At 61.7% G+C, this 41288-nt stretch carries 42 protein-coding genes and 1 tRNA gene; 20 read left to right on the top strand and 23 right to left on the bottom strand.

What is annotated here, in order from left to right; genetic code table 11:
- The 5 genes from OXG98_07370 to OXG98_07350 form a co-directional block, all read left to right on the top strand.
- A partial coding sequence (locus OXG98_07370) for a hypothetical protein (GenBank protein MCY3771822.1) occupies positions 1-317 on the top strand: 317 nt, incomplete at its 5' end.
- Positions 318-451: 134 nt separating this feature from the next.
- Complete coding sequence (locus OXG98_07365; GenBank protein ID MCY3771821.1) at positions 452-613, top strand: hypothetical protein; 162 nt, start codon at positions 452-454, stop codon at positions 611-613.
- A gap of 172 nt (positions 614-785) precedes the next feature.
- Positions 786-1226 carry an ATP-binding protein gene (locus tag OXG98_07360; protein MCY3771820.1) on the top strand — a complete coding sequence of 147 codons (441 nt, stop codon included), beginning with the start codon at positions 786-788 and terminating at the stop codon, positions 1224-1226.
- An 8-nt stretch (positions 1227-1234) separates the two neighbouring features.
- Positions 1235-2275, top strand: a complete 1041-nt coding sequence (locus tag OXG98_07355; protein ID MCY3771819.1) for a low specificity L-threonine aldolase — start codon at positions 1235-1237, stop codon at positions 2273-2275.
- Between the two features lie 6 nt (positions 2276-2281).
- Positions 2282-2899 carry an L-threonylcarbamoyladenylate synthase gene (locus OXG98_07350; GenBank protein MCY3771818.1) on the top strand — a complete coding sequence of 206 codons (618 nt, stop codon included), beginning with the start codon at positions 2282-2284 and terminating at the stop codon, positions 2897-2899.
- Between the two features lie 97 nt (positions 2900-2996).
- On the opposite strand, the gene OXG98_07345 is transcribed toward OXG98_07350, so the two are convergent.
- Together OXG98_07345 and OXG98_07340 are read right to left on the bottom strand one after the other, a co-directional pair.
- Positions 2997-4061, bottom strand: a complete 1065-nt coding sequence (locus OXG98_07345) for a porin (GenBank protein MCY3771817.1) — start codon at positions 4059-4061, stop codon at positions 2997-2999.
- 139 nt (positions 4062-4200) lie between these two features.
- Complete coding sequence (locus OXG98_07340) at positions 4201-6267, bottom strand: chloride channel protein (protein ID MCY3771816.1); 2067 nt, start codon at positions 6265-6267, stop codon at positions 4201-4203.
- Between the two features lie 133 nt (positions 6268-6400).
- On the opposite strand from OXG98_07340, the gene OXG98_07335 reads away from it, so the two are divergent.
- Positions 6401-7456, top strand: coding sequence for a ferritin-like domain-containing protein (locus OXG98_07335; GenBank protein ID MCY3771815.1), 1056 nt, complete (start codon positions 6401-6403; stop codon positions 7454-7456).
- A 46-nt stretch (positions 7457-7502) separates the two neighbouring features.
- Positions 7503-7892 carry a cupin domain-containing protein gene (locus OXG98_07330; GenBank protein ID MCY3771814.1) on the top strand — a complete coding sequence of 130 codons (390 nt, stop codon included), beginning with the start codon at positions 7503-7505 and terminating at the stop codon, positions 7890-7892.
- 14 nt (positions 7893-7906) lie between these two features.
- Here OXG98_07330 and OXG98_07325 read toward each other — a convergent pair whose 3' ends face one another.
- Both OXG98_07325 and OXG98_07320 read right to left on the bottom strand, forming a co-directional pair.
- Positions 7907-8860: a fatty acid desaturase gene (locus OXG98_07325; GenBank protein ID MCY3771813.1), complete on the bottom strand. Its 954-nt coding sequence runs from the start codon at positions 8858-8860 to the stop codon at positions 7907-7909.
- Between the two features lie 81 nt (positions 8861-8941).
- Positions 8942-9490 (bottom strand): hypothetical protein, encoded by a 549-nt coding sequence (locus tag OXG98_07320; protein MCY3771812.1) that lies wholly within the window; start codon positions 9488-9490, stop codon positions 8942-8944.
- A 182-nt stretch (positions 9491-9672) separates the two neighbouring features.
- On the opposite strand from OXG98_07320, the gene OXG98_07315 reads away from it, so the two are divergent.
- Positions 9673-10266 carry a tetratricopeptide repeat protein gene (locus tag OXG98_07315; protein ID MCY3771811.1) on the top strand — a complete coding sequence of 198 codons (594 nt, stop codon included), beginning with the start codon at positions 9673-9675 and terminating at the stop codon, positions 10264-10266.
- 173 nt (positions 10267-10439) lie between these two features.
- Here the strand turns inward: OXG98_07315 and OXG98_07310 are convergent, their stop codons facing one another.
- The 6 genes from OXG98_07310 to OXG98_07285 all read right to left on the bottom strand — a co-directional run bounded on the left by OXG98_07310 (position 10440) and on the right by OXG98_07285 (position 16766).
- Positions 10440-12098, bottom strand: a complete 1659-nt coding sequence (locus tag OXG98_07310) for a peptide ABC transporter substrate-binding protein (GenBank protein MCY3771810.1) — start codon at positions 12096-12098, stop codon at positions 10440-10442.
- Positions 12099-12160: 62 nt separating this feature from the next.
- Positions 12161-13486: an aspartate aminotransferase family protein gene (locus OXG98_07305; GenBank protein MCY3771809.1), complete on the bottom strand. Its 1326-nt coding sequence runs from the start codon at positions 13484-13486 to the stop codon at positions 12161-12163.
- Between the two features lie 102 nt (positions 13487-13588).
- Positions 13589-14353 (bottom strand): sugar phosphate isomerase/epimerase, encoded by a 765-nt coding sequence (locus OXG98_07300; protein ID MCY3771808.1) that lies wholly within the window; start codon positions 14351-14353, stop codon positions 13589-13591.
- Between the two features lie 64 nt (positions 14354-14417).
- Entirely contained in the window at positions 14418-15521 is a 1104-nt protein-coding gene (locus OXG98_07295; protein MCY3771807.1) for a Gfo/Idh/MocA family oxidoreductase, read from the bottom strand.
- 165 nt (positions 15522-15686) lie between these two features.
- Entirely contained in the window at positions 15687-16199 is a 513-nt protein-coding gene (locus OXG98_07290; protein ID MCY3771806.1) for an adenylyltransferase/cytidyltransferase family protein, read from the bottom strand.
- A gap of 42 nt (positions 16200-16241) precedes the next feature.
- Positions 16242-16766 (bottom strand): peptidase E, encoded by a 525-nt coding sequence (locus OXG98_07285; protein MCY3771805.1) that lies wholly within the window; start codon positions 16764-16766, stop codon positions 16242-16244.
- Between the two features lie 244 nt (positions 16767-17010).
- Between OXG98_07285 and OXG98_07280 the strand changes: the two genes are divergently transcribed.
- The gene (locus tag OXG98_07280; protein MCY3771804.1) at positions 17011-17544 is read left to right on the top strand and encodes a hypothetical protein; all 534 of its coding nucleotides are present in this window, start codon (positions 17011-17013) and stop codon (positions 17542-17544) included.
- A 281-nt stretch (positions 17545-17825) separates the two neighbouring features.
- A complete protein-coding gene (locus OXG98_07275; protein MCY3771803.1) occupies positions 17826-20126 on the top strand; it encodes a M1 family metallopeptidase in 2301 nt (766 codons plus the stop codon).
- Between the two features lie 73 nt (positions 20127-20199).
- Here OXG98_07275 and lepB read toward each other — a convergent pair whose 3' ends face one another.
- From lepB to OXG98_07235, 8 genes are all read right to left on the bottom strand, one after another.
- Positions 20200-20799 carry a signal peptidase I gene (gene lepB / locus OXG98_07270; protein MCY3771802.1) on the bottom strand — a complete coding sequence of 200 codons (600 nt, stop codon included), beginning with the start codon at positions 20797-20799 and terminating at the stop codon, positions 20200-20202.
- A gap of 117 nt (positions 20800-20916) precedes the next feature.
- Positions 20917-21624: a Bax inhibitor-1 family protein gene (locus OXG98_07265; protein MCY3771801.1), complete on the bottom strand. Its 708-nt coding sequence runs from the start codon at positions 21622-21624 to the stop codon at positions 20917-20919.
- 57 nt (positions 21625-21681) lie between these two features.
- On the bottom strand, positions 21682-22074 hold the full coding sequence (locus OXG98_07260; protein MCY3771800.1) for a co-chaperone GroES family protein: 393 nt from the start codon (positions 22072-22074) through the stop codon (positions 21682-21684).
- Positions 22075-22217: 143 nt separating this feature from the next.
- Positions 22218-23015 carry an arylamine N-acetyltransferase gene (locus OXG98_07255; GenBank protein MCY3771799.1) on the bottom strand — a complete coding sequence of 266 codons (798 nt, stop codon included), beginning with the start codon at positions 23013-23015 and terminating at the stop codon, positions 22218-22220.
- A 239-nt stretch (positions 23016-23254) separates the two neighbouring features.
- On the bottom strand, positions 23255-24466 hold the full coding sequence (locus tag OXG98_07250; GenBank protein MCY3771798.1) for a CaiB/BaiF CoA-transferase family protein: 1212 nt from the start codon (positions 24464-24466) through the stop codon (positions 23255-23257).
- A 15-nt stretch (positions 24467-24481) separates the two neighbouring features.
- The gene (locus tag OXG98_07245; GenBank protein ID MCY3771797.1) at positions 24482-25246 is read right to left on the bottom strand and encodes an arginase family protein; all 765 of its coding nucleotides are present in this window, start codon (positions 25244-25246) and stop codon (positions 24482-24484) included.
- Between the two features lie 45 nt (positions 25247-25291).
- Positions 25292-25657: a hypothetical protein gene (locus tag OXG98_07240; protein MCY3771796.1), complete on the bottom strand. Its 366-nt coding sequence runs from the start codon at positions 25655-25657 to the stop codon at positions 25292-25294.
- 53 nt (positions 25658-25710) lie between these two features.
- Positions 25711-25783: transfer RNA gene (locus OXG98_07235), tRNA-Trp, on the bottom strand.
- Between the two features lie 151 nt (positions 25784-25934).
- On the opposite strand from OXG98_07235, the gene OXG98_07230 reads away from it, so the two are divergent.
- The 5 genes from OXG98_07230 (at position 25935) to OXG98_07210 (ending at position 30332) form a co-directional block, all read left to right on the top strand.
- Positions 25935-26870, top strand: a complete 936-nt coding sequence (locus OXG98_07230) for a COX15/CtaA family protein (GenBank protein ID MCY3771795.1) — start codon at positions 25935-25937, stop codon at positions 26868-26870.
- Positions 26871-27089: 219 nt separating this feature from the next.
- Positions 27090-27455 (top strand): hypothetical protein, encoded by a 366-nt coding sequence (locus OXG98_07225; protein ID MCY3771794.1) that lies wholly within the window; start codon positions 27090-27092, stop codon positions 27453-27455.
- Positions 27456-27470: 15 nt separating this feature from the next.
- Complete coding sequence (locus OXG98_07220) at positions 27471-28343, top strand: phytanoyl-CoA dioxygenase family protein (GenBank protein MCY3771793.1); 873 nt, start codon at positions 27471-27473, stop codon at positions 28341-28343.
- A 61-nt stretch (positions 28344-28404) separates the two neighbouring features.
- On the top strand, positions 28405-29631 hold the full coding sequence (locus tag OXG98_07215; protein ID MCY3771792.1) for a hypothetical protein: 1227 nt from the start codon (positions 28405-28407) through the stop codon (positions 29629-29631).
- Positions 29628-30332: an NAD(P)-dependent oxidoreductase gene (locus tag OXG98_07210; GenBank protein ID MCY3771791.1), complete on the top strand. Its 705-nt coding sequence runs from the start codon at positions 29628-29630 to the stop codon at positions 30330-30332. Before OXG98_07215 ends, OXG98_07210 begins: the two co-directional genes overlap by 4 nt.
- A 141-nt stretch (positions 30333-30473) precedes the next feature.
- Here the strand turns inward: OXG98_07210 and OXG98_07205 are convergent, their stop codons facing one another.
- Positions 30474-31256: an SDR family oxidoreductase gene (locus OXG98_07205; GenBank protein MCY3771790.1), complete on the bottom strand. Its 783-nt coding sequence runs from the start codon at positions 31254-31256 to the stop codon at positions 30474-30476.
- 287 nt (positions 31257-31543) lie between these two features.
- On the opposite strand from OXG98_07205, the gene OXG98_07200 reads away from it, so the two are divergent.
- From OXG98_07200 to OXG98_07180, 5 genes are all read left to right on the top strand, one after another.
- Positions 31544-32386 carry a hypothetical protein gene (locus tag OXG98_07200; protein MCY3771789.1) on the top strand — a complete coding sequence of 281 codons (843 nt, stop codon included), beginning with the start codon at positions 31544-31546 and terminating at the stop codon, positions 32384-32386.
- Between the two features lie 27 nt (positions 32387-32413).
- A complete protein-coding gene (locus OXG98_07195; GenBank protein MCY3771788.1) occupies positions 32414-32629 on the top strand; it encodes a hypothetical protein in 216 nt (71 codons plus the stop codon).
- Between the two features lie 3 nt (positions 32630-32632).
- A complete protein-coding gene (locus tag OXG98_07190) occupies positions 32633-33823 on the top strand; it encodes a sodium:solute symporter family protein (protein MCY3771787.1) in 1191 nt (396 codons plus the stop codon).
- On the top strand, positions 33796-34092 hold the full coding sequence (locus tag OXG98_07185) for a hypothetical protein (protein ID MCY3771786.1): 297 nt from the start codon (positions 33796-33798) through the stop codon (positions 34090-34092). The genes OXG98_07190 and OXG98_07185 overlap by 28 nt, the downstream gene beginning before the upstream one ends.
- Before the next feature lie 196 nt (positions 34093-34288).
- A complete protein-coding gene (locus OXG98_07180; GenBank protein ID MCY3771785.1) occupies positions 34289-34540 on the top strand; it encodes an NHLP leader peptide family RiPP precursor in 252 nt (83 codons plus the stop codon).
- Positions 34541-34673: 133 nt separating this feature from the next.
- Here OXG98_07180 and OXG98_07175 read toward each other — a convergent pair whose 3' ends face one another.
- The 4 genes from OXG98_07175 to OXG98_07160 all read right to left on the bottom strand — a co-directional run.
- Positions 34674-35792 carry a hypothetical protein gene (locus tag OXG98_07175; GenBank protein MCY3771784.1) on the bottom strand — a complete coding sequence of 373 codons (1119 nt, stop codon included), beginning with the start codon at positions 35790-35792 and terminating at the stop codon, positions 34674-34676.
- Positions 35793-35801: 9 nt separating this feature from the next.
- A complete protein-coding gene (locus OXG98_07170) occupies positions 35802-38132 on the bottom strand; it encodes a TOMM precursor leader peptide-binding protein (GenBank protein ID MCY3771783.1) in 2331 nt (776 codons plus the stop codon).
- Positions 38133-38182: 50 nt separating this feature from the next.
- Entirely contained in the window at positions 38183-40576 is a 2394-nt protein-coding gene (locus OXG98_07165) for a fatty acid desaturase (protein MCY3771782.1), read from the bottom strand.
- A 77-nt stretch (positions 40577-40653) separates the two neighbouring features.
- On the bottom strand, positions 40654-41288 hold a 635-nt coding region (locus OXG98_07160), incomplete at its 5' end, for a hypothetical protein (GenBank protein MCY3771781.1).

Genomic DNA, 41288 nt, shown 5'->3' with positions numbered 1-41288 from the left:
CCGAGCTGGGGGGTCTCACCGAGCGCGGGCAACGCAGGAAGTTCGCCAGAAAGCTTTATCGACTTTCCCGGGCACTCATCGGCGACGAACTCGCGGACAAGTTACGGTTTCCGCGACAGAACACGAGAGCGCTGCTTCCGACGTTGAGGTGGAAACGTCGGCTGAACAGTGCAGTGGCGCCTTTGGCATCGGTGTATTCCAGGGACGCTAGTGATACCTACTTCATACGTATACTCGAATCGATTAAACCGGAGAATCTTGCACTCACGTACAAATTGCCCCCTCAACTCTATTCCGATGAGCGAATAGACTGGTGAATCGCGGCGGTATTCTCTCAGGGGCACGTCGCGAAGCGCTATCGAGCGGAGTGTAATTCAAACGGTATGGCGTCTACCACTGGCCGGTACCTGTGATCTCGGCCGCGTGGACCGGCAGGTTGGGATCGAAGACCGTGCGCCAGGAAGCCTTTCCCGTCCCCGCCGACCACCTCAACGAACTGGCATGGTGGGAGCCGTGCGAACTGCGCGCTCCCCGGCAGGCGAGAAAGCCCTTCAAGAACAAAGTTCGCGACGCCTACCTAAAAATGGTTCGCGACGCCGAGCGGGGCGGTTGACTTGTCCCCGAAGAGACCGTCGCACCCACGCCGCATCCCGTCCCGCACTTGACATAGTATTTCCCACACGATACTTTGATTGAAGGAAGGCGATGTACCGGGACGCGTCTCGTCCCGGGGGATACGGGCCGCGCGTCGGCTCTACACATTGCGGCCTCATGGAGCTTTCTACATGGTCGAGAGGCGGCAGGACCCAGCCGGGAACGGCGTGACGCTGGAACTCACGATTCCCAGCAAGCCCGAGTTGACTGCGGAGGTGGACCGCCGCATAGAGGACCTGACCGCGCGGGTCGGCTACGACCAGGGAACGCGCGGCGACATCATGATCGCCGTGAACGAAGCGGTAAAGAACGCGATACTCCACGGAAACGGTTGCGACGAGTCCAAGCAGGTCCTCATCACCTGCAGTTGCACTTCGGCCGTGTTCCGGATCCACATCTGCGACTGTGGCGGGGGATTCGATCCTGAATCCCTGCCGGACCCGCGCAACCCGGACAATCTGCTCAAGGAGAACGGCCGGGGGATCCTGATGATCAAGTCCCTCATGGACGAAGTGGAGTTCGACGTTTCGGAAAACGGTACAAGCGTGACACTGATCAAGTACGGGCAGTGAGGAACTCGATGAGTATCGTCGAACTTCGAAGCGATACCATGACCAGACCGACGCCTGCCATGCGCCGGGCCATGGCCAACGCCGAAGTCGGCGACGACTGTTTCGGAGAGGATCCGTCGGTAAACCGGCTGGAAGAAGCCATGGCCGCCGTGCTCGGCAAGGAGGCCGGCCTGCTCGTTACCAGCGGAACGCAGGGCAACCAGGTGGCGATCCGGTCGCAGACCCATCACGGCAACGACATCATCGCGGAAAAGTACAGCCACATCTTCAACGCGGAAGCCGGAGCCCTCGGCGCGCTTTCGGGGGTACAGGTCCGGTTGCTGACGGGTGAACGGGGCGTTTTCACCCCGGCGCAGATGGAAGAAGTGATCCAGCGGGGCGACAACGTGCATTACGGCAGAACGGCCCTGGTCGCCGTGGAGAACACCCACAACAAGTCTGCCGGATACCCGTGGCCCGTGGATGCGCTGTCCCGGGTCAGCGATTGCGCGCAGTCGAACAACCTGCGCGTCCACATGGATGGCGCCCGGTTGTTCAACGCCTGCGCGGCGACGGGCCTGACCGCACAGACCTATACCCGGCACGTCGATACGGTATCCGTGTGCCTGTCAAAGGGCCTGGGCGCGCCGGTCGGCAGCGTGCTCGCAGGCGACCAGGCCACGATTGACGCGGCCCGGTATTACCGCAAGATGCTGGGCGGCGGCATGCGGCAGGCGGGCGTCCTGGCGGCGGCGGGTCTCTATGCCATGGAGCACAACATCTCCCGTCTCGCGGAGGACCACGCCCACGCCTTCCGGCTGGCGGAAGCGCTCGCCGACCTCGACACCGTCGAGCTCGACCTGGACGAGATACACAGCAACATGATCTTCTTCCGCCTGCGGAACGGCCTCGATCCCTTCGAGGCCGTCGAGCGGCTGTCGGAGGAAGGGGTCAGGATGCTGGCCATGAAACCCGGTGTCATCCGCGCCGTTACCCACCTGGACGTGAGCGGCGAACAGATCGACCGGGCCATCGACGTCTGCAGGAAGGTGCTGACCCGCGTTTCCTGAGCAGTTATGGCCGCTATCCTTCAACTTCATCCCGAACATCCCCAGAAACGGCACGTGGACCGCGTCGTCGAAGCGCTGCACAGGGGCGGCGTGATCATCTATCCGACGGACACGGTCTACGGCCTGGGCTGCGACATATTCAATCGCAAGGCCATCAACCGGATCTACCAGATCAAGCAGGCGCCCGCCGGGAAACCCCTCAGTTTCGTCTGTTCCGACCTGAAAGACCTCGCCCGGTACGCGAAGAATATCTCCAACGCGTCTTACCGCATGATGAAGCGCCTGCTTCCCGGCCCCTATACCTTCATTCTCGAGGCTTCGCGGGACGTGCCGAAATTCATGATCGGCAAGCGGCGAACGGTCGGCATACGGGTGCCTGACAACCCCATCTGCCTGGAAATCGTACAGGCCCTCGGGCGCCCCGTGCTGAGTACCAGCATCGCGGCTTCGGACGACGGAAGCGATATGAACGACGCCGAGGCGATTCAGTCCCGGTACGGCAAGGTCGTCGACGTCATCGTGGACGGCGGCGTCATCGTTGCGGAGCCATCGACGGTAGTCGATCTGACCGGCGGCGAGCCCGAGATCCTGCGGGCCAGCGCCGGTGAAGCCGATCTGTACTGAACCGGTCACGGGGAGTCGTACCGTTCAGACCGTTCAAACCAGGCGGCAGACCAGGCGGACCAGGCGGCAGACCAGGCAGACCGAGGTATCGCGAAGGTCAGAACGAGTAGGTCATCTCGAAGGCGAAACTGACCTGCGAATCTTCCGATTTTTTCGTTTCCGGATTGTAGAAGATCGCGTCGTCCGAGAAATCCCGGCGGAGTTCCATGAGGAACCCGAGGCCGTCCGTCAGCGCGAACGTCGGGGCTATGGTGAGGGCCTGCTGGGTCACTTCCGCGCTACCCGGTGGATGATCCTGGGCACCGCTGCGACGTGCCGCGCTACGGGATGTTTCCCGGCTGAAGCGGTCATACCTGCCCGTCAAACCCATGACTTCGGTAAGACTGTAGTGCGCCATGACCATGTAGCCGTTCCAGCTGTTTTCTACGTTAGCCTCATCCAGTTCCGTTTTGCCGTTGTTGTATTCCCCGCCGATGATGAGTCCCGGTCCCGGCGTCAGGGTCAGGTCGATATCGTAGACGGTCAGATTCCCGACCAGTCCCTGTTCATCACCCCGCATGGCTGAGAACCCGATCCCGCCCAGTTCTTCATGACTGTAACCGAGTCTTCCGCCGATCATCTTGTCCGTATTCGCGTCGACGTTCTGGTCCCACCCGTTCGAAAGGTGAACCACCACGTCGATGCCGCCGCCCAGATCCATGGACAGCATGGCGCCGGTCAGGTTGGTGGGCAATCCGTTATCGAAGACCAGCGCGTGGGAAAACTGGTACATGTCCGGGGCGTCCAGCAGCTCGAAGCCGATGGGCGCGTTGAACTTCCCGAAGGTCAGGGTCGGGTAGTTCCCCTCTCCCCGGCCCATTCCGAGATCCAGGGTCACGTATCCCTGCTCAGCGTCGAGGGTAAAGCCGCCCTCGCCGTCGCTCACCCATTCCAGGTCGGCCCTCAGCGTGCCGATATTCCCCAGGTTTCTCGATAAATCGATCTCCACCTGGTCGAGGCCGAAGGTATTCGAATCATCCAGGTTGGTATATGTATAACTGGCGTCGACGAACCCCGAGATTTCGACCAGGCCGGAAATGGCCGTATCTCCATTCTCCTGCGCGACGGCCGGGAAGGCCGCCAGCATCAGGACCGTCAGCCAGGCGGGGAATCTGCGTAACACAAAGGTACTCATTTTCACGCTCCCATGATGTGATGTGGTAGAAAAGGAACCTCGTGATGTTAATGATTCATCGCGGTTACACGAATCCGTATAATAGGCCAAATAGTACAATGTCAACTAGACATTTGGCGACTAAACATTACAGGTTAACGATGCGATCTATGCGATCGCGCTCTCCGGCGACTAGCAGGACGTCATCTTCCCGGATCACATAGTCGGGAGTAGGAACGAAGTGCGCCTGGTCCGCCCGGTGCTCCCGTTTCCTGATGAGCAGGATCTGCACCCCGTGCCGGCTGCGAATCTGAAGGCGCCGGATACTGCTTCCCGTGAACCGCCGGGGCGCGTTGATTTCCACCATGGCGTACGCGCCTCCCAGTTGGACGACCTGTCCGCCGCTAAGCGTGTCGACCATGCTCCCGAATTCACCGGCCAGGTCCCTTCTGGCCGTCTCCCGGTTGTAGGCGTCCATGACATGTTCCCGGCTGATCACGCCGACGAGGCGGCCCGTGGCCGGCTCGACTACGGGAAAGGCGTTTACCTGGTGCCGGCCGAACAGCAGCATGACACGGTCCAGCGTGTTGCCGTCGGTGACCGTCGGCAGGTCGAACTGGGCGATGTCGTGAGCCACGATGACGCCTTCGAGATCCTCACCGTACGCGACGAGACTGCGGATGCGGTCGAAGGTGACCGTTCCCTGGTAACGATCCTCATCGTCCGTGATATAGAACTCCGTGTATGTACTCTCGGCCAGGCGTGACATCAGGTCGTCGAGCGGCGCCTCGGGCGGTATCGTCTCAAAAGAGGCCACCCGGGCCTGCCCGACGTTCAGCGACCTGAGAATGTTCGTTTCCTGGCCCTTTTCCAGGTCCACGTTTCTTCTCAGGAGGCGCAGCGTGTATACGGAAGGCTTGAGCAAGTAGGCGGACAGCGCCGTACTGACGATGACGGAAATCGCCAGCGGCAGGATCAACTCGTAGTTGCCCGTCATTTCGAAGATCATCAGAATCGACGTCATGGGGGTCCGGATGGTCGAAGACACCAGGGCGCCCATGGCCACCAGCGCGTAGGCGCCCCCGGTGGCGCTCGTTCCGGGTAGCAGGTGGTTGACCAGGGCGCCGAAAGCGCCGCCTAGCATGCAGCCGACGAACAGGGACGGCGCGATCACGCCTCCCGACGCGCCGGATCCCAGGGTGAAGGATGTAGCCGCGATTTTCATGAAGACCAGGATGAGCAGGAGCTTCCAGTCCAGTTCGGAGAACAGGGCCCGGTCCATGGTGTCGTATCCCACGCCGAGGATCTGGGGATAGAGCAGGCCCAGGGCGCCGACGAGCAGTCCTCCGGTCATCGGCTTCAGGTAATCCGGCAACGGGACCTTGCCGTAGAGGTCCTCCACGCCGTAAAGCGCCCGTACGAAGAGCGTGCCCACGATGGCGGCCAGGATGCCCAGCACGGCGTACAGGGCGAATTCGAGCGGATGATTCACGCCGTGCGGAGGCACGATGATCGTCGGCTGGTTGCCCAGAAAGTGACGGGAGATGGCGGTAGCCACCACCGAGGAGATCACGATGGGGCTGAACCGACTGAAGCTGAAATTGCCCAGGATGACTTCGAGGGAGAACAACGCACCGGCGATCGGCGTGTTGAAGGTAGCCGCTATGCCCGCGGCCGCGCCGCAGCCCACGAAGGTCCGCATGCGATGGACGTTGACGCGTGACAGCCGGCCAAAGGTGGAGCCGATGGCGGCGCCGATCTGGGCGATGGGTCCCTCACGGCCCACCGACAGCCCGGTGCCTATGCTGATGGCCGTGGCCAGCGAGGTCTCCACGGCAACCCGGGGCCTTATGCGTCCGCCGCGAAGGGCCACGGCTTCCATCACGTCGGGCAGGCCGCGGGCTTCCCGGGTGCTGAAATAGATCAAAATGCCGACGACCAGTCCGCCGGCGGTGGGTACCGAGAGTACCGTCAACGTAGTCAGCGAACCATTGCCGGACAATCCTCCGCCCCAGGCGACGGATTCGATGAATATGATCAGCTCGCGGAATGCAATGGCGCCTCCCGCGCCCAGCACGCCGATCAACACCGCGGCGCTGATCATGAAGACCTGGTCGGTTGTCCGCATGCGTTCGATATTGGCATGCAGGCGCTGCCTGAAGCGCCGCGCCATGACGCGCCAGAGACGAAACACCCTCAACCGCGACAGATTCATGAGACTCCCGATTCACCTTCGCCTTGTCATCAACCACGAAACGCAGTATCATACATACTACTTGGCGATGACGGGCAAGTCAATTTCTGCCAGGGAATGAACCGTACACGTTCTGCCGGGGAATGAGCCGTATATGACCGAAGATTTCAGTATTCCGCTGCCCGACACGTCCGACTGGGGCGAGCCAGACCGGGGGATCAGGGTGAAACCCGTCGACGGCCGCGGCATCCGCATGCGGGACTGCCAGGTCGGCAGGGCGGGCGAGGTGCCGGAGGTGGCGCCCGAAGGCCGCGGGCTGGCGCAGCGCGGATCGGTGGTCGATCCCGGGACGCCGGAGTTCGGATTTACCATCCGGGAGAAGAAGCTGGTATGGGCCGATAACATCGCGGAGCTGTACGAGCAGGGCAAGGCGGGGCAGTGGGACGCGACGACCGACATCCCCTGGCACGATTTGCCCGAGTTGCCGGACGACCTCGAGCAGGCCGTGTGCCAGGTCATGACCTTCCTGATCCAGAACGAATACCTGGCCATGTACCTGCCGGCCAAGTTCATGAACCGGATCGACCCCCAGTTTTCCGAGGTGGTCCTCTTCCTGGCCACGCAGGTCATGGACGAGGCCCGGCACGCGGAGGTCTTCACCAAGCGGGCCCTCGCCAACGGCGGCGGCCTGCAGTACGTCTCGGCCGCCACGGAATGGTCCCTGCGCAGCCTGCTGGCGCAGGACGACTACTCGAACGGCTCCTTCCTGATGCACGTGCTGGGCGAGGGGACCTTCATGGAGCTCCTCATGTTCCTGGAACAGGTGGCGCCCGATCCGGTGACCGCCAAGACCTTCAAGCTGGCGCGCCAGGACGAGGGCCGGCACGTGGGGTACGGCATATCCCATTTCGCCTACCACATCGAGCAGGATCCGTCGATAAAGGACGATCTGATGCGGGCGGCCGAGGAACGGACCCTGTTCCTGCAGCAGGCATCGGGTTCCAGTCCCTTTGTGCTGAAGGCCATGATGACGCTGGCCGGCGGCGGATCGCACCCGGAGCAACTGGCCCGGGGCCGGGACGCGGTGATGGGGCTCTATGAGGAAATGCACCGGAAGCGCGTGCGTGAACTCGTATCGATCGGATTCGACCGTCCGGACGCAGAACGGATATCGGAACTGCACGGCAGCGGCGTGCGCAACTTCATGTAGATCTTCACTTTACGCGTGAAATGAATGACGCCGCGAAAGGCATGACATGGGCGTAGTACACAAGCACCGCGGCCAGAACGGAGCAAACGACTGGTCGGGGGTGGAGATGGTTCCCTACAGCAAGGGCGGAGCGGTAGGCGGGTCGGTCCGGGTGGTGATCGGCCCCGACGACGGCGCGAACAATTTCTCCGTGCGCTACTTCGAAATCGAGCCCGGCGGCCAGTCCTCCTTCGACCGCCACGCCCATGACCACGGAATATACATCCTGCGGGGCCGGGCGAAGGTGCTCATCGGGTGGGACGTACATGACGTGGGGCCGGGCGACGTGGTATACATCGCCCCCAACGAACAACACCAGTTCGAAAGCACAGGCGAAGAACCGCTCGGATTCCTGTGCGTCGTTCCCCCCAAAGACGACGCCCCGGATACCGCCTGAGACCGGCCCGCCGGTCAGCCGCCCCGCGCCGCGCTGTTCTTCATTCCGTTCGCCACCAGGTGTATCTGCGTATTCACGTACCCCGGGCGCACTTCCTCGAAGTGGGGGCCCATGATCCGGTGCAGGTCGCCCAAGGCGTGAAAGGGTACGGTGGGAATGGCGTGGTGTTCGGCGTGGTACGCGTTGTTCCAGTTCAGCCACCGGACCAGCGGGATGGTCAGCACGGTCCGCGTGTTGAGCAGGATATGGCGCACGCGGGGGCAGCCCGTGTGTTCGGACATGCGTATGAGGCGCATGACGGGCTCGCCCAGGAAACGGGGCGCCAGCCAGTACAGGACCACGGCCATCGTGTCGAACCAGACCGATACGGTCGCCAGCGCGCCGTAGGCCAGGACCATGCTCCAGGCCTCCATCACCACGTTTCCGCGTGCTCTCCCGGGAAGGAACTTCCGTTCGACGGCGTTGAACCGCCCGAAGAGCATCCGCGCCAGGGCGGTCAGGTTACTGTAGAAATAGGGAATGCCCGTCGTATACCAGAGATAGCCGCCCAGGCGTTCCGCCATGGGGATCATCTCGGGATCGTCCCCGGTGATCTGCGTGTGGGAGTGATGGGCCAGGTGCTCGTAGCGAAAGTACGCGGGAATGAGAAACAGCCCCGTGCCGGTAATCCAGCCTACGATCCGGTTCATCGCCGCGCTTCTGAAGGCCGTTCCGTGGGAGCACTCGTGGAAGGGCGCGAACCAGTGCACCACGATGGCGCCATGTACCGCCAGGGCCGGCGCCAGCCACCACGAACCCGGGGCAAGCGACAGCAGGTATCCGGTGAACAGCGTGGTCGCCGCGTGCCCTGCGAGGAAGATAAAGCCCGGCAGGTTGCGCCGCCGGAGCAACGGACTCAGCCGGTCAGGCGGAACGATATCGGTGGGTTTTACCGGGGGCTGTTTCGCGCTGTTTTCAAGGACGGACATCGGTCGAGATAACCTGAAACAGGTGGTCGGTCCGGCTTTGATTTGATTGAGTACGGGCTGTGGGTCGGCGGATCGTGGCCGCTATCCCGCCCGAGCGGCCCGGTCATCGATCTCCACGATCCCCCGTTCGAGATCGAAACGGCGCGTTTTCTGCTTTTCCACGTCACCCACGGTCACGCGAACGAAGAAGGCGCCGTCGGGATAGTCGATGGAGTGGATATCCCCTTCCGCGAAAGCGGTCGCCTCGCCCGCGCCGACGGTGTATTCCCTGGCCACCTCGAGACGGGCCGGCCCCTCCGACCCCCCATCGTCCAGCCGGTTCCACCGCCGCATTACGGTGTGTCCCGTATAGTTGCCGTAAATAACGCTGCACGGACCGTGATCGTGGGGCGGGGACGTCGCGCCCTTGCGTCCGCCATGGACGATGACGTGAATGTCCGTCTCCGGATCGTGGCCGATCACCGTATGGCCCTGGTATTCGTCCATGTCTACGTAGGTTTCGAGCAGGTCGGTCCGGCCGAGCAACCGTTCGGTATTCTTCCTGATGGATTCCAGTCCGTCTCTGACGCCGTTTTCGTGTACGATTCGCCGTGCGTCGGCCAGAAATTCATCGACAGTGTAATGTGTCATCGATGGCCCCCTCGATCTTCTGTCTCCGTATCGCCGCCCACTGATTGTTGAGAATATAGCTTGCATTTCATAGCAAAATACCGTATTATATTCATCTTGGACTCAATATACGCTTAAGCATCCCAATTGTCCATTAATACTCAGTGCCCATTTGTTCCAAGTTATCCAACGGAGGAATCAGGATGACACGCATCAGGAAGTTGAACTGTCTTGCCGCTTTTACCGTTCTGGCCGCGCTGATCGCCGCCCCGGTGGTGCAGGCCCAGACGATCGCGGACGCGAAGACGAAAGTTGACGCCATGCCGGACGACCCCCCGCGTCACTACAATCTCGGCATCGCGTACTACAAGGCGGGACAGTACTCGGACGCCATCGGCGCCTTTCAGAAGGCCGTCGAGTTGAAGGAAGATTACAAGGAAGCCTACTACAACCTGGGTCTGTCCCAGGAAAAGGCACGCCAGACGTCCAACGCGATCAAGTCATACCAGAAGGCCACACAGCTCGACGCCAGGTACGCCGATGCCCACGCCGCACTGGGCGGCGCCTACCGGAAGATCAAGAGCACCAGAAACGCCATTCGCTCGTACCAGGCGGCTATCCGGATCAACGGCAGGAAGGCGAACTGGCACTATAACCTGGGTATCCTGTACCAGACCCGGGAGGACTATCCCAACGCGATCAAATCCTACGAGAAATACCTGAGCCTGGCGCCCAGGGCCCGAAACGCCAAGTCGATACGGGACATCGTCGCCCAGATGAAGGACGCGATCCGGTAAGCGGCGTCGGGAACTACGGATTACACGGAATTATACAGTAAAGCCTCCGCGTTTTGAATTCACGCGGAGGCTTTTTGCATTTCCCCTGCGGAGTAAGATCCTTACAGTACTAAACTTCCTGCGGCGCTACGGGCATTGCGGCGCTTCCCCGCGGAAGATCGTCAGCGGGCTCATCAGCGGGCGATGTAAACGCGCGTATAATCCATGGCCCCGACGGTGCCGTCCGGGTTTTCCGTCATCCCCTTCACCCAGGGCTTCCTGAGCTCCAGGTTAACCGGATGGAACAGGAAGGACCCGGCGTAGTCCGACACCATGATCTCCTCCGCCTCCGCGTAAAGCGCGCGGCGCTTTTGCCTGTCCAGCTCGGAGGCCGCCTGTTCCACCAGCCGGTCGAATTCCGCGTTCGTCCAGTCCGACCGGCCGTACCCCTGCGGTTGCGAGTGCCAGATCATGTCGAGCATGTTGCGCGGATCGAGATAGTCGGCGTAGAACACGATCAGCCCCAGGTTCATGCGCCAGTTGTACATGTTGTTCATATACATGGTACGGTCGGCGGCCCGGATGGTGACATCGACCCCGATGTTCTCCTTCAGCATGGCCATGATGGCTTCGCTGATCCGCTTGATCGTGGGGTTCGGCGCCCGCAGCCACATCTCCTGCCGCGGGAACCCCCTCCCACGGGGATAGCCGGCTTCCCGGATCAGTTCCCGGGCCTTTGCCGGATCGTAGGCCTGGTAGGGCTGCATGGCCGGTCCGTTGTACTCGGCGAATTCGGGCGGGATCATGGAGTAGGCGGGGACGGCCGTGCCGCCCAGGAGGAGGCGGGTGATAACCTCCCGGTCGATCGCCCGGGTAAAGGCTTCCCGGACCCGCACGTCGTCGAAGGGCGGCTGCCGGGTGCGGTAGAAGAGATACCAAGATGCCCGCGCGGCCACTTTGACCAGGTCCGGCGCGAGTTCGGGATCGGCCAGGATGCGGGGCATGTCGGTTACGTCGACGAGCTCGCGGTCCACCTCGTTGTTCTCGTAGGCGAGGACCGTGGCCACCGCCGCGTTGCGGAAGGGATGGATGACCTTCTCCAGGTAGGGCTTGTGGGGCCCGTTGTACATGGGGTCCGGGACCAGGGTCATATGACTGCCCGTGACCCACTCCGACAGTTTGAAGCCCGAATTCGAGACGATGTTTTCGAGACGGGTCCATTTCCTTTCGTACTTTTCAACCTGCCATGGCGGTACGGGCAGCGCGTTCCCGTAGGATACGATGTACGGCAGGTACGGGGCCGACTTCTCCGTCTCGATGACCAGAGTCAGATCGTCGACGGCGCGGACGCCCAGCTGGGTCAGGTCCTTGATCTCGCCGCGGTTTATGGGCCTTGCGTTCTTGAAATCGTGGTAGAAGAACCCGTATGGGTTGGCCTCCTGCGGATCCAGCATGCGCCGGAAGGAATACACGAAGTCATGGGCCGTGACGGGGCGGCCGTCGCTCCACCTGGCGCCCTGCCGCAGGTTGAAGGTCCACGTCTTGCCGTCCGGGGAAGACACGTAGCTGTCGGCGGCCGCGGGTTCCGGATTCCAGTTCGGATCGCGCCGGAGCAGGGGCTCGAAGGGGATGATGGTATCTTCGGTGTCATAGTCGTTGATGGCCGAGTCGAGCGTGCGGGGTTCCGGGCTCATGTAACGGAAGACCTGCTGATCCCGCGGGGATGCGTCCGGGGGCAGGGGACGGGCGGCCGATTCCCCGGAACCGCCCTGCGCCGCAATCAGCAGGGGAATCAGAAAGAAGACGGCGACCGCTCCGAGTATGGCCGTAGCGCACTTCAAAGCATGGGACATGGTTCTGTTCCTGTTTGATTGGTCTTTCGATGAAGACGGACCGGCGTGACCCGGCCAGGACGTCAGTTTTCTTCCAGCACCTCGGCCACGACCGCCACGAGGCCGTCGATATGCGATTCGTCCATGGCCGCGGAAAGGCAGTTCATGGCGAGGCCGTTCGACAGATAACAACCCCGGTTCAGCAGGGCCAGGTAAACATCGGATACGGGACGCTTGTCCGCCGCGGCCACGGCGCGGTAGGTCCGGATCGGCCCCCTCGTGAAGTAGATACTGAAAGTCGAGCCGGACGCGACCGCCGTCGCCCCGGTGCCGGTATGGGCGAATACATCCTCGAGGCCGTTCACCAGGCGGTCGGTGAGGCGGTCCAGCCGGGCGTACACATCGGGCGTCAGCACTTCCAGCATGGCGAGGCCCGCGGCCATGGAGACCGGGTGGGCGCTGAACGAACCGCTCTGGAACACCCGCGCCTTGCCCCGCGTGGGATCCATGAGGGACATCAGTTCCTTTCGGCCGCCGAAGGCCCCTACCGGAAACCCACCGCCCACGATCTTTCCGTAGGTGCTCAGGTCGGGCAAGATGCCGCACTGCGCTTGTACGCCGCCCGGCGACGCACGGAAACCGACTATTTCGTCAAGGATCAGGAGCACCTCGTATTTAGCGGTGATCTCGCGTACCGCCTTCACAAAATCCAATCGCTGGGGGATGACGCCCGTCTTGGGGTCGAGTATCACGGCCGCCAACTCATGGCGTCGTTCCGCGACAATCGCTTCGACGGCGGCCTCGTCGTCGAAGGGGAGAATGATTACGTTGTCGGTGGCGTTGGGGGGCATGCCCCCGGCGCCGGCTACGGGTATCGGACGGTCGGACGGCCCCGCCTTCGCCGGGTCGGGTGAAGTGCTGATTTCCACGGCGTCGTGGCTGCCGTGGTATCCCCCTTCGAACTTGGCGATGATGTGCCGGCCCGTGTACTCCCGGGCCAACCGGATCGCGTGCAGCGTAGCCTCCGTCCCGGAGTTGCAGAACCGGACCATGTCCAGGGACTTCACCCTTCGGCACAGCGCTTCGGCCAGCGCCGTTTCGACCCCCATGGGTGCGGCCACGGCGATGCCGTGCGCAAGCTGTCGCTCCACGGCCCGGACTATGGCAGGATGATTGTGCCCCAGGATCTGCGTCGTGTGGTGATTGGCGAAATCCACGTACTCGTTGCCGTCCACGTCATACAGATGACAGCCTTCGGCCCGTTCCACCGTGACCGGGTACGGCGCGTAGTAGTAGGCTCCTTTGGCCACGCCGGGCATGAATTCACCCGAGCGTATGAACGCCTCGTAGGATCCCGGCGTCCTTTCGCGGTAGATGGCCTCCTGCGTCGTTTTCTGTGCCGTTGTCATTTGTTGAAGATTCCTCTCAAATGGACCGGACCGCAGGTTCGAGCGGGCGATACCGGGAAGCGATACGGCCGCCGTCAATCCTGGTGCGCGTCGCGTAGACGCTTACGCCTGGTAAGCTTCCCAGAGCGCCCTGTAATAGCCCATCAGCCGTTCGGGTTCGGGGCTGTGGTCGATTTCCGCAAGCGTGTAGCCTTCGTAACCGTCCGCTTTGAGCAGCCGGAAGAGCTCCCGCCAGGGATATTCGGCGCGATAGATTTCGGTGATGTGCACCAGGCCGATCTTGTGGCTCAGCAGCCGGTAGTTGGCCTCGACGGACCCGTCCACAACCTCACCGAAATTGGAGTTCCAGCAAATGCGCGCGTTCGGATGGTCCGCGTGGTCCATGATGGCGCGCATGCGCCTCGGCTCCTGGGTGTCCCGGCCGTGCACTTCGACCCGGATCTGCACGCCGAGGCCGTCGGCCGCTTCCGCGCATTCTCCCACGGCCTTTCCGATCTGTTCGAGCGTCGCCTCTTCCGGGATGCCCACTTCCGTCTGAAGTCCGTTCGGACGCACCTTGACTCCCGGACAACCGAGATCGGCCGCCAACCTCGCGTACTCGATAGTGCCCGCCACGTTCGCGCGCACCTCGTCGGGATCGACCGAATGATACTCGAAAGCCGTGCCGAGACCCACCAGGTCCACGCCGCTGCCCTCGAACCTTCGGCGGACTTCCGACCGCGCGCCTGAACTCAGCGAGGCTTCCACGCCGTGGGCGTGGGTGGTTCGGAGTTCGACCCCCGTGAAACCCGTCCTGCCGCACATGTCGATGACGGTGGGCACGTCCCAGTCCCGGCCGATCTGGTAGGTCACGAATCCGAGCTTCATTCGGTCTCCCTGTTTAATCCTTACTTAACTCCTGCAACTTGCTCCCGGCGGATCCGGCAGCGCGTTAACCCTGCAGGCGCCGGACCCGCGCCGGTACATCGTCCTGGTGTATTTCGGCGGACAGGATGCCCAGATCCCGGTCAGGCACGGGTAGATGGACCTTCTGCCCTTCCCTTCGATGGGACTCCCGAAGGGCGATGGCTACTTCCAGCGCCTCGCGTCCGTCCATTCCCGAACATTTCGGCGGATGGCCGTTTTCTATGGCCGAAATCAGGTCCGCGACGATGGTCAGTCCCGTGGACGGGTACCGGGCGGGCCAGGGAAACGGCATGCGGCCCGGCACGCCTCTGCCACGGGGACCGCCGGGATGCAACTTTATCAACTCGGCGTCCTGGCCATTCGCGATCGAGCGGAAGCGGCCCTTCGTGCCCAGGACGTCGATTTCCCAGTTCGCGATCCCGCAGGGCATGCCCCGGACATAGGCCCTGACCCCGTTATCGAAGGCCAGGTATCCGTTGCCCATCAGATCCTTTTCGCCCGCCGCGGCCTCGTCGGATTCCATCTCGCCGTACACCCATTCAACTCTTCCGCCCGCCATGCACCGGATGATATCGATGAGGTGGCTGCCGTTGTGGGAAAGACCGCATTGGCCGTAGCCCGTCACCTGGACGATCTCGCCGAGTTCGTCTTCTTCGATCATGGTCTTCGCATGGGAGAAGAAAGGATGCCAGCGACGCGCGCAGTTGATGGCCAGGGCGACGCCGTGTTTCGCGCAGGTCTCCACCATGGCGTCCGCCTCGGCCAGGGTCAGGGCGATCGGCTTCTCGGCCCAAATGGCTTTCACGTCGGCCCGGGCGGCGTCCTGAACGATCTGTGAACGGATCCGGGCGGTGGTGCAGACGCTGAGCAGGTCGATGCGCTCCCGGCCAAGCATTTCCCGGTAGTCGGCGTACAGGTGATTGTCCTCGACGCCCCAGCGATCACCGAAAATGGAACGCTGCTCGTCGTGGGGATCCGCCCCGGCGACCAGGTCCACCTCGGGCGCCGCGTGATAGGAAGGCGCGTGGCAGTACGGCAGGAAAATGGATCCGCCCTGGTCGATTTCGTCGTCGAAGGTACTGCCCATACGCCCGAGACCGATCACGGCGGCGCGGTATGTTCCGGCCATTTCATCCTCCGTGCCATGCACGCGAAACTGGGTGATTTCCCCGGTACTGCGGTACATACGGCGTATATAGTGACTACGAGTTCACAAATGTATACGGCGGTTTTCGTTAACGGGATTATAAGACGGCGCCGGACGCGGGACAAGCAACAAATACAACATCCGGCCCTACCCCCGGTCGGCGCGAGCAGCCCAGAATCGTCCCCATGATTCCAGGTAGTCGGAACTGCTCCACGCCTTGTCCGTCCCCACACCCGATATCACTTCGATTCCGAGTTCCTTGCAGACGCTCCACTCGGGGATATTGGACATGTCGGTCCGGTCTCCGCCCTTGGTGAACACGTGGGGCCGGATCACCCGCAGGGCCTCGCGGACCGTATCATCGTCATCTATTTCAAAGGGAATGACGTAGTCCACGGCACGAATACAGGAGACGACCTGGCAACGAGCCTTGAGATCCATGAAGGGCTTGCCTTTTTTTCGGCGCAGAAAACCGTCGCCGTTGACGATAACTGCCAGGGTATCGCCATAGGCGGATGATTCCAGCAGGCAGGAGACATGGCCGGGGTGGAGCGGATCGTACCCGCCGGAGGTGGCGACGACGGTGCCCAGGCCGGATCTAATGCCGGAAAACTCATCCAACTCGACGATACGGGCTGCATTTCGTGGGTTCTGGGGCATGGTCCGGGAATGAAGGTGGTGACAGCGAATTCGAAGGACGGCTCAGAAGTCCAGCTTCTGTCTGATCTCCTGCCGGTTGAACACCAGGCTCTTCTTCTGGCCGGCGGCGTTGACGTGCACGAGATTGACCTGATCTTCAAAAGTCTCGAGGAGCAGCGTATTCGTTATGGTCATCGTTTCTATTACAGGGACGTTCTCGACCTCCACGTAACACCAGATTGCGTCCGAGTCCACTTCCTTTCCAAGAAAGCCGGCGCCGACGCGATGGCCGTTTATCTCGATTTCGACATGGCGCGCGAGATAACGACTTATGTAAAGATCCGCCTTTTCGGCTTCGCGCTCGGTACCCAGGCGCAGCCGGTCCGTCCCCATCGTTTCGAGGGCCAGTTCCAGGTCGTCCGCGAAGATGCGAAATGACATCTCCAGCGTGCCGGGATCCGGGTTATGATCGATCTGGCAGACGCTGATATAAAATGGGTGGGGCACTTTTCGCATAGCGCCCGCGTCCGGCGCTGCGCACATCAGCAGGACGCTCGCCAGAGTAAGCCAGAAGCCTTGCGATTTCATCGGTCTTCCGTGAACGGTTCCCGCGGTTCTTCCGTGAAGAGATCGGTCCGTAGCCGGACCGGCAGTCGTTTCAGGGTATATTCGTGAGCTACGACTGTCAAGCCTGCGCGAAAAACGCGTTGCGGTCGATTTACTCGTTGACAGGTACGGAGGACCTCGCTGTTCTTAGGTTAACAGGCCATCCACCCAGATATGGCCCAAACCGGTCAAGAGTATGGCGAGGCCTACTTGCGGGAGGTAAGATATGCGCATTTTACTCTTTCTAGCCGTCATGTTCGCGTTGGCCTGTGGCGATGACAACAAGCCAACGGCCCCTACGCCGACCCCGGAACCGGATCCTGCCGCCAAACTGATTGGCACATGGAAATACACGGGTAACGATTTCGATACCAAAGTGGCTGCCAACCTGCGGGAGTACCTCGTCGGAGAGGGGCTGACAGCGAGCCAGGCCGACATGGTGATAGCAGAAATGCTTGGTGATACCAACGAGGCGTTTGCCTTACCCTTAAACTTCAAGGCCGACGGAACGGTGATTCTCGATAACGAACAGCCTGATCGATTCCAGGTGTCCGGCAATCGAATCATCATCACGACATCAGATGATGAGACCTTTAGCGTGAATTACGCTGTTACAGACACCACGCTTACACTGCAGTTTCCAGTAGCCGCACTGCTGGCTACCGTGGGTCTTGAGGCGGAGGACGAGGAGGAAGCGGAACTGCTGAGGATCATGGTTCAGGGTATAGACGTCATGACCATGTATTTCTCTAAGGGGTAAGTAGCTTATCAGAGCAGATCACCGTAAACCAGACGCGGTCCGGGTTTTCCCCATGCGGACCGCGTCTCCCGGCCTTGTTGGCCTTGCGCCGTCCGGCACACGACATCCCTCTCCCGGATGATTCTTTACACGGGTCCGTCCGCGCCATATATTCTCATAATTCATAACGCTCTGCATTGACTGGGACGCAATACTCGAGGAAACCAGGAGGCCGATCCATGCCCAGGCGCCTATTGTATTTTCTATGCGCAGTGGCTGTCGCTTGCGCTACAACCACCGTAATGGCCCAGAAGGGCCCCGAAGCGATCAACCGGAGCAAGTTCCGCCAGATCAAGCAGGAAGCCCCGACGCCGAACGTATACCGTACGGCTTCCGGCGCGCCTGGCCACCAGTACTGGCAGAACGAGGCGGATTACGAGATGCGGATCGAGCTGGACGACGAGACGCAGCGGCTTCACGGCACCGAGGTCATCACCTACCACAACAATTCGCCCGATGAACTGGCCTACCTCTGGGTACAGCTCGACCAGAACGTGCGTGCCCGTGACTCGGATACGCGTAAGATCGCGGGCAGCCGGGTGTCGGGGCGGATGAGCTTCGCCCAGTTGCAGCGCCTGCTGAACGATTTCGACGGCGGGTTCAAGATCGAGTGGGTCCGTGACCGGCGCGACAATCCCCTGCCCCACGCCATCAACAAGACGATGCTGCGGGTGGATATGCCTGAGCCGCTTCGCTCCGGCAAGTCCTTTACCTTCAAGATCAAGTGGTGGTACAACATCAACGACCGGATGAAAATCGGCGGCCGTTCGGGATACGAGTACTTCGAGGAAGACGACAACTACCTGTACGCCATCGCCCAGTTCTTTCCCCGCATGGCCGTGTACAACGAGGTGGAGGGCTGGCAGCACAAGCAGTTCCTCGGCCGGGGCGAGTTTACCCTGCCCTTCGGAGACTACAAGGTCAGCATCACCGTGCCCGCCGACCATATCGTCGCGGCCACGGGTGTGCTCCAGAATCCCAAAGAGGTGCTGACCGCCGAGCAGCAGGCGCGGTTCGAGCGGTCCAGGACGGCGGACGAACCCGTCATGATCGTGACCGAAGCGGAAGCCATCGAAGCGGAAAAAGGCCGTGCGACGGAAAAGAAGACCTGGATTTTTCACGGGGAAAACGTACGTGACTTCGCCTTCGCCAGTTCCCGGAAATTCATATGGGATGCCGTGGGCGTCATGTCCGGACCCCAGCACGTCATGGCGATGTCCTTCTATCCCAAGGAAGGCAACCCCCTGTGGGAGCGGTATTCCACGAAGGTGGTCGCCCATACCATGGATGTCTATTCGAAGTACACCTTCCACTATCCCTATCCCACGTCCATATCCGTGCATACGAACCGCATCGGCATGGAATACCCGATGATCTGCTTCAACGGCGGCCGGCCGGAAAAGGACGGCACCTACAGCGAACGGACGAAGTACGGCATGATCAGCGTGATCATCCACGAGGTCGGCCACAACTACTTCCCCATGATCGTCAATTCGGACGAGCGGCAGTGGACGTGGATGGACGAGGGGCTGAACACCTTTCTCCAGTACCTGGCCGAACAGGAATGGGATACCGAGTATCCGTCCCGCCGCGGACCCGCCCACCGGATCGTGAATTACATGAAGGGCGACGTGGCGCGCATATCTCCCATCATGACCAATTCGGAGTCCGTCTTCCAGCTTGGCCCCAACGCCTACGGGAAACCCGCCACCGCGCTGAATATCCTCCGGGAAACGGTCATGGGGCGGGAATTGTTCGACCACGCCTTCCGCAGCTATTCCCAACGCTGGATGTTCAAGCATCCTTCCCCCGAGGATTTCTTCCGCAGCATGGAAGACGCGTCCGCGGTGGACCTGGACTGGTTCTGGCGGGGCTGGTTCTACAGCACGGACCACGTGGATCTCGGGTTGGGGGAGGTAAAGTGGTTCCAGATCAACACGCGGAATCCGGAAGTGGAAAAGGAGATCGCCCGGACGAACAGGGCGGAAGAAAACAGGGGGATCAGCTACGCGCGCAACCAGACCGACATTGCGGATCCCATGGTGCGGCAGGATTCGACGCTGGTCGATTTCTACAACAAGTATGATCCCTTCGAGGTGTCCATCCTCGACCGGGAGGAGTACGACAACTACGTAAAGAACCTGGATGCCGAAGACCTGGCCCTGCTGGAGAGCGGCAAGCACTTCTACGAGCTGACCTTCGAGAATGTAGGCGGCCTGGTCATGCCGGTGATCCTGGAGTTCGAATTCGAGGATGGCACCACGGAAGTGCAGCACATTCCCGCGGAAATCTGGCGGCTCCGGGACGACCGCGTGACCAAGGTGTTCGTCATGGATCAGCCGGTGGAACGGATCACCCTTGATCCCTTCCTGGAGACCGCGGACACGGACCTGAGCAACAACGTCTGGCCGCCGCAGTCGAAGCCCACGCGGTTCCAACTGTTCAAGCAGCGCCGGCAGGTGCCGGAGAACCCGATGCAGCGGCAGAACAGGGCTGAAGAGAAGGAGAAGGAAGCGCAGGATACGAAGACGGAGACGAGGTAGGAGTCAGCAGCCGAGGCAGCAGGCCCCTCGTCCCCTGGAGTTTTCGTTAGCGTTTCAGGTACCGTTTCAGCAGTTAGAGCTTCAGCCAGCAGAGCCCCTTGCCGCTGCGGTAGTACACGGCCACGGCCCTGCCGTAAACCGCATCCTCGGAAATGAACCCGAAGGTGCGTCCATCCTTGCTGTTCCCCCGGGCGTCTCCTATGGCCAGGAGATAACCCGGGGGAATGACCTCAGGGCCGAAGTCCTCGCCACCGCTGTAGGTCAGGTTCAATCGGACCCGGCGTTCGCCGTAGAACTCCTCCCGCATATCCGTGGTCGAACCCATGGGATGCCCGTTGATGGATACCTGTCCGCTGCGGATGGAAACGGTATCGCCTCCCACCGCCACGATCCGCTTCACCAGGCGGATGTCCTCCACGGGTGAATCGAACACGACCACTTCCCCACGCTCGACATCACCGCCCGAAGTGAGCTTCCAGTCCGTGAAAGGCACGCGGAAACCGTAGGTGTACTTGGCCACGAAGATCCGGTCGCCCGGCATGAGCGTGTACTCCATGGATCCGGACGGTACGGTGTAATGGTCGGCCAGCGTGGAGCGGGCGGCCAGCAGGACCAGCGCGATGAGTCCGAAGGAAAGGACTTCCCGGCCGATGGTTTTTATCCTGGGGTGCACAGATGCCTCTAATTCATGGGGTGATGATCGATCCTGTCGCCAAAGCGCGACGGGCGAACTCCGTTTCCGTCTGGGACGCGCTGGTATTCATCTGCTGCGTGACCAGTTTCAGGCGTTTCAGTCTCGCGAGGCCAGGAAGAACTGCAGGACGTACCAGAACAACAGCGCGACGGAGGCGAAGAGCTGAAGCGCCGCGCCCACGTGACGGTCCTGGGGATAGTGATGCAGTACGTTCGACGTGTCGTAGAGAATCGCGCCGCCCGCCAGGACGATCATGGCCACGGTGAAGATGGTTCCGAGCTGGAATCCGAAAAGCACGCTCGCCACGATCAGTACGATGGCGCAGATGAAACCCCAGCGCAGCAGGCCGCCGAGAAAGGAAAAGTCCTTGCGGGTGTGAAAGGCGATGACCGTCAACCCGAGAAATCCGAGAAGCGTTACCGTGGCCGCGCTTTCGATCACGCCCGGCGCCACGGCCTCGGCGAGGTAGAGCAGGGGCGTGAAGATGATGGCCTCGCCCACGACGAACAGGCCCAGCGCGCCGTACTGGGCGCCCATGGACGTCGAGCTGTGCGCGAAATGGGTCGCGATCCAGCTCAGGATCATGAAGCCGCCGAGCACGATGAGCCAGGACCCACTGAGCAGCACGCGGGCGATCGATTCGGCCATGCCGGTCTGAAACAGGTAGACTTCAATCAGGGCGAAAGCCAGAACCGCCCCGAGAAGATGGGTGTATGTCCGCGTTATGAACGCCCCCCGCACGTCGACACCCAGTTGCGCGACGGGGATCTCACGCTGGGCCGCGTAGGCCGCCGTTCTGTTCATGGCTCATGCTCCTTCTTTCCGGTTGGATGGTGAGGTGCTGATCGATAGAATGCAGGTCTATTCTTCGCCGAGCAGTTCCTCGAGGCCCTGCAGCAGGTTGTCTCCTTCAGATCTTACAAGCGCCAGAATGGCGTTGTGGGGTACGATAATGTAGGTTTTCTCCTGGTAATTGATCTCGATGGATTCCTTGCGCAGGTAGAAAGCGAAATCGCCGGGCTGGGCCTGCAGGGGCAGGTAGCGCACGGATTCCGCCGGTTGCGTAACCGGGTCTCCCTCGGTGTAATCGGGGTTGGGCATCAGGTGCCCCGGCCCCACCCGTACCACCCTTCCGGTCCCGACCTTTTCCTTCTCCGTTACCGTGGCGGGAAGGTACAGTCCGGAGTTCGTAAGTTGCTCACCGTCATGCTGCTCCACCAGTACCCGGTCGCCTACGATGATTAACTCGCTCATATTCCTTCGCATCTCGTTAGTTACGCGTGATTGTCAAACCCCGGCGCCCCGGCAAACGGCGCGATTGCCCCGGAAACGACCATGAAAACGGGAACACGGTCGCGCCTTGGCCATCCACAACTGGCGCCTCGCCCGATCCTGGTTCAGAGTTCGATTCCGAAGCGCTCCCGCAACAACTGCAGAAACTCCGCCTCGTCCTCCAGGTCCCGTTCCCGGCGCCGGGCGTTTCCCGTTATACCGCTGGCGGCGGGAGCCCTTGCCGGGAACCCTTCCGTCACGATCAGGCGCCGGTCGTTCAGCGTGATGCGCCCCGTCTCCGTGGCAAGCGAACACACGCGCTGCCGCGTAAAATGGGACTCCGGCGAGTGCTGGTGATGCTCGCAACCGGGCGTAAAGTCCGCCAGCTGACGTGGCCGCAAACGGAAGCGATACTCGATTTTCCAGTCACCGGCCGCCGTGCGGCTTGAATGCAGGCCCTCGCAGCCGTCGTGTTGCACACGCCAGGTGCCATCCGCGCGCGTCTGTGGCCCCGCCTCGTCCAGCAACAGCGGCTCGCGGAAGCCGTCGCCAAAGCCCACGTCCGCCAGCCAGCGTTCCTCCAGTGTGACCTGCAGCGTCAGGTGGTCCCAGGGAAGGCTGTCCTCCCAGGTTTTGGCGCCCACGCGCGCCTCCAGCAGGTCAACCGTGAAGCCAAGTTCGCGCAGCACCGCTGCAAACAGGCCGTTCTGCTCGTAACAGAATCCGCCGCGGCACCGCGTCACGAGCTTCTCGAAGAGCCGCGCTTCCTCCAGCACAATCGAGCGGCCCCAATGGATGTCAAGGTTCTCGAAGGGCACAGACAGCATATGCGCATGGTGCAGGCGGCGCAGTGTCTCCGCCGTCGGCGGCAGCGGTCCGCTGACTCCGATGCGCGCGCAGTAGGCTGCGATATCAATGTCCATCCAGCTTCCTTGTGTATTCCGAGGCGCAAAATGGATTATGACATAACCGTGCGCATTGTGCTTCGGGCCCTCGCTCCTTAAACACGTGATAATATACGACGATACGCCTTGTACTGGCAACCAAAATCCGGTCATTCAAACGGTGGTCGCTGCCGCCTGAAACACACAGACCGGGCGCGGGGCGAAGGGCGGGGCGGCGAGCCGGAATGGCTCCTTCATACGTCCGGGAAGCGATCGGGCTAAAGGACCGCGCCCGCTTTTTTCAACCCTTTGATTCGATCCTCGGTATAGCCCAGGACTTCCGAAAGCACAAACTGGCGGTCCTGGTTGAAACTCGGTGGAGCGCTCAGTCTCTCCGGGGGCGATACGGCGTCGCTGCCGAAGGCGACCGTGCGCAATCCCCTGATTAAAGTGCCGTCCGTCCGCTGTCCCTGGAGCAGTAATGGATTCGTGGATTCGTCGTTAAGCACTTCGTCCAGACGCCGGACCGCGCCGGCCGGCACTTTTCGTACCTGGAGTTCCTCGAGCAGAGATTCCCTCTCCCGCTGGCCTATTCGATCCTCCAGCAGAGCATTCAAGGCATCGCGGTGGATGACCCGTTGAGGATTTGTGCTGAACCGCGCGTCCCTCGCCGCCTCGGGCATGCCCAGCGCCTTGCAAAGCGCCTGGAACTGGCTGTCGGTGCCGACGGCCAGCACAACGGGTTCGCCGTTCAGCGTGTCGTACGTCGTTCCATAGGGTGCGATGTTCGGGTGGTCGGAACCCGCACGGACCGGAACGGAACCGGCGACCAGGTAGTTCGCCGCCTGATTGGCGAGCGACGCGACCCCGGCGTGGAACAACGACACCGTATTGTAAGACCCCCGGCCGGTTTGCATCCGTTCGATGAGGGCGATCAGCAGGGCTTGTTTCAACTGGTGGGCCAGGAGCAGGTCGATGAGGGCCACCGGCATTTTGACGGGGCCGCTGTCTTCGGTGCCGTTCATTCCCGTAAAACCCGTTTCCGCCTGCAACACGGCATCGAACCCCGGCCGCTCGTCCTCTTCTCCGAAGGCCGTGATATCGGCGTAGATGAGCCGGTCGTTGAGGCCGCGCAGGGCCGGGTAGTCGAGCCCGAACTTCTCCGCGTCGCCGGTTTTGAAACTCTGCAGGAATACGTCGGCACGCCGCACCAGGTCCCGCAGGACCGCGTATCCTTCGGGTATCGAAAAATCGACCCCGATAGACCGTTTACCCCAGTTCACCGAGGAAAAGTAGGCGGAGACGTCGCCGTCCCGGTCTTCCGAAGGCAACTTCCAGTGACGGGTCGTGTCGCCGCCGGTCTTTATGTTCTCCACCTTGATCACCGTGGCGCCCAACTCCGCGAAGAACATGCCCACGGCGGGACCGGCCAGCACGTTCGCGGCCTCAATGACGATCAGTTCTTTGAAGATGGAATCGGTGGAAGACACGGCAGGACTCGCCAGTCAGCCGGTAAGGATGTCGAAGAGGCCCATGCACACGGACTTGCTGCGGCCGTCTTCGTCCATGTTGGAACGCCACGTGGAAATGGACAGGGCGGCGATATCGCAATGGTCCACGAAGTGCCGGAAGACCTTCTCGAGGTCGCCCGCGGCAGGTCCGCCCGGGGCCGGGTAGCCCATGGCCGGGGCCTCGGAGGGATCAAGCAGGTCGGTGTCGAAATGGATGTAGACCGGCCGGTCAGCAAGGTCGCAGCCCACCAGGTCCATCGGGTCGGGCAGATGCCTCAACCGGGAGGCTTCGACCAGCTTTCGCTCACCGGGATCCAGGTCCCGCCCGTCCGACATGATGACGTCCGCGTCGGGAAACGTATCCATGCCCACGTTCTCGGTCATGGTCTGCTCGCCCAGGCCGACCATCATGGCCAGCGGCATGCCGCCCAGGAATCCGCTCGGTGTGGTCTCCCAAGTGTTGAAGTCGCCGTGGGCGTCGAGCCACAGGAAGACCGGGTGGATCCCGGCGCGCTGCAGCCCGGCCATGACCGGAATGGTCGCGCAGCAGTCTCCCGCGACGCTGACCGGCCGCCTTCCGGCCGCCGCGGCCTCGGCGACTCGGTCGGCGAGGGGACGATGCACGCACAGCGTCCGGGACATTTCGTCGGCACCGTGTAACGTGGGGCTGTTTACGATCCAGTCGTCCTGCGTGAGGTCGAGCAGGGCCGGATCATAGCGGTCCAGGAAGTAGGGGGTAAGGATGTACTGGTTACGCATGGTTACGCATGGTCACACCTGTTTGCTCATGGTCTCCTGTGGTCCTCAGGTGAAGTCGAGCCACCGGTCCTGCTCTTCGGGCATCCAGCAGGTCTCGGTGACGGTGTCCAGGTCGAAGAACTGGTAGGGGTCTACCTTCTTGTATTCCGCGTAGGGGCCGGACCAGTCCTTTCGCCGTTCCTTGTAGGCGAGGAATCCTTCGTGGGAAATGTACTCGAACACCATGACGTAGCGTCCTGTGGGCTGCCCGGAATTGCGCGCTACCTCGCGGTAATACCGGGCTGACCGCCACTCGGGGAAAAGTTCGTCTTTATGGCTTTCCACGAAGGCGAACCAGGTGCGGATCATTTCGTCATGATCGACCTTCCGGCCGGGCTTCGGTACCCAGGTTTCCACTTCAAAAAACGACATGGCCCATCCGTTCCGGCGAGACGCCGCACCAGCACGCGATCTGTAACAGGGAACAGGGGCAGCAGGATTCGAACCCGCGACCTACGGTTTTGGAGACCGCCGCTCTACCAGCTGAGCTATACCCCTAAGAAAGCTGCCTCGTACTGCTCCGCGCAAGATACATCGAAGCGGCTGAAATAGCAACTACAAAACCTCCTCCGGGGCGCCTGAACGAACCGCGCGGCGCCCACTCGATATCCCTTGCCGAAAAAAGCGTCAGGGTCTATGATGGCCTATCATGAACGCCTTCCAGAAAACAGCCGTGGCGACCCTCGCGGCCACGGTGCTGTTGATTTCCGTGGGCAGCCTGGTGCGGATCACCGGGGCCGGCCTGGGATGTCCCGACTGGCCCAGGTGCTGGGGTTCCTGGCTGCCGCCGTCGAGTGTTGAAGACCTCGACCTGGATTACCTCCGTGAAAGGGGTTACGACCCCGCTTCTTTCAACCCGGCGAAAATGTGGATCGAATACGCCAATCGTCTCGTGGGCGTCGCGATCGGGATCCTCGTGTTCGTCACCTTCCTGCGTTCGTTTCGATATCGAAGCACGCAACCGGTGGTCTTCTACTGCGCGGGCCTGTGTTTCGTGCTGGTCGGCTTCCAGGGCTGGCTGGGCGGACAGGTAGTCAGATCCGGCCTGCAGCCCGGGATCATCACCCTGCATATGTCTCTGGCCGTGATCCTGTTGTGCGCCCTGCTCTACGTGACCTTTCAATCCCTGGAACAGCGGATCCGGGTCGAGCTGACTCCTGAAGCACACGTTGTTTTGCGGCGGCTGGGATTCGCGCTCCTCGCGGTGACCATCCTGCAACTGCTCCTCGGCACCCAGGTCCGCGAGGGCATCGACCCCTTCATCAAGGACGCCGGCGGCCTGCCCCGCGAGGAATGGCTGGCCCAGGTGGGTCTGGTGGACCACGTGCACCGGCTGTCGTCGTGGCTCGTGCTGCTGGCGGGCGTGCTGGTTTTCAGGGCGGTGAGGCGGCATGCGCAGAGCAGCCGGCTGATACCGGTCGCCAAGTTCATCCTGGCCGGTATCGTGCTCCAGATCCTGCTCGGCATCACGCTCGCCTACGGAGATCTGCCGAGACCCGCCCAGGTGCTTCATCTCACCCTGGCTACGTTGCTAGTCTGCGCTCAATGCAGCCTGTTGCTCATGATGAAAGCGGCGCGGCGCTAACTTGAGGATTTCTACTTTTCACAAACAGCCCGGTCATTTATGTTTGGTCATTATTCTTCTGGTCATGTTTCTTCTGAATGAAGACGCGTTCCGGGGCACGGTCACCATGTACCAGGCTCCGGACACTGCAGATCCGGGCCACAGTTACCACGTGCCGGGGCACGATCACTGCCGACCCGGCCACGGCGTACCCAATCCTTCACGCCTGAGGATGCACCGATGGACAACCTGACGGCACAGTTGGAACGCATCAGGAAACGGTTCGAGGACGGCGAGCTGACTGTCGAAGACATCGACCGAGCACTGGGTCTGGCACGGAACGTCTCAGGGGGCTTGAAACAGGGCCTGCTCTACCTGCAGGCGCCCACGACCAATCCCCACTCCGCGGTGGTCGGCATCAGTATATACGAAGACGGGGCGGATTCCGACGGACTCGACGAAAACGGTGATTTCAGGTACCGGTCGATCAAGGAAGCGCTGGACGACGGCTGGCGTATCATCAAGTTTCCCGAAGCGTCCCTCGCCATGCGCGAACAGGATACCTACGGGCTCGGATACGAGTTCGTGCTGGAACGATGGAGGTAGGAGATGGAGGCCTCGATGACCCAGTCGCCTTACGGAAAGGAGATGGACTGCGCACCGACGCTGACGGACCGCGAGGTGATCGATTTCTGCCGAAACGGCTATCTCATGCTCCCCGGCGTCGTGCCCGATGATGTCAACAGGCAGGTCGTCGACTACCTGGACCGCGTCGACAGCACCTACGAGCCCACGCCCATTATGAAAGAGTCCTTCTTCGCGGAGGGCGTGCTCATGAACCCGCAGGCGGCGGGCGCCGTCCGGTCGCTCCTCGGAAACGGATTCACCCTGCCGCTCATCATCAGCAACCACCGCGGCCCCCTGCCTTTCGACAAACCCCAGAACTGGCATCGCGACGGCGGGACGATCTATACCGACCGGCTGGAGTACCTGCAGGTCTTCTACTATCCGGAAGCATGCACCGAGGACATGGGGCCTACGGTCGTCCTGCCCGGATCTCAATTCATGCGCAACAAGGCGCCCATGATGGCCCATCTCGGCTCCATTCGAGGGACGGTGTCCACGGCCAGTCCGGCCGGTACGATCTTCCTTACGGTGTACGGGATCTGGCACCGCAGGTCGAGGGCCGCCTCGGGTCCGAAGGGAAAGAGCAAGTACCGCAACCTGCTCAAGTACAACTACTGGCGGACCGCCCCGCCTCGGAGAGACTGGATCACGCAGGCGGACATCGATTTCAACACGATCAACTTCGATCCGCCGGCAGGCGTGTTCGAGCAGTTCCAGGGCGCCATCGCGGCCGCGCGCATGTTCACCTGGCTCTGCGGCGCGGAGGATGAATACAGGAAGCGCGGCGGACAATGCTGGCCCATCGCCACCACCGTTCGTGACGGCGCGAACCAGGAGGGGGCGCCCAGGTCGCTGTCGAACCAGTAAGCCAATACGTCCAGAGGTGCGTTCACCCGCGGGGTGAATGCCGCACGGAGAGAAGCAGGCCATGAAAATAACCGATATCGCCATAACCCGTATCAATCCGAAACTTGCGGACCGGAATGTGGACAAAAAGGTTCAGTTTCGAACCATCGATACGCAGACGATCTTCAAGGTAACGGCGGACAACGGCGTGGTGGGCTATGGAGACAGCCGGGGACACGTCACTATGGACATCCGGGACGTGGAGCGGTTGACGGGCAGCAGTCCCTTCGACCACATCAACGCCGGCCATCCCGTAGGTCTCATGGGCGCCCTTTACGACCTCATGGGCAAACATCTCGGGGAACCCGCCTACAAGCTCATGGGGCAGAAGGTGCGGGACAGGGTGCCCGTGGCGGCCTGGACCCGGGTCGCCTCCCCCGAAGAGCTGGCCTCCGAGGTGGTGCGCGCGGTGGACGAAGGGTACATGATCTTCAAGATGCACACCGGCGAGTACTACGACGTATACGAACAGAACCGCGCCGTGGAAGAGGTCGCCCCGCACGGATTCAAGATGCACTACGACTTCAACCACAACCGGTCGCCCGCCGACGTGACGCGCATAGTCGAACACCTGGAGAAGTCGCCGGTCGTCGGCGTGATCGAAGACCCGCTGGCCTGGCGCGACGTGGACGGCTGGCGCCGCCTGCGCGAGAAGACGTCGATCCCCCTGCTGATGCACGTGCCGCAACTCGGCGGCGGCCCGGAGATCATGCTGGGTTGCGCCGACGCCTACATGGTGGGCGAGCACGGCATCGGCATGAGCCTCAAACGGGGGTTCGCCTGCGCCGAGGCGAATGTATCCACCGTGATCCAGTTGACCGGGGGTACGCTCAGCAAGGCCATGGCGCTCCACCTGGGCGCGGTGCTCCCCAACGTGTTGCATACGGTCAACCTGGACGACCAGTACGGCGAGGACGTCACCGGCGGCCGGATAGAGGTGGCGGGCGGCAGTTCACCGGTGCCCGAAGGTCCCGGACTCGGCGTGGAGGTCGACGAAAAGGAACTGGTGCGCATCGCGGGGAATCCCCTGACGGAACTCCCCCGGTACATCGGCAAGGTGCTGATGCCCGGCGGCAACATATACTACTCCATCGGCTTTCCTGCGGTCAGCCGGCAGACGGGGTTCACCGAGGGCAACATACGGGGCATCGACCTGGAAATATGGGAAGAAGACGGCAGTTCGTCCTGGCAGGAGACTTACGACTGGATCGAACGGCACGGACCGTTCATGCGCAAGGAGTCGGAATGAACGAAACACCACGTATCCTCGTCACCGGTTCCGCCGGCGTCATCGGATCGACCATCGTAAACGGACTCAAAGACCGATATCCCCTCCGCGGTTTCGACAGGGTGCCTACCCCGGGACTGGACGACGAAGTCGTCGGCGATATCACCGATATGGACGCGGTGCTTCAGGCCACGGAAGGCATGGACGCGGTGATCCATCTGGCCGGCAACCCCTCCGGCGGCGCGTCGTGGGAGGAAATCCTGCAAGCCAACTTCATCGGAACCTATATGCTCTTCGAAGCCGCCAGCCGCAACGGCGTGCGCCGGGTCGCCTTCGCGAGCCGGGCGGGGCTGCTGGCGCCCTATCCGCAGGACGTATTCCGCACGATCGACATGACGCCGCGGCCGGAGAGCTACTATTCCATCAGCAAGGTCTTCGGGGAGAGTCTGGGGTACATGTACGCCGTGCGGTTCGACATGGAGGTCGTGTGCGTGCGCATCGGGAACTTCCAGAAACAGCGGGACCTGCCCGGCCATCCTCATCACCTGAGCCACGGCGATGCGGTGAGGGTGTTCGAACGGGCGGTCATCCACCCCGGCATCCGGTTCGAAGTCGTGTTCGGCGTGTCAGACAGCACCTGGCGGATGTACGACCTGGATCACGGCCGCCGGGCGATCGACTATCATCCCCAGGACAAATCGATTATCGATTCGGAGCAATGAATGCTCCGGCGCGGCGAGTTGTTTCGGATGTGAAGCGCTGAGCGCGGGAAGCGCTGAACGGCGCCTTGTGCCGGGTAGCGCCGAACCGTCACCGGGGCAGTCACCTGTTTCTGCATGTGGGACGTTCCGCTTAAGCGCTGTCTAGAGCGCCGTCCAGCCGCCGTCGACCATCAGGGCGACCCCGGTGACGTACCGGGACGCGTCGGAGGCCAGGAAGACGACGGCGCCCTTCAGGTCCTCGTTGTCCAGCATGCGTCCGAGGGGTACGCGGTGCTCGTACCGCTGCACGAACGGACCGGGCTGTTCATTGAAATACCCGCCCGGGCAGATGCAGTTGGCCCGTACGCCCTGCTTGCCGTAGTAGTTCGCAATGTACCGGGTGAAATTGATCATGCCGCCCTTGACGAAGGTGTAGTCGGGGGGCTGCTTCATCCCGGTTTCTTCGTACAGGCCCGGGTCGTTTGCGACGACGCCGTAGATACTTGAAATGTTGATGACGCTGCCGCCGCCCTGATCCGCCATGACCGGAACGAAGGCCTTGCACAGGGCGAAAAGGCCCACCATGTTTCCCTGGGCGCTCGCGGCCCAGTAGTCGGGCGTCTGCTCGTCGAAGCCGCCGCCCCGGCCGACCACCGCGCTGTTGACCAGGATGTCCACGCGGCCGAAACGGTCCGTCACGTGTTGTTTCAGGGCATCAATCGATTCGGTCTTCATGATGTCCAGTTCTTCGGGATGGGTATCGAAACCCTGTTCGTTCAATTCGGCGACGAACCGCCGGTAGTTATCGAGATTCCTGGAGGCGACGTCCACGCTCGCCCCCGCCTCGGCCAGGGCTTCGGAGATGCTGCTGCCGAACTGTGGACCGGCGCCGCCCGTGACCACGGCGATACGCCCATTCAGGGAAAAACTGTCGAGTACGCCCATGAGCAGGCTCCTGTCATTCGGTTTGGGTGACTTTTGAAAAGACTCTCGGTTTAAGGATCTGAATGCGCGGCTGTGGCCTAGTAGATCGTGATATCCGGCGCATGCCGCGCTATGCCGTATCATATCACGCTATGCCGTATTGTGCCGCTCCATAAAGTCTCGACAAAGTATATACATTGCAATAACCGATACAAACCCATTGTACCATTCGGATCCGTCTTGCCAATAGGTATTTGTCATATGACGCCGCTTAGCGTTACGATCTCATTTTCCAGGAGGACATATCGATGATCTGGGGATCGGGAGATTACTGTTACAAGAAGGTGCTCGGGTGGGGATCCGAGCGCACGCTGGGCATTGCTACGGCCGTGGCCGTGGATTCTTGGGACCGGGTCTACGTCGTCGACCGGGAGCCCAATCCCGCCGTGGTAGTCTACGACCGGGACGGACACCTGCTGAACGAATGGGGTCACGACATACTGGCCTTGCCCCACGAGATATGGATCGACGAGGAGGACAGGATATTTATCCCGGACTGCAAGGACCATACCGTCCGGGTGTTCTCGACCGACGGCGCACTGCTGCAGACGCTGGGCGAGCCGAACCGGTCAGGCGAACCGGGCAAACCCTTCAACATGCCGACGCGTGCCGTAAAAGGGCCCTCCGGGGATCTGTACGTATCCGACGGTTACGGGCAGTGTTATGTGCACCGGATGACGCCGTCGGGAGACCTGGTCCAATCCTGGGGCGGAAGGGGTAGCGAGCCCGGCCGGTTCACCCTGCCTCACAATATCTTTGCCGCGTCCGACGGCCGCATGCTCGTGGCCGACCGGGAGACCAACAACCGGATCCAGGTCTTCGATTCCGAGGGAAGCTTCCTCGCGGAATGGCCCGGACGTCCCGCGCCCTGCGGCCTGTTCGTAGATGAAGAAGACACGGTCTTCCTGGGCGAGGGCGGCGGGGTCACCATCATGGACATGGACGGCAGGCTCATCGCCCAGTGGGTCGTCCGGGGCGGACCGATCGATCAGGCACACGGTGCCCACAGTGTCTGGGTCGACCGTCACGGTGATATCTACGTAGGCGAGGTGGGCGTGGAGAACCTCGTGCACAAGTACGTCCGCGTGTAACGGACTGGATCTTCCCGGCATACATCTATGAATCGCCCCGCTTCCGATCAGTTTCCCCGATGGATCTGGCCCGTCTACGTGGCCCTCTTCGCCCTTTCCATACCCTGGTACCTCCCCGAGATCGAGCCGGTCCCCATCTGGATCGGCGTGCCGTACTGGGTCGTGATCTGCCTGTGCGCCTGTCTGGCTGTCGCGTGCTTCACCGCGTTTGTGATACACCGGTACTGGCGGGAGGACGCCTGACTCATGGCGGATCAGCCCTACGGCCCTGGAGCCTTCGCGTTCCTGGCCGCCTACCTCGTCTTCATGATCATCCTCGGTTACGTGGCCCGCGCCCGCCGGCGGGACGATTCCATGTCGTCCTTCTACCTGGCGGGCAAGAACCTGGGCGCCCTGGTCCTCTTCTTCACGCTCTACGCGACCCAGTATAGTGGCAATACGCTCATCGGCTATCCGGGCGAGGCCTATCGCCTGGGGTACGCCTGGATCATGAGCATCGGATTCATGATGGCCATCGTGGTGGCCTACCTGCTCTTCGCGCCGCCGCTCTACCGCGCGTCGCGCCAGTGGCACTTCGTGACGCCGGGAGACTGGATCAGCCATCGATTCGGGACCGGCGGGCGATCGGGCCTGACCCTCTTCGCCAGCGTGCTGTTCGTGATCGCCATCGCCAACTACCTGCTCGCGCAGCTTCTGGCGGTGGGGCATATCGTTTCCGGTCTTTCCGGCGGGGCCATTCCATTCTGGGCGGGCGTGGTGGTCCTTGCGGTGATCATCCTGTTCTACGAGACCCTGGGCGGGATGCAGGCCGTGGCGTGGACCGACTGCATCCAGGGCCTGCTCCTTTTCGTGGGGCTCCTGGGCATGCTGGCCGCCGTGGTCGCGGGAAGTGACCGCCTCGGGGAAGCGACGGCATGGATCATCGCCAACCAGCCGACGAAAGCCGCGCTTCCGGATGGGGAGACGATCCGCACCTGGATCAGCACCATCCTGCTCGTGGGCTTCGCCGCGGCCGTCTATCCGCAGGCCATACAACGCATCTTTGCGGCCCGGAGCACCCGCAGTCTGAAACGGTCGTTCACCTTCATGGCCTTCATGCCCCTGGTCACCATCACGGCGGTGGTCCTGGTAGGCATCCTGGCCATTCCCCAGCTGACCGGCCTGGAAGGGGTCGCCACCGACCAGGTGATGCCTCGATTACTCGGTGTCTGGGCCGCCGAATCCCTCTGGCTGTACGTCATGACCGTGCTCGTGCTCACCGGCATCGTCGCTGCCATCATGTCGACGGCCGACTCCGTCCTGCTCAGTCTCTCATCCCTGCTCGTTAAGGACGTACTGGGCCGCTTTCGGCTGGGATCGCTCCCGGAAGCGCGCCTTACCACCTGGGGAAGCGTCTGTCCTGGATTATCATGGCCATTCTGGTCCTCATCGCCCTGACGCCGGATCTCACCCTGTGGGGACTCATCGAGCTCAAGATGGAGGTGCTGATCCAGACGGCGCCCCTGTTTGTGCTGGGCGCGCTCTGGCCGCGGTTCAACGCGACTGGCGCGGCCGCGGGCCTGGCCGCGGGCACGATGCTCGCGGCCGGGTTGACCCTCGCCGGCATGGGGAAGGTCTGGGGCTGGCACGCCGGCGTGATGGGCCTGGCGCTGAACGTGGCGGTGGGGGTGGCGGTGAGCTGGGCGGGGCGGCGTTCCGGTGGTTGAGTCCGGCAACGAAACCTGTCTTTTTCACAGGATGTATGGAACAACTCCCGAAGCCAATTTGCGTCGGTATCACGGTCGTCTGTTACGCGTGAATCATCGAAAACACTTGACTTTTTGAAGTAAATTACATATAATATAATTAGTTGCAATTACCGGATCTGCCTTGATTACAAGGTTATTTGAAGGAGGATAAGTCATGAGAAGTGGCGATGAAATGTTGAAGCAGATTGTCGAGAAGTCCGCCTTGGACTCAGATTTCAGGCAGAAACTACTCGCGGACCCGAAGTCTACCATTTGCGAGGAACTGGACATTACGATGCCTGAATCCATGACGATCCAAGTCCATGAGAGCGATATGCAGACAGTACATATCGCGTTACCCCCGGATCAGAACATCACCGAGGAGCAACTCGAAGCAGTTTCAGCCGGCCTCTGCTGCTGCTGGTAGACCGGAACTGAAACACCGAATAGCATGCGGATTTGTGCTGTGCTATGCGCATGTTCGCATGATTGAAATACCAAAAATCCTCCCCGATCGCCTCGTCGAGGAGGATTTTTGCTTTGGTTTCCTGGCGTGGCGCTCAGTTCGAGAGCGCGCCGGAAAGCACCATGTACAGATAGGCCTTGGTCTTCTCCAGCCTGTTTCCGGATATGACCAGCTTTATGTGATGTATACCGCGTAACATGAGAAAGGGCCCGGTCTTTCCAAACAGCGTCGTCGGTTTCGAAGCCCAGTCCGCAAGGGCCGTAAGCTTTTCCGGAACGACGAAGTCCTCGTGGCCCAACGATTCCAGTATGGGATCCCAATCGGTCATACCGTCGATCCAGTACCGTGAATCCTGGGTGTATCTTTGTTTGACTATGGGCGTAAGGCCGAGCGTTGGCCCCAGTCCATCCGACCGCACGTCGATGTTCGCCCCGGTGCTCACGATATCCGCCCGTTCCCTGAAGCGTGTAATCACGGAATCGACCGCCGAAAGCTGTCCCGGCCAACCGGTATGCTCGAGAAGACAGCACGTCCCCTCCGGCGCGTTAAACCCCATAATCGCGAGGCGCACCGTGCGTTCCCGGGACGGGAATACGCCGAAAGAGTCCAGGCGCGTGTCTTCCGGCTGCGCCAGGTAAACCCGTTCGGCGTTTTTACTTTCAACTGCATTCTTTTCCCAGCCGACGCAGGAAACGAGGGCGTCAACGACGATTCCGACATCATGCTGGAGGCCGGCGCCTCCGGACAACGTGCGCTCATTGGGCCGCAGGAACATGCCCGGCAGCGACTTCCTGCTGTCCGGCGCTGAACCTAGGTCGTACTCCAGCATCAATTTACGCCCCACAATCTCTCGCAGGGGCGAGTGCTGAGATTCCATTTCTCTGAACAGCCGACTGACCGCTTCCGCGGTCTCATCCGTCTCGTCTGTTCGCGCCCGTTCTTCATAAAAATCGCCTGACCGGTTTCCGCTCGCCAGCGAGACGCCGAAATCCGCCACGGCCCGGCTGTCATGCAACGGCAGTTCGAAACCGAATGGCTGGGCGCCCATGGTGATGGGAAGCTGCCTCGCGCGTTCCAGTATCAGACCCCATTCCCGCTCTCCGATCAGCCTTGGAGATACCCCACTTCGCAGTTGCCCAAGCAGTTCGGCCATTGTGCCGCCCTCTTCGGCGAGACGATCCTGGGTGAGCAGGACGGCTTCGTCGATATTCACCTTGCCTCCTTACGCGATTACCGGTGCGGGATTCAAGTCGGCTTCGGCCAGGGGGTGCTCGCGGTGGCCCGTTTCGACAGGCACGTCGTACAGGCGCCCGGGTGCGAATCTTGCCCAGAAATGGCGCATGCCCGGCACGATGACCCGCACGACCGGCATGCCGATGTCCGGCCGGGTCTGGTCCAGCACGAGGAACTCCATGCTCCGGGCTTCGACCATCTCCCGGCAGTATTCAACATCGTCGCGCGAGTCCGTTTTTTCGACCACCGGATATCGCGAGCCTTGCTTAAGCGGCGTGTCGAACGACGGTACAAGCCAGGGACACTCGGCGATTCGGGCTGTCTTCCACCAGTTGAGCGCCATCGGATCGTCGATTGTGGGTCGGCCGGATTGACCTGCCTGTCCTGGCTGCCCTGGCTGACCGCCGGGACGCGGCAGCCAGGTCAGGCACTGGTTCAATTCGCAAATCGCGCGCAGGGCTGCCAGTTGCGGGTCGGCATGGGCGCCGGCGCCGTATATGATGTCCTCGGTTTCCGCGTCCGGCCTGCGGGAGAGCGCAACGAACGAAGGTATCTCTAGATCTGACGTAACGTCGAGCATCCACAGTTCCCGCTCGCAACGGCCGTAGTAATCCGTGGCCGATGCAAGAAACTCGTCGCCGAAGCTGGAAAGATCGACCCCGGGCACGCTCAGTCCGTTATACCACCAGATGGCGAATGCATCGCGCTCGACCAGTTCGTAGAAACCCTGCAAGATGGCCTCCTCCTGGGTATTCCCCGCGGCGCAGCCGTTGGAATCGGCAATCAGGTCAGCAGGACCACGCTGTTCGGGCGCCATGCTGTAGAGCATTGATGTCGGCAGATACCGGTGCCGCCCCCGCGTGAACGACCACACGGGGGTCCAGTCGATTTCGGTATCGGGATGAAGTCGCGGCGGGACGATGTTGTATGGGTGCCCTTTCGCGTTGATACTTTCCGCGTTGTCAAGCTGATCGTCGCTGAACAACTGCACATCGTTGGGATGGATTGCCTCGTCTTCTGCTGCGAAATCGATGAATCGCCTGCGGATACGGATCTCGTCTCCGCAACGAGTGCCCGAATAACGTTCGATCGCCTCGCAGAGGGCGCTGGCCTCGGATTGTTCGCGCGTGTTGCCCTTGCCGGCGCTCTTGCTGCGCAGGCTGCGCCGGAGCGAACTCAGGCTTCGGCTTCGCATGCCGGGATTGCTTCCGGCCCAATAGACATGCAGCCAGGAGTCGTTCTCATCGGTGGTACGCGCCAGCCAGGATACGACACCGCTGACCGGACTCACCAGGTGGCGGTATTTCGCCAGGGTCGCTTCCGGCGTCACGGTCCGCGCACCGCCGCTGTTGCGATGGGGCTTGGGACTCGCTTTCAGTTTCAGCGGCTCCGGCGGCCGATCGGGCCGATACAGTGCTTCGTCGCCACAGGCCGGACACTGGGGCCGGCGCATGACCGCATGCTTCGAACTGGTGAACGCACCGACATGCATCGAGATCGCGTGGTCGTGGATCGGGGCCGCTTCATCCAGTACGAGCCACTTGATGATTTCGGCCGCCATCAGCCCGTACACCGCCTCCAGGGCCGTGGGTTCGGCAGCGAACGGTTTGAAGGCGGCTGCCTCTCCGGCAACGTGGCGCAGGAAACCGTGAGCTTCCTTATGGTTGCGCAGGCGGTTGGCCAGGCAGTCCCAGCAAGGTCCCTGCCTGTCTGCGCGAAAGACGGGTCCGAAGAGCACTTCCATGCCGCTCGGCCGCACCAGCGTCCACGGAACTCCAGCCTCGAGCCGACGCCGATTCACCTCCGCAAATCGTGCGTCGAGATAGTCGTCGCAGACGATAACCTTGAACCGGGCGTCGTCGCCATGCATCACACCGGCGCCGCTCTTTTCCAGTTGCCTGACCAGCCGGCCGTCGTCGCCGTCGACCGCGACACGCGATTCAGCCAGCCGTTGTTCGACCCATCCAGGCGATGCGCCGAGCGACGTCCAGTAAGCCGCCCGGGATCGGTCCATGCCATGATCGGCAGAGATGACATAGCCCCGGTCGGAGAGCGAAACAATCGCCTCGCGCACATCGGCCGCGGCATGGCGGTCCTCGAGGTCGGCGACGATGCCGGCCAGCGGACGCCGGCCGTCGAGGAGCGGCATCAGGTCGCAGTACACTCTGCCGTGCAGCAGGGTATCGAAGGATTCGGAAACCAGTAGCGTCTGCTGCTCGCCGATGACGTGGGATCTCAGGTGCGGGGTAAGCGCGGGACGATCAACGAAGCCCCGGTCGGCAGGAGTCGTTCTCGTCAGTTTGCCGCTGCGGGAATTCATGTTCGCCTGCCCCGGCATCCAGGGTTTCCGCGTCTGCTCAGTGGGCGCCTTCATGCGTGTGTAGCAAGCGCTTCGATCCGGGAGGTGGCGCGGGATGCGGTATCGTCGACCGCCGACGCCAGTGCATCGAAATCCTCCTGCCCGCATGCGTTCGCAACAAGGGATCTGACCTTCACCCCCGCCGCCGTCGCGTCGAATCCGTCCTCTCCGACAAGACGCATAACACCTTGCAAGTCACGCCACAGGTTCGCAGCTTCCGCCAGCGGCTCGTCGCCGGCGGCTTCGAACACCGCCGAGGCGGACGGAGCCGGATCGTCGAGGAAGTCACCGGCACGCGTCAACTGCAGGTAGCGCGCAGCCTGCTCGACATCGTTCAACCCGCCGCGCATGTGGGCATATGCGGACACACTTGTCTCGGTCCGGTCTTCCGGCTGCTCGCTCGACATGGCGAACACCGCCTCGTGAGTGCCAATTTCGGCCAGAATCCGGCGCCGCGCATCGTCGAATCGGCTCCCGATATCCGAACCGTCAGGCTCGAATACGCGTCGCGCCCTGGTGAGGACGGGAACTCCGCCGGGATTCAAATCTGCAGAACGCTCGGCCAGTTCGGTGAGCGACAAACCGGGAATCGCATCCGAGTCGGATGAGACCGGAGAGAACAACAGGTTATCCTGTGCCAGGTCAGTCAGGGCCCTTTGGAAGCTCCGGCACAAACGCTCATTTTCGCGCGATCGCTCGCCGTCATGAACAAACAGCATATCGATCGCAATTCCAGGATAAGCTTCCCGGCTGCCCAGATCGCCCAGGAAGACAGCGGCTACCTCACCCACGCTGTCCGTGCCGTACCGCTCGCCGAAATCCGCTACCACGGAGGCAAGCACCGTCGAAATCGACGCTTCGGCAAGATTCGACAGCGCCGTTCTCGCCTCCGACGGCAGCAGGTTGCCCCGCACCACGTGCATGCCGATCTGAAACGCCTTGTCGTTCGACCAGTTCCGCACGATTTCGGCCGTTTCCCTCGAATCGACCACGGGTAACTCGACGATCAGGTCCTTCATTTCCTGAACGCCCATTTCGTAAGTCCAGTAGACCCTGGCAAGCCCGCGCCGCGCGATCGACTCGAATTCCTCGTCCTGCTCGAACCCTTTCGGCAGGTCGAGGTCGAGAAACTCCTGCTCCTGCAGGTTGTCCAGAAGTTCCGGGTTCCGTTCGATCCATTTCGCGAGCCGCGGCGCGGCGCCGAAGATTTCGACGATCGTGTCGAAGGCGTCGGGGCGCTTCGCGGCAATCGGACTGTCGTAGACGCTCCAGTCATCGATCTCAGGATAGAAATGCTTGCGCCACTGATCCACCAGCGGGTCCATCTTTTCAAACCACTTCCTGGGTTTCAGCACGATGTTCATCATATCGGAATAGGTTCCCGGCAATTCCGGCGATTCGTCGAGACTGACCTGCAGCAGCGGATACTGGCGGGATGCCACCGCGTGATGATCCGCATGACGCTGCGCATTGAAAAGCATCCAGTTGCTGAACTTCCAGTCGGCGCTCCACGAATGGCGGGGCATGATCTTTTCCCAGCGGCCGTTGTCCAGACGGACCCGGCGCAGACCGTAGTGCTGGAAGTAGTTGCTGATCTTCATGGAAAACACGCAGGACAGGCCGAGGAAGGCGAAGACCGGGACCGCCCAGATCCCGCCCATCCAGAATACCAGTCCGTACCAGAACGCGACGCCAAAGCCGTAGCGCCAGAAGGGATTGCTGTAATGCCACATGGTTAAACGGCGCCGCGCCAGACGCTCACGCGCGACTTCCCAGGAATTGACGAGGTTGCTGACGATTTCCTTGGGCATGTACCGCCAGAAACTCTCCCCCTTCGGAGCGGAACCCACGTCATACGGCGTACCGACCAGGGCATGATGGATGTAAACATGCTCCGTGGCGTACTGCGGATAAGATGCGGAAGAAAGCAGGAATTCGCCGATCCGGCGCTCCCACTTAGTGCGCCGGTGAATCAATTCGTGGCCGACGACGAACACGGCCTGTGCCTCCATCGTCAATATGATGGCCAGCACGACGTCCTGCCACCATACGAACGGATCCGCCACCAGGATCTGCCACAAACCGAATACAAGCGTCGGCGGCCACAGAAACGCCCAGGTCCAGACCGGCAGATTATGCCAGATCAGGCGGTGCTTCGGCGTTTTCCACGGATCCATGATGCGTCCGTCACGGCCGAACACCCGGTCAAAGGACCAGGAAAGGCTCATGAAGACCATAGGCGGCAAAAGCCACCATCCGCCATACAACGCGGCGAGAATGATCAACGGAAAAACGCCCAGCGGCAGGTAATGCGGTAGGGCGGTCAGGACGGAGGGCTCGATCTGCTGGGTCCCGTCAGCCTGGTCCGGGCCGGAGCCATCGATTTCAACAGAACGCTGTGACATAGCTACACCTCCTTGGTAAGCAAATCAAACACCTACGCGGGAAGTTATCTCGTCACCGGATATTTGGGCATGAGAGTTCAGGCCTGCAAGATAGTGACGAGACGCTCGAGCGCTTCGATACAGAACGCGGTGGTCACGGCTTCGGATCCATGTCCAATTTGACCTACCGCGCCAAACTTCAGCGACTGGTCGCCAAAGGCGAGCAGTTCCGGCCAGCTGCCGTCCTCGCGCTGCGAACTCAAGATGCTCCTCAACTGCCGCGTCGCGTCGATGCGCTCGAGGCATCCGGCACCGCTGAGCGCCGACACGGCCTGGGCCGTCTGCAGGACGTTGCCGAAATCGCCCTGTGCGTCCCTTAAGCCCAGGACACGTTCCGCGAGGACAGAGCGCAGCCGATCCAGGGCCGGCCTCACGCGCATCACGGCACGGGCGACCGCATAGCAAATCGCGATCTCGTCGGGGTACCACTTGGACGCATCTTTGAGATCGCCTTCGGCTATCAATGCTTCCAGCCATCTCTGGGCGTCCCTGGTTTCCGGGCGGTCGCCGAGATAGGCGATGACGTTCGCATTGACCACGGGGTCGGCTTCGATACGAAAACGCGACACGACATCGGGTTCGTCGCCCTCCAGCATCCAGGTCATGAAACGGCCTTCCCCGTCGCGGATGCTGGCGAACCGCGGCACCGGTCTCCAAATCGCGTATCCACAGG

The sequence above is a fragment of the Gemmatimonadota bacterium genome (genome assembly GCA_026706345.1).
GTDB lineage: Bacteria > JAAXHH01 > JAAXHH01 > JAAXHH01 > JAAXHH01 > JAAXHH01.
Note: the sequence above shows the minus strand (reverse complement) of the source record. Positions and strands in the feature narration are given on the sequence as shown.

Bases quoted from the DNA above. Each gene is read 5' to 3' on its own strand.
- OXG98_07360 (MCY3771820.1), top strand. From the start codon at position 786: ATGGTCGAGAGGCGGCAGGACCCAGCCGGGAACGGCGTGACGCTGGAA.
- OXG98_07355 (MCY3771819.1), top strand. From the start codon at position 1,235: ATGAGTATCGTCGAACTTCGAAGCGATACCATGACCAGACCGACGCCT.
- OXG98_07350 (MCY3771818.1), top strand. From the start codon at position 2,282: ATGGCCGCTATCCTTCAACTTCATCCCGAACATCCCCAGAAACGGCAC.
- OXG98_07340 (MCY3771816.1), bottom strand. From the start codon at position 6,267: ATGAATCTGTCGCGGTTGAGGGTGTTTCGTCTCTGGCGCGTCATGGCG.
- OXG98_07335 (MCY3771815.1), top strand. From the start codon at position 6,401: ATGACCGAAGATTTCAGTATTCCGCTGCCCGACACGTCCGACTGGGGC.
- OXG98_07330 (MCY3771814.1), top strand. From the start codon at position 7,503: ATGGGCGTAGTACACAAGCACCGCGGCCAGAACGGAGCAAACGACTGG.
- OXG98_07325 (MCY3771813.1), bottom strand. From the start codon at position 8,860: ATGTCCGTCCTTGAAAACAGCGCGAAACAGCCCCCGGTAAAACCCACC.
- OXG98_07320 (MCY3771812.1), bottom strand. From the start codon at position 9,490: ATGACACATTACACTGTCGATGAATTTCTGGCCGACGCACGGCGAATC.
- OXG98_07315 (MCY3771811.1), top strand. From the start codon at position 9,673: ATGACACGCATCAGGAAGTTGAACTGTCTTGCCGCTTTTACCGTTCTG.
- OXG98_07310 (MCY3771810.1), bottom strand. From the start codon at position 12,098: ATGTCCCATGCTTTGAAGTGCGCTACGGCCATACTCGGAGCGGTCGCC.
- OXG98_07305 (MCY3771809.1), bottom strand. From the start codon at position 13,486: ATGACAACGGCACAGAAAACGACGCAGGAGGCCATCTACCGCGAAAGG.
- OXG98_07300 (MCY3771808.1), bottom strand. From the start codon at position 14,353: ATGAAGCTCGGATTCGTGACCTACCAGATCGGCCGGGACTGGGACGTG.
- OXG98_07295 (MCY3771807.1), bottom strand. From the start codon at position 15,521: ATGGCCGGAACATACCGCGCCGCCGTGATCGGTCTCGGGCGTATGGGC.
- OXG98_07290 (MCY3771806.1), bottom strand. From the start codon at position 16,199: ATGCCCCAGAACCCACGAAATGCAGCCCGTATCGTCGAGTTGGATGAG.
- OXG98_07285 (MCY3771805.1), bottom strand. From the start codon at position 16,766: ATGAAATCGCAAGGCTTCTGGCTTACTCTGGCGAGCGTCCTGCTGATG.
- OXG98_07280 (MCY3771804.1), top strand. From the start codon at position 17,011: ATGCGCATTTTACTCTTTCTAGCCGTCATGTTCGCGTTGGCCTGTGGC.
- OXG98_07275 (MCY3771803.1), top strand. From the start codon at position 17,826: ATGGCCCAGAAGGGCCCCGAAGCGATCAACCGGAGCAAGTTCCGCCAG.
- OXG98_07265 (MCY3771801.1), bottom strand. From the start codon at position 21,624: ATGAACAGAACGGCGGCCTACGCGGCCCAGCGTGAGATCCCCGTCGCG.
- OXG98_07260 (MCY3771800.1), bottom strand. From the start codon at position 22,074: ATGAGCGAGTTAATCATCGTAGGCGACCGGGTACTGGTGGAGCAGCAT.
- OXG98_07255 (MCY3771799.1), bottom strand. From the start codon at position 23,015: ATGGACATTGATATCGCAGCCTACTGCGCGCGCATCGGAGTCAGCGGA.
- OXG98_07245 (MCY3771797.1), bottom strand. From the start codon at position 25,246: ATGCGTAACCAGTACATCCTTACCCCCTACTTCCTGGACCGCTATGAT.
- OXG98_07240 (MCY3771796.1), bottom strand. From the start codon at position 25,657: ATGTCGTTTTTTGAAGTGGAAACCTGGGTACCGAAGCCCGGCCGGAAG.
- OXG98_07230 (MCY3771795.1), top strand. From the start codon at position 25,935: ATGAACGCCTTCCAGAAAACAGCCGTGGCGACCCTCGCGGCCACGGTG.
- OXG98_07225 (MCY3771794.1), top strand. From the start codon at position 27,090: ATGGACAACCTGACGGCACAGTTGGAACGCATCAGGAAACGGTTCGAG.
- OXG98_07220 (MCY3771793.1), top strand. From the start codon at position 27,471: ATGACCCAGTCGCCTTACGGAAAGGAGATGGACTGCGCACCGACGCTG.
- OXG98_07215 (MCY3771792.1), top strand. From the start codon at position 28,405: ATGAAAATAACCGATATCGCCATAACCCGTATCAATCCGAAACTTGCG.
- OXG98_07210 (MCY3771791.1), top strand. From the start codon at position 29,628: ATGAACGAAACACCACGTATCCTCGTCACCGGTTCCGCCGGCGTCATC.
- OXG98_07205 (MCY3771790.1), bottom strand. From the start codon at position 31,256: ATGGGCGTACTCGACAGTTTTTCCCTGAATGGGCGTATCGCCGTGGTC.
- OXG98_07200 (MCY3771789.1), top strand. From the start codon at position 31,544: ATGATCTGGGGATCGGGAGATTACTGTTACAAGAAGGTGCTCGGGTGG.
- OXG98_07195 (MCY3771788.1), top strand. From the start codon at position 32,414: ATGAATCGCCCCGCTTCCGATCAGTTTCCCCGATGGATCTGGCCCGTC.
- OXG98_07190 (MCY3771787.1), top strand. From the start codon at position 32,633: ATGGCGGATCAGCCCTACGGCCCTGGAGCCTTCGCGTTCCTGGCCGCC.
- OXG98_07185 (MCY3771786.1), top strand. From the start codon at position 33,796: ATGGCCATTCTGGTCCTCATCGCCCTGACGCCGGATCTCACCCTGTGG.
- OXG98_07180 (MCY3771785.1), top strand. From the start codon at position 34,289: ATGAGAAGTGGCGATGAAATGTTGAAGCAGATTGTCGAGAAGTCCGCC.
- OXG98_07170 (MCY3771783.1), bottom strand. From the start codon at position 38,132: ATGAATTCCCGCAGCGGCAAACTGACGAGAACGACTCCTGCCGACCGG.
- OXG98_07165 (MCY3771782.1), bottom strand. From the start codon at position 40,576: ATGTCACAGCGTTCTGTTGAAATCGATGGCTCCGGCCCGGACCAGGCT.